30 protein-coding genes, 1 tRNA gene, 1 pseudogene and 1 riboswitch are annotated in these 43534 nt (G+C 44.3%); of the genes and pseudogenes, 28 read left to right on the top strand and 4 right to left on the bottom strand.

Annotated elements, in window-relative coordinates; all coding sequences use genetic code 11:
• Nucleotides 1-65 precede the first annotated feature (65 nt).
• The 3 genes from OCV61_RS14735 to OCV61_RS14725 all read left to right on the top strand — a co-directional run bounded on the left by OCV61_RS14735 (nucleotide 66) and on the right by OCV61_RS14725 (nucleotide 6905).
• The gene (locus OCV61_RS14735; RefSeq protein WP_158422450.1) at nucleotides 66-4145 is read left to right on the top strand and encodes an Ig-like domain-containing protein; all 4080 of its coding nucleotides are present in this window, start codon (nucleotides 66-68) and stop codon (nucleotides 4143-4145) included.
• A gap of 211 nt (nucleotides 4146-4356) precedes the next feature.
• A complete protein-coding gene (locus OCV61_RS14730; RefSeq protein WP_158422449.1) occupies nucleotides 4357-5712 on the top strand; it encodes a sodium-dependent transporter in 1356 nt (451 codons plus the stop codon).
• 32 nt (nucleotides 5713-5744) lie between these two features.
• Complete coding sequence (locus OCV61_RS14725) at nucleotides 5745-6905, top strand: DUF362 domain-containing protein (RefSeq protein ID WP_158422448.1); 1161 nt, start codon at nucleotides 5745-5747, stop codon at nucleotides 6903-6905.
• 193 nt (nucleotides 6906-7098) lie between these two features.
• On the opposite strand, the gene OCV61_RS14720 is transcribed toward OCV61_RS14725, so the two are convergent.
• Nucleotides 7099-7695, bottom strand: a complete 597-nt coding sequence (locus OCV61_RS14720) for a cytidylate kinase-like family protein (protein ID WP_158422446.1) — start codon at nucleotides 7693-7695, stop codon at nucleotides 7099-7101.
• A gap of 339 nt (nucleotides 7696-8034) precedes the next feature.
• Between OCV61_RS14720 and OCV61_RS14715 the strand changes: the two genes are divergently transcribed.
• The 9 genes from OCV61_RS14715 (at nucleotide 8035) to OCV61_RS14675 (ending at nucleotide 18461) form a co-directional block, all read left to right on the top strand.
• Nucleotides 8035-9762 (top strand): alpha-glucosidase, encoded by a 1728-nt coding sequence (locus tag OCV61_RS14715; RefSeq protein WP_158422445.1) that lies wholly within the window; start codon nucleotides 8035-8037, stop codon nucleotides 9760-9762.
• A 20-nt stretch (nucleotides 9763-9782) separates the two neighbouring features.
• Entirely contained in the window at nucleotides 9783-10613 is an 831-nt protein-coding gene (locus OCV61_RS14710; protein WP_158422444.1) for an FAD binding domain-containing protein, read from the top strand.
• Entirely contained in the window at nucleotides 10591-11067 is a 477-nt protein-coding gene (locus OCV61_RS14705; protein WP_158422443.1) for a (2Fe-2S)-binding protein, read from the top strand. Before OCV61_RS14710 ends, OCV61_RS14705 begins: the two co-directional genes overlap by 23 nt.
• Nucleotides 11064-13352, top strand: coding sequence for a xanthine dehydrogenase family protein molybdopterin-binding subunit (locus OCV61_RS14700; protein ID WP_158422442.1), 2289 nt, complete (start codon nucleotides 11064-11066; stop codon nucleotides 13350-13352). The genes OCV61_RS14705 and OCV61_RS14700 overlap by 4 nt, the downstream gene beginning before the upstream one ends.
• A 1-nt stretch (nucleotide 13353) precedes the next feature.
• Nucleotides 13354-14397 (top strand): DUF6077 domain-containing protein, encoded by a 1044-nt coding sequence (locus tag OCV61_RS14695; protein WP_158422441.1) that lies wholly within the window; start codon nucleotides 13354-13356, stop codon nucleotides 14395-14397.
• 10 nt (nucleotides 14398-14407) lie between these two features.
• Nucleotides 14408-15199, top strand: a complete 792-nt coding sequence (locus OCV61_RS14690; protein WP_158422440.1) for a hypothetical protein — start codon at nucleotides 14408-14410, stop codon at nucleotides 15197-15199.
• 61 nt (nucleotides 15200-15260) lie between these two features.
• Nucleotides 15261-15449, top strand: a riboswitch (Lysine riboswitch).
• Between the two features lie 190 nt (nucleotides 15450-15639).
• Nucleotides 15640-17217, top strand: a complete 1578-nt coding sequence (locus OCV61_RS14685) for a Na+/H+ antiporter NhaC family protein (protein ID WP_262583110.1) — start codon at nucleotides 15640-15642, stop codon at nucleotides 17215-17217.
• 194 nt (nucleotides 17218-17411) lie between these two features.
• Nucleotides 17412-17483 (top strand) — tRNA-Arg (locus tag OCV61_RS14680).
• 54 nt (nucleotides 17484-17537) lie between these two features.
• The gene (locus tag OCV61_RS14675) at nucleotides 17538-18461 is read left to right on the top strand and encodes an SH3 domain-containing protein (protein ID WP_244092915.1); all 924 of its coding nucleotides are present in this window, start codon (nucleotides 17538-17540) and stop codon (nucleotides 18459-18461) included.
• 110 nt (nucleotides 18462-18571) lie between these two features.
• Here the strand turns inward: OCV61_RS14675 and OCV61_RS14670 are convergent, their stop codons facing one another.
• Entirely contained in the window at nucleotides 18572-19963 is a 1392-nt protein-coding gene (locus OCV61_RS14670; protein ID WP_158422438.1) for a polysaccharide deacetylase family protein, read from the bottom strand.
• A 164-nt stretch (nucleotides 19964-20127) separates the two neighbouring features.
• Here OCV61_RS14670 and OCV61_RS14665 point away from each other — a divergent pair.
• The 5 genes and pseudogenes from OCV61_RS14665 to OCV61_RS14645 form a co-directional block, all read left to right on the top strand.
• A pseudogene (locus OCV61_RS14665) lies at nucleotides 20128-20835 on the top strand (pseudouridine synthase); the annotation flags it as partial.
• Between the two features lie 88 nt (nucleotides 20836-20923).
• Nucleotides 20924-22888, top strand: coding sequence for an NAD-dependent DNA ligase LigA (gene ligA / locus OCV61_RS14660; RefSeq protein ID WP_158422437.1), 1965 nt, complete (start codon nucleotides 20924-20926; stop codon nucleotides 22886-22888).
• A gap of 91 nt (nucleotides 22889-22979) precedes the next feature.
• Nucleotides 22980-23921: a homoserine O-acetyltransferase MetA gene (gene metA, locus OCV61_RS14655; RefSeq protein ID WP_158422436.1), complete on the top strand. Its 942-nt coding sequence runs from the start codon at nucleotides 22980-22982 to the stop codon at nucleotides 23919-23921.
• A 290-nt stretch (nucleotides 23922-24211) separates the two neighbouring features.
• On the top strand, nucleotides 24212-24796 hold the full coding sequence (locus OCV61_RS14650) for a zinc dependent phospholipase C family protein (protein ID WP_158422435.1): 585 nt from the start codon (nucleotides 24212-24214) through the stop codon (nucleotides 24794-24796).
• A gap of 207 nt (nucleotides 24797-25003) precedes the next feature.
• Nucleotides 25004-27136 carry a C40 family peptidase gene (locus OCV61_RS14645; RefSeq protein WP_158422434.1) on the top strand — a complete coding sequence of 711 codons (2133 nt, stop codon included), beginning with the start codon at nucleotides 25004-25006 and terminating at the stop codon, nucleotides 27134-27136.
• Nucleotides 27137-27229: 93 nt separating this feature from the next.
• On the opposite strand, the gene pduL is transcribed toward OCV61_RS14645, so the two are convergent.
• Nucleotides 27230-27868 (bottom strand): phosphate propanoyltransferase, encoded by a 639-nt coding sequence (gene pduL / locus OCV61_RS14640; RefSeq protein ID WP_158422433.1) that lies wholly within the window; start codon nucleotides 27866-27868, stop codon nucleotides 27230-27232.
• Between the two features lie 96 nt (nucleotides 27869-27964).
• Here pduL and OCV61_RS14635 point away from each other — a divergent pair, with 96 nt between their 5' ends.
• From OCV61_RS14635 to OCV61_RS14605, 7 genes are read left to right on the top strand one after another with little or no spacing between them, the layout of a single operon-like run.
• Nucleotides 27965-28846, top strand: a complete 882-nt coding sequence (locus tag OCV61_RS14635; protein ID WP_158422432.1) for a leucine-rich repeat domain-containing protein — start codon at nucleotides 27965-27967, stop codon at nucleotides 28844-28846.
• A gap of 12 nt (nucleotides 28847-28858) precedes the next feature.
• Nucleotides 28859-30196: a vWA domain-containing protein gene (locus tag OCV61_RS14630; RefSeq protein ID WP_158422431.1), complete on the top strand. Its 1338-nt coding sequence runs from the start codon at nucleotides 28859-28861 to the stop codon at nucleotides 30194-30196.
• Between the two features lie 5 nt (nucleotides 30197-30201).
• Nucleotides 30202-31716 carry an ATP-binding protein gene (locus OCV61_RS14625; RefSeq protein ID WP_158422430.1) on the top strand — a complete coding sequence of 505 codons (1515 nt, stop codon included), beginning with the start codon at nucleotides 30202-30204 and terminating at the stop codon, nucleotides 31714-31716.
• Between the two features lie 54 nt (nucleotides 31717-31770).
• Nucleotides 31771-32991: a transglutaminase domain-containing protein gene (locus OCV61_RS14620; protein WP_158422429.1), complete on the top strand. Its 1221-nt coding sequence runs from the start codon at nucleotides 31771-31773 to the stop codon at nucleotides 32989-32991.
• A gap of 18 nt (nucleotides 32992-33009) precedes the next feature.
• Nucleotides 33010-33921, top strand: coding sequence for a TMEM198/TM7SF3 family protein (locus tag OCV61_RS14615; RefSeq protein WP_262583091.1), 912 nt, complete (start codon nucleotides 33010-33012; stop codon nucleotides 33919-33921).
• A 49-nt stretch (nucleotides 33922-33970) separates the two neighbouring features.
• A complete protein-coding gene (gene ybaK, locus OCV61_RS14610; protein WP_158422427.1) occupies nucleotides 33971-34456 on the top strand; it encodes a Cys-tRNA(Pro) deacylase in 486 nt (161 codons plus the stop codon).
• Between the two features lie 40 nt (nucleotides 34457-34496).
• A complete protein-coding gene (locus OCV61_RS14605) occupies nucleotides 34497-35333 on the top strand; it encodes a hypothetical protein (protein ID WP_158422426.1) in 837 nt (278 codons plus the stop codon).
• A 141-nt stretch (nucleotides 35334-35474) separates the two neighbouring features.
• On the opposite strand, the gene OCV61_RS14600 is transcribed toward OCV61_RS14605, so the two are convergent.
• On the bottom strand, nucleotides 35475-37115 hold the full coding sequence (locus tag OCV61_RS14600) for an ABC-F family ATP-binding cassette domain-containing protein (RefSeq protein WP_158422425.1): 1641 nt from the start codon (nucleotides 37113-37115) through the stop codon (nucleotides 35475-35477).
• A 194-nt stretch (nucleotides 37116-37309) separates the two neighbouring features.
• Between OCV61_RS14600 and OCV61_RS14595 the strand changes: the two genes are divergently transcribed.
• The 4 genes from OCV61_RS14595 (at nucleotide 37310) to nifJ (ending at nucleotide 42826) form a co-directional block, all read left to right on the top strand.
• Nucleotides 37310-37834: a shikimate kinase gene (locus OCV61_RS14595; RefSeq protein WP_158422424.1), complete on the top strand. Its 525-nt coding sequence runs from the start codon at nucleotides 37310-37312 to the stop codon at nucleotides 37832-37834.
• A complete protein-coding gene (locus OCV61_RS14590) occupies nucleotides 37806-38495 on the top strand; it encodes a cytochrome c biogenesis CcdA family protein (RefSeq protein WP_158422423.1) in 690 nt (229 codons plus the stop codon). The genes OCV61_RS14595 and OCV61_RS14590 overlap by 29 nt, the downstream gene beginning before the upstream one ends.
• 175 nt (nucleotides 38496-38670) lie before the next feature.
• Nucleotides 38671-39081: an RrF2 family transcriptional regulator gene (locus OCV61_RS14585; protein ID WP_158422422.1), complete on the top strand. Its 411-nt coding sequence runs from the start codon at nucleotides 38671-38673 to the stop codon at nucleotides 39079-39081.
• A gap of 205 nt (nucleotides 39082-39286) precedes the next feature.
• Nucleotides 39287-42826, top strand: coding sequence for a pyruvate:ferredoxin (flavodoxin) oxidoreductase (nifJ, locus tag OCV61_RS14580; protein WP_158422421.1), 3540 nt, complete (start codon nucleotides 39287-39289; stop codon nucleotides 42824-42826).
• Nucleotides 42827-43534 lie beyond the last annotated feature (708 nt).

The following is a 43534-nucleotide window of genomic DNA, read 5'->3' as shown; positions in this document are numbered from 1 at the left end:
TTTTTTGTGCTTTTTCTAAAAAAAAATTGAAAAAATATAAAAGAAAAACTTCCACTTAAGAAAAAATGGAAGTTTTTCAGTGCCCTTTGAATCCAGGGCTTGCAATGGTAACAGTTACAGCACCGGATGGATCAAGCGTATCCTTTATCGTAAGTGTTTCAGCTGGCAGCTTTGATCAGACAACACTAACACCGGATAATCTGAAACAGATTGTTCTTCAGCTGAATGTTACAGATAAAGAGACAGCAGCTCTTCCGGAGATCAAGTCTGACGGCGGTGTTGTTACATGGAAGGTTCTTGACACAGATATAGCAAGAATCGCAGGCAACAAAGTAGAAGGACTGAAGGCTGGCCATACCGTAGCTGTTGCTACAGCACCGGATGGAAGCAGCGTTGGTGTTTCTGTTAAGGTTCTGGCTGAGCCTGTTGTGACAGTTAAGCTTACTGGGCAGGATGAGATTTCCCTTAAGATGGGTCAGGATGAGACTCATGACCTGACAAAAGAACTGACAGTTGATCTGATTGGAGGTCTTACAACACCAGGCTTGGGCGGCGGCAGTGCTCCGGCTGTTGGTACAAATTCTCTGTTAAGCCAGCTTACATGGACCTGCTCTGATGAGTCTGTTGTAAAGGTATACAGCGGTGTTGCAGTTGCTAAATCTGCAGGTGTGGCAGTTGTAACAGCAACAGCACCGGATGGAAGTATGGCTGTATTTACAATCACTGTAGATGCAGAAGATATCTCCAGCGTGCAGTTGAAGGCAGGCGAGAGCAACATTGTAAATCTGATTCTTGACGGATCTGATGATGAAAGTCATAAGGATCTTGCAAAATTAGTAGTAGATACAGTTATGGGCGCAGATCCTGCAACCTTTAACTGGGTATCTGCAGACAAGACCATTGCTACCGTTTCCCACGGCGTTGTTCGTGCACAGGCAGTGGGCAATACTACTGTAACAGTTACAGCACCGGATGGATCCAAGGTAGTATTTATCGTAGCTGTATCTGCAGGCGGATTCAAACCGGGATATGAAGCAGACTGGGAAGCAACACTTCAGGTTGGCGTTGCTGATAAGATGTCCAAGAAGCTTCCGACTGTTGAAGCAACTGCAGGCAAGGTTACATGGAGTTGTGCAGATGAGTCTATTGCAAAGATCACTGGTGACAGTGTGACAGCAGTAGCACCTGGCATTACCTATGTGATCGCAAAAGCTCCAAATGGTTCAGAGCTTGCATTTAAGGTAACAGTTTATGCATCTCCGGCTATCAGCTTTGATAAAGATTCCGTATCCGTACCTACAGGTGAAGTTGTTCAGGCAAATGTTGCTGTAGATCCGGAAGATGCAGCAGTAGATTATGAAGTAAAACTGGATGGTAATCTGGCAGCAGCAGGCACAGATTATACACTTTCTGTAAATGGTAAGAAGATCAGCTTTGTTCCTCTTGCAGCAGGCAGATTTGTGATCACAGCAACTGCTGAGGTAAACAGTGAGACAGCAACCGCACAGCTGGTTGTGACCGCACAGCAGGAAGTAACAAAAGTTGCATTTACTGAGGACAAGAGAAATCTGTTCGTTGGTGATACAGACGATCTGTTATCCCTGATCCAGTGGAATGACGGTCTGTCAACACCTTATGATACCAGTCTTACCTGGAGCACAGGAAACGCTTCTGTTGCAACAGTAGATGATACAGGTGTTGTTACTGCAACAGGCGTTGGCCGTACTTATGTATATGCAAAGGCAAGCAATGGCCTGCGTGCAAAGATCCTTGTGATCGTAGACGCAAAGGTTGAGGGCGTAACCTTATCTCAGGAGAATTATGAGCTTTGGGTAAATGAGATCGCATTTATCAAGGCTACACCAAATCCTGCCAATGCAAAATATACAAAGGTGGAGTATACATCTGATGATGATACTATCGCTACTGTAAGTACAGACGGCAGAATCGTAGCTAAGAAGGGCGGCACAACCTATATCACAGCTACCATTACCTGGACGGATGCAGATGGCAATAACCAGACCGCATCTGCAAGAGCGAAGGTATTTGTGAAGACACCTGTTAAATCTGTAGAAGTGAGACGGGTAGATACAGATACAAATGATGATATTGTTGCTAAGAAACGTGGCGAGACCATCCAGCTGAAAGCAGTAATCACACCTGCAGAAACTTATGATAAGTCTCTCACATGGAGTTCTGAGAATGAAGCTATTGCAACTGTTGACCAGAATGGTAAGGTTACTACCGTTGGCAAGGGTACCACTTATATTTATGCGAAATGCATGAATGGCACCTATGGCACAGATGGTAATGGCACACCGGCAGTAGGCATGATCAAGATCATTGTAGGTGCTGAGGATGACATCCAGCTGGATATCACACCTACAAGAAGTGAAGTATATCCAGGCGAGAATGTGCAGTACACAACTACACTTACACCGGAAGAAGCATACGCAGGTGAGCTTACCTGGAGCAGTGACAATTCAGATGTTGTGATCGATTCCACAGGCGTTGCCATGGTATCCAAGACAGCAAAAGCCGGTCTTGCAAATATTACAGCAACCATGACATTTGCAGATGGTACTACAGAAAAAGCGAAAGCACTGCTGTACATCAAGACAGATGTTAATTCCCTGAAATTCGAGAAAGATGCAATGACCATCTATCTTGATGAGGATGATTACCTGTCACCGATCTTCAATGACGGTGCTACTACACCATCTGATACAAGCATTACATGGACATCCGATGATTCTTCTATCGTATCTGTTGACAGCTACGGTAAGATCCATGCAAACAAGCTTGGAACTACATGGATTTCTGCATACTCCTACAATAAGCTGAGAGCACAGATGCTTGTAAAGGTTATTGCAGCACCTACCGGCGTTAAGCTTAGTGAGGAAGTGATCTCCGGATTTGCAGGAGAAAAGCATGACATTGGTTACACATTCACTCCGGACTATACAACAGAGACTGGTGTGACATGGTCTACCAATAATGCAGACGTTGCTTACTATGATACCTATACCAACAAGATCGTGATGAAGGGTGCAGGAAGCTGCTGGATCACTATTACAGCAAATGATACTCACCATGGTGTTATCACAGATAAGGTTAAGGTAAATGTAAGACAGAAGGTAACAGGCGTTACCATCTGTGCTAAGAAGCTGACCAAGAAGGTTGGAAACATGTTCAAGATGACGGCTACCGCAATTCCGGCTAACGGAGTTGGAAGTACCATCTTCTGGTCCAGTTCCAGACCTCAGGTTGCTACTGTTGACGAATTTGGTGTTGTTACCTGTCTGAAAGCCGGTACAACCATGATCACAGCTATTACAGCAAACGGACATGTTGCAAAATGCTATCTGCGTGTAAAACCTGGCAAGAAAGTATACACTGTAAAATATGGTGTAACAACTGCAAGCGCCCTGTTTGTAAGAAATTCTGCCAGCCTTCAGGGTATTCAGATCGGACAGCTTGGCAGAGGTACAGCTGTTACTATCGTGGATACTGTAGATGAGTGGTATAAGATCAAGTTTAACGGCGGATATGGATATGTTCGTGCAGCTTATGTAAAAATTACCAGCGGTGCACTGACAAAACGTACAGCTGTGAAGTCTAATGGTCAGATTTCCACTACTACATGGATCTATACAGGCGTTGGTACAGGTGCTAACACAGTTGCTCCTGTAGCTACAAGAGTACTGATCACAGGTGAGACAGGCAATTACTACAGAGTACGTTATGGTACAGGTAGTGTTGGCAGCGGATATGTACTGAAGAGTTGCGTAAGACCGGATGCAGGATTTAAGTATGGTGTTGCAACAAAGACAACATACCTTGGAACCGGCACTGCAACCAAGAAGTTCAGCAGTACACCACAGATAACAGTATACCGTGTTGCCAGAACAACAAAGAGAACCGGCGTTTATGCAGACGCTACAGGCAAGGGCAAGAGGATCGGTGTGATCCAGTGCAAGGCCAAAGTGGTTCTTAACAGTGCGAAGATCAATGGCTATTATCAGGTAGTATTTACAAATGGTGTGACAGGATACGTTCCGGTTAAGGCTCTGAAGCTTCTTGGAGCAGGAATAAAATCCTATGTAAATACCACAAATACTTACACAAAAGCATATCGTAAGTAAGATATGGTATTGCAAGTAAGATATAATCAGATACTTCCATAAAACAGGAAGAGCATCGCCTGCCGGGCGGTGCTTTTTCTGCGTCTTGGACAAATTTTCGCTAAATGAAATGGTGATGCATACAAATTTCCGCTAAATGAAACTATGGTTGCCCTGTTATGACTGGTGTGTTAAAATTGACTGGACATGAACGATAGGAGAAAAAGTTTTTATGAAGCGAGAAAATTTTCAATCACGACTGGGTTTTTTACTTGTAAGTGCAGGATGCGCCATAGGTATTGGTAATGTGTGGCGCTTTCCTTATGTGGCAGGACAGAACGGAGGAGGCATTTTTGTGCTTCTCTACCTGGTTTTCCTGCTGATGATGGGAGTGCCGGTGCTTACCATGGAATTGGCAGTAGGGCGCGCAAGCAGGAAAAGTGCAGTGCTGGCTTATAAGGCACTGGAGAAGCCTGGCAGTAAATGGCATATTCATGGATGGTTCTGTATGATCGGATGCTATGTGCTGATGATGTATTACACAACAGTTTCAGGGTGGATGCTTAGTTATTTCTTCAAATTCGCTACAGGTAAATTTACTTCCGGTATGGATAAAGAAAGTGTGGGAAATGTATTTCAGAGCCTGCTGTCTTCACCAAAAGAGATGGGGCTATGGATGGCAGTGACGGTTGTACTGGGCTTTCTGGTATGCAGCCAGGGATTACAGAAAGGCGTGGAGAAGATCAGTAAATATATGATGTCTGCGCTTCTGCTTCTGATCGTGATCCTGGCAGTGCATTGCATGCTGCTTCCCGGAGCAGGAGAAGGTATTAAATTCTATCTGATACCGGATGCGGCACAGGTTGCTAAGGTTGGTATCTGGAATGTGATCGCGGCAGCTATGAACCAGGCCTTTTTTACCTTAAGCCTTGGCATCGCAGCTATGGAGATTTTTGGAAGCTATATGGACAGGCAGTATACGCTTACCGGAGAAGCTGTTCGGATCGGGGCACTGGATACTTTTGTGGCACTTATGTCCGGACTGATCATTTTTCCGGCTTGTTTTTCTTTCGGCGTACAGCCGGATGCCGGACCATCTCTGATCTTTGTTACTCTTCCCAATATTTTTGTAAATATGGCAGGAGAAAGGATCTGGGGATCTTTATTCTTCCTGTTTATGACATTTGCAAGCTTTTCAACGGTTATGGCGGTTTTTGAGAATCTTATTTCCTTTAGCCTGGATATGTACAAAGTTGACAGAAAGAAAGCCGTACTGATCAATGGAGTGATCGTGCTGATCGCCAGCATTCCCTGTGTATTGGGGTATAATATCTGGAGTGATCTGCATCTGATCGGCGGCAGGGATGTACTGGACAGCGAAGACTTCCTTGTAAGCAATCTGCTTCTCCCCATTGGATCACTGATCTATCTTTTGTTCTGCGTGACCAGATTCGGATGGGGATTTGATAACTATTACAAGGAATGTAATGCAGGAGAGGGGCTGAAGCTTCCCAGGATACTGAAGCCATATCTTCAGTTTGTGCTTCCTGTGCTGATCCTGATCATTATTATTCTTGGGCTGGTATGATACAAAAGCAGAAGATTTCAGGAGGATTGCAGATGAATAAAAATCAGATTTTTATCAGATGCGGTACAGATTATAAAGAAATGACGAAGCTTCTTCTGGAGGACAGTGATCTTGCCGGTCAGATTGGGGACAGGGAGAAACTGATCGGGATCAAGCCTAATCTTGTATCTCCTGTAGAAGCATCCTGGGGTGGTACTACCCATCCGGAGGTAGTTGCCGGAATCATTGAGTATCTTCAGAAATATGATTTTCATAAGATCGTTATGCTGGAAGGCTCATGGGTGGGCGACCGTACACAGGAGGCTTATCAGGTGTGTGGTTTTGAGGCGCTTTCCCAAAAGTATCAGGTTCCTTTCTGGGATATGCAAAAAGACAAGGGCGTTGCTGTAGAGTGTGGCGGTATGACTTTAAATGTGTGTCAGAAGGTACTGGATCTTGATTTCCTGATCAATGTGCCGGTGTTAAAAGGCCATTGCCAGACAAAGATCACCTGTGCCTTGAAAAATATGAAAGGACTGATCCCAAATTCTGAGAAACGCAGATTTCACGCAATGGGTCTGCATGATCCCATTGCCCATTTAAGCCTTGCCATTCATCAGGATTTTATTGTTGTGGATAATATATGTGGGGATCTTGACTTTGAAGATGGAGGACATCCAGTGGTTATGAACCGGGTTCTTGCCGGAAGGGATCCGGTGCTGATAGATGCATATGTGTGCCAGATGCTGCATTATCAGGTTTGGGAGGTGCCTTATGTGGAAATGGCCGGAAAGCTAGGCGTGGGATGCAGTGACATTATAAAGGCAGAGATCCGAATGCTGGATAAGGAAGCAGCTAAGGAAATTCCCAGATCAAGAAAAGTTGTGGAACTGAAAGATGCAGTCGAAGAAGTAGAATCCTGTAGTGCCTGTTATGGATATCTGATCCCTGCCCTTGACAGGCTTAGGGAAGAAGGATTGTTTGACCGACTAAAAACAAAGATCTGTATTGGTCAGGGATACAGGGAAAAGAGTGGAGAACTGGGAATTGGCCACTGTACCAGAGGGTTTACCCACCATTTGGATGGGTGTCCGCCTACAGAAGGGCAGATTTATGAGTTCCTGAAAGAATACATCAGCTGGGAGATGACTCCCACCTCTATAGGTGGTGAGAAACAAGCTGGTATCAGTGGTGGGAGTCAATCCCCCAGCTGATATAGCCTCCGGCAGGATTGCAGAGGTGCGCAGGAGAAGTATGTCATGCAATTGCATGACGCGCACCTCGCAACAAGAATGCAGAGGCATTCTTGAATATGATGGAACACCAGAAATAGAAATAAAGGGGCAGCTGTATATGAAAATGCAGCTGCCCCTGTTCTATGTGCCACTTATGGCTTATGCTGTAAGCTTATCTGTCTGAAAGGCTTTGTTTTACCATGGAGATGATCTGCGGGGTAGTGAAACGGCTGCTGTTGATGCACAGATCGTAATGAAGCAGATCCATCCAATATTCATCTGTAAAGTACTCATAATAAGCCCTGCGATCCTTGTCGATCTTCTTGATCATTTTCCGGGCGCTTTTTTCCTCTCTGCCTGTACGCTCCATTACAGTCTTCAGACGGTCTTCAAAAGGAGCATAGATGAAGAGACTGAGTGCCTTGTCCTTCAGGATATAATTGGCACAGCGGCCAACGATCACGCAGTCTTCTTTATCTGCCAGATTCAGGATGATCTCCTTCTGGGCATCAAAAAGTACATCATTGATAGGAGTGAAATGATATTCTCTGTCGATCTGGATATCGTATTCTACGGAATAGCGCCACTGGCTTGCCTTTTTCTCGTCTGCCTTAGCAAACTCATCGAAAGGAACGCCCTTTTCCCGGCTGGCAATCTCGATCAGTTCCTTATCATAGAATTTTAATCCAAGCGCATCAGCAATTGCCTTGCCGATCACCCGCCCATTGCTGCCAAACATACGATTGATTGTAATGATCTGCTTGCTCATGAATCATTCCTCCTTCCGGAAATTACAGAATATTTTATAGATTTGAAAGTATTATAGCACAATAATTGTGAAAAATCTATAAATAATAATATAATAATTGAAAATATATAGCGATATGACGAAAAAGTCTTGTTAAAACTGACATAGCTAGGAAAAAATCTATTGACGCATTAAGATATTCAGGTTAATATCAGATATGGTAGATAACTGCCCTGCAGACAACTGCTGCAGAGCTGCTAACAGTTACAAATAATAAAGAGGCTGTGGTATGAGCCGGCTGTCAGGAAACAGGCTTATACAACATCCTCTTTTCAGTGTGTTTATAAGGAGGACTTGGTTATGAAGAAACAGTGGTGGCATGATAAAGTAGCGTATCAGATTTATCCCAAAAGCTTTTATGATTCTAACGGAGATGGCATCGGGGATATACCTGGTATCATAGAAAAGCTGGATTATCTCAGGGATCTGGGTGTAGATATTTTATGGCTTTCCCCTATCTATAAATCACCTCTTGCAGACCAGGGATATGATATTTCGGATTATTACAGCATTGATCCAAGATTTGGCACTATGAAAGATATGGAGCATCTGATCCATGAGGCAAAGAAACGCCAGATGTATATTCTGATGGATCTGGTAGTAAACCATTGCTCAGATGAGCATGAGTGGTTCCAGAAGGCGATCCAGGATCCAGATGGAAAATATGGAAATTTCTTTTATATTACTGACAGAAAGGAAGGGGAGAAGCTGCCCTGCAACTGGAGAAGCTATTTCGGAGGCCCGGTGTGGGAGCCTTTGCCAGGTCACCCGGACAAGCAGTATCTTCATGTATTCCATAAGAAACAGCCGGATCTGAACTGGGAGAACCCGGAGGTCAGGGAAGAGGTTTACAAAAATATCCGGTGGTGGATGGAGAAGGGATTGGGCGGTTTCCGTATTGATGCTATTATCAACATTAAGAAAAAGCTTCCATTCCAGGATTATCCCGCTGACCGTGAGGATGGTCTGTCCAATATGGGGAATATGCTGGCAGATGCCCATGGGATCGGTGAATTCTTAGGTGAGATGGCCAAGAAAGCGTTCCGCCCTTATAATGCCTTTACGGTTGGGGAAGTTTTCAATGTAAAGGATGATGAATTGAAGGATTTTATCGGGGATGAGGGATATTTCTCTTCCATGTTTGACTTTAACAGCCATGTTTTCGGGAAAAGTCTTGACGGATGGTATGCTTCCCAAAGATACCTTACACCAGATGAATATAAGCATTGTATTTTTGAAACACAGAAAAAGATCGGCGACATGGGCATGGTGTCCAATATTATTGAGAACCATGATGAGCCAAGAGGAGTATGTTATTATATTCAGCCCCAAGATCGATGCACAGACGCTAAGAAGCTACTGGCAGGCGTTTATTTCATGCTCCGTGGTCTTCCGTTTATTTATCAGGGACAGGAGATTGGCATGGAAAATCTGGATTTCCATACTATTGATGAGATCGATGATATCAGTACCCTGGATGAATATAAGGTTGCCAGGGAGGCAGGACTTAGTGATGAAGAAGCACTTTCGGTTGCCAGTGCATTTTCAAGGGATAATGCACGTACACCGGTACAGTGGGATGATGGTGCAAATGCCGGTTTTACCACAGGAAAGCCATGGCTTAAGGTAAATCCTAATTACAAACAGATCAATGTACAGGCACAGGTAAATGATGAGGATTCAGTGCTTGCCTTTTACAAAAAGCTTACCAGGCTTCGTAAAAGTGAAGAATATAAAGAAACCATTGTTTACAGCCAGCTGATTCCTTATCTGGAAGAAGAAAAGAATCTGATCGCTTATTTCCGAAAAGGAGAGAAAACACTTCTGGTTCTGGCTAACTTTCAGAAGGATCCAAGAAAGGTACAGCTGCCTGCACCTGCAAAAAAAGTGGTGCTGAACAATAAAGAAAGTGTGAATTGGGGATGTCCAAGGGATAACGGTGAGCAGGGGACATTCCGCAAAGATACAAGAGGTATGGAAATTGAATTATCAGGCTTCCAGTATGTGCTCCTGGAGCTTGAAGACTAAGGAAAGGGTATTTTTTTGACATGCTGAAGATTAAAAGCTATGTAAAAGCAGAGAGCCTCCAGCAGGCCTATGAACTGAACCAGAAAAAAACAGCCGTGATCCTGGGAGGAATGGTGTGGCTGAAAATGGGAAACCGCAGAGTGTCCACTGCCATAGATCTTTCAGAACTGGATCTGTGCGGGATACAGGAAGATCCGGAGGAATTCGTGATCGGATGCATGACGCCTCTCCATGATCTGGAGGTGCATCCAGGCCTTCTTCACTATACAGGGGGAGCCATAAAGGAATGTCTTCGTCATATTGTAGGGGTGCAGTTCCGCAACTGTGCTACTGTTGGGGGGAGCATCTGGGGAAGATATGGTTTTTCAGATGTGCTTACCCTGTTCCTGGCTATGGATACCTGGGTGGAATTGTATAAAGGAGGCAGGATTCCCCTTTCGGAATTTGCTTCTATGGAAAAGGACAGAGATATCCTTTTGCGCCTGATCATCAGGAAAAAGAAAACCAAGATCTGTTATCTGAGCCAGCGAAATACAAAGACAGATTTTCCGGTGCTTACCTGCTGCGCCTCCAAGGCAGGGGAGAATGTGCGGACAGTGATCGGGGCAAGGCCTGGAAAGGCAATGGTTCTGCAGGATCCGGAGGGCATTTTAAAGGGACTTTGCGCCATGGATCCGGAGAAAAGAAAGGATGCCATCCACAGCTACAGTGCCTGGACTGCTCAGAATGTGCCTGTTGAAAGTAATATGAGAGGCAGTGAGGAGTACAGAACCCATCTGGTACAGGTACTTACAAGAAGAGCATGGACAGATATAGGAGGAACGGTAAATGAAAATGGATTTTTGGCTTAACAATGTTCACAGGGAAGCTGAAGTGCAGCCGGATACTCTTTTACTGGATCTGCTGCGCCAGATGGGATGTTTTAGTGTAAAACGGGGATGTGAGACAGCAAACTGTGGTCTTTGTACCGTGCTCCTGGAGGGACGTCCGGTACTTTCCTGTTCCATGCTTGCTCTTCGAGTACAGGGGAAAAAGGTTGTTACCCTGGAAGGCATGGAAAAAGAAGCTCAGGAGTTTGGCGCCTTTCTTGCAGGAGAGGGGGCAGAGCAGTGCGGCTTTTGTAATCCAGGGTTTATTATGAATGTTTTTGCAATGTTAAAAGAGCTGCAGGATCCGGATGAAGAACAGATCCGGGAATATTTGGCGGGCAATCTGTGCCGCTGCTCCGGCTTTGTGGGACAGACCAGAAGTATTCTGAAATACCTTAGATATAAACAGGACAGGAAAGGAGAATACAGGGAATGAAATATGTAAATCATCCGGTTTCTAAAAAGGATGCCATGGCCCTTGTGACAGGAAAACCTGTATATACTGATGATCTTGCACCGAAAGACTGTCTTGTGGTAAAGCTTTTAAGAAGTCCCCACCCAAATGCCTGGGTTCGTGAGATCCGTACTGAAGCAGCCAAAAAGGTAGAGGGCATTGTCTGTGTGCTTACATATCAGGATGTGCCGGATCAGCGTTTTACTGTTGCAGGGCAGACCTATCCGGAGTTTAGCCCTTATGACCGCAAGATCCTGGATGTACATTTAAGGTTTGCTGGGGATCCGGTGGCGATTGTAGCCGGAGAAACAGAAGCTGCCGTGGATCAGGCTCTGGCAAAGATCAAGGTAAGCTATCAGGTTGAAAAGGCTGTACTGGACATGCATCAGGCAAAGGATAACCCGGTTCTTGTACATCCGGAAGAGGACTGGGAAGCCAAAGTCCCGGTAGGTGCAGATAATAAAAGGAACCTGGCTGCATCCGGAGATGAGATAAGTGGGGATGTGGATGCTGTTTTTGCCGACTGTGCCTATGTGGTAGATGAGACGTACCATACGAAAGCTAATCAGCAGTGTATGATGGAAACCTTCCGTACCTGTTGCTATATGGATTGCTATGGAAGACTGAATGTATTGACTTCCACACAGATCCCCTTTCATGTACGAAGGATCGTTGGAAGGGCACTGGGGATCCCATCCTCAAAGGTAAGGGTGATCAAGCCAAGGATCGGAGGCGGTTTTGGTGCAAAGCAGACGGCAGTATGCGAAGTATATCCTGCATTGGTCACCTGGATCACAGGACGCCCTTCCAAAATCGTTTATTCCAGATATGAGTCCCTGATTTGTGCCTCTCCCAGACATGAAATGGAGGTACGGGTAAAGGCAGGGGCAGACCAGGAGGGGATTGTAAAGGCACTGGATATAAAGGTGCTTTCCAATACAGGAGCCTACGGGGATCACGGGCCTACGACAGTAGGTTTGACCGGACATAAGGCACTGGCTCTTTATCGTCATCTTCAGGCCTATCATTTTTCTTATGATGTGGTTTATACGAATGTGCAGGCTTCCGGGGCTTACAGAGGCTACGGAGCTACCCAGGGGATTTTTGCAGTAGAATCTGCGATCAATGAATTGGCCCATCAGATGGGGATGGATCCAGTGGTTCTTAGAGAGAAAAATATGCCTGTAGAAGGCGGCCCTTTACATGGCTATGATGGAAACATCCCTACCGCTACCAGCTGTTCCCTTGACAGGTGCCTGAAAAGAGCAAAAGAAATGTTCCACTGGGATGAAAGATATCCCTCCAGGGTAATGCCAAACGGAAAGATCAGAGGAGCAGGTATGGCACTGGCTCTCCAGGGCTCTTCCATTGCATGTGTGGATGTGGGCGGCGCCACTGTAAAGCTGAATGAGGATGGTTCTTATACCTTGTCCCTGGGCTGTGCAGATATGGGTACTGGCTGTGATACCATTTTGTCCCAGATGACAGCTGACTGTATGGATACAGAGCTGGATAATGTGGTAGTTGGAGCAGTAGATACAGACATTTCACCTTATGATTCCGGATCCTACGCATCTGCCACTACCTATGCTACCGGAAATGCAGTGCTTAAAGCCTGCAGTATGCTGCGGGAAAAGATCCAGGCATTTGGCGCTGGAATGTTGGAACTTCCTGTGGAAGATACCACGTTTGATGGTGTTTGTGTAACCGGCCAGGGAAGGCAGGTATCACTTACGGAGATCGCTGTACAGGCCACCTGTGGAAATGTTCAGGAGCTGCAGGCAACTGCCTCATTTTCCTCCATGATCTCCCCGCCGCCTTATATGGCAGGCTTGGCTGAAGTGGAGATAGATCCTGAGACCGGATCAGTGGAAGTGACGGATTATGTGGCTGTGGTAGATTGCGGGACACCGGTAAATCCCAATCTTGCCAGAGTACAGACAGAAGGCGGGATCGTACAGGGAATCGGTATGGCTCTTACAGAGGAGGTACAGTATACGGATACCGGCAGGATCCGGAATAATTCCTTTATGCAGTACAAGATTCCATCCAGAATGGATGTGGGACAGATCCGTGTGGAATTTGAAAGCAGCTATGAACAAAGCGGTCCATTTGGGGCCAAATCCATTGGGGAACTGGTGATCGATACCCCTTGCCCGGCCATTGCAGATGCAGTTTACAATGCAGTGGGAGTCCGGATCCGGGAACTGCCGATAACACCTGAAAAGATTGCAATGGGAATCGCCAAAGGAAGGCAGGAGGTATAAGATGGGTCTTATGATCAAAATGATACTGGCCGCTTTCTGGCTTCTGGTGGTGCCTGCTGCAGCAGGAGCACCGTTTTTTCAGAAAAAAGAGATTTATTCTGTGAGAAACTGTTTTCTCACAGGCTATGCTTTTTTATTTGCAGTTATGGAGGTTCTTACCCTGTTGATGATCTGGCTTGGGCTGCCTCTTCATATCCTGACCGTATGCTATGGAAGCCTGGGGATCATAATGGTATGGTGGGGGATGTGGTGTCTGCTGAAAAAGGATGCAATAGATGCATATATGGGAAGGCTGAAAAAAGGGAAAATCCGTCTTTCTATTCCTATGATCCTGGCATTGGCTTTGATTCTGTTGCAGATGTATGTGGTAGTGCGCTATGCACATATGGATGCAGATGATTCCTTTTATGTGGGAACAGCAGTAACAGATATTCATACGGATACTATTTTTTCTATCAGTCCATATACAGGCTATGCTTATACAAAGATTCCAAGCAGGTACATTTTGTCTCCGTTTCCTGTATTTCTGGCTGTTGTCAGTCAGCTGTGCGGGGAACTCCATCCGGCAATTATGGCCCATACTGTGTTTCCACCGGTCTTTTTGCTGACAGGCTATGCTGTACTTTGGGGCTATGGAAAAAAATGGTTTCAGGATAATGAGAAAAGCAGATGGATCTTTATGCTTCTTTCTGCTGTCGTAATCTGGTTTTCCGGCTATTCTGTATATAGCAGCGGCAATTTCCAGATGGTTCGTATCTGGCAGGGAAAAGCCTTACTTACTGGTGTTTTTCTCCCTTTTCTTTTTTTCTTATGTATGGAATTTTTGGTGGATAAAAAAGGAGAATATCCATGGATCAGTCTGTTTTTAACAGAACTGGCCTGTTGTCTTTTATCTTCTATGGGGATCATACTGGCGCCTGTCCTTACCGGGATCTTTCTTTTGATCAGCCTGTACAAACAGCGGGATCTGAGAAGGCTTTTGTATGGAGTGATCTGCTGCCTTCCACCGGTGGCACTTGGTTGTATTTACTTTTTCATACAGTAGGAGGTGGCTTATGAAAGAAATGATCAAAGGAATTCTGGATACCTGGATTTTATTCTGGGGAAGCGGGTATTATCAGTATCTGATCCTTTTGGCGGTATTGTTGCTTTTGCTTTTTTTCAGAAAAAGAAAAGAGGCAAGACTTCTTATTGCATATTCGGGGATCCTGCTTGTGCTATTTTTCTTTCCCCTGAGTGCGGGAATTATACAGAAATGTATTGGCAGTGATGTATACTGGCGTGTACTTTGGCTTCTTCCTGTTACTGTACTTCTTGCGTATACCGGTACTGCCCTGGCAGAGCAGGCTGGCCTTAAGGCAAGAAAGGGTGGGCATAAGCTGCAGGGGCTTGTGCTGATTCTCTTGATAGGAGTGATTGGCATATCAGGAAAATCTGTATGGAGTGAGGATAATTATGTACAGGTACACAATTACCAGAAGGTTCCAGATGAGGTGACTCAGGTGTGTAATCTGATCAGTGATCAGCAGGAGGAAGAGGAAGAGGTATGCGTGGCAGCAGATGATTACCTGGCTGCTTATATCCGAGTGTACCAGCCTTCTTTTTACATGCCTTACAGCAGAGCAGGAAAAGGTTCCAAGCACTATTCATCCATGCGGCTTTATCAGGAGCTTTCTTCTCCTGATCCTGATCTGAAAAGAGTGGTGAAGGCGGTAAGAAAGCTAGGATGTAATTACCTTGTCTTTGCACTTCCGCCTCAGGAGAAACAGGAATATCTGGAGGGCAAAGGATATCGTCTGATCGGCACTGTGAATCAGTACGGAGTTTTCAAACAAGAGCATCTATAAAAAAAAGGTTGCAATTATTAGGGAAAACTGCTACCATGATTAAAGGAAACTGAATACGGGAAATAATGATAGAGGTGCGGGGTTCATCAGTATTTTTGGCTGCGGATACGAGAAGATATCCAGTCCATGGCAGATTGGCCAAAGAGAAAGGGAAGACCGCCGAAGAGCTTTCTTATGCCATACAGGAAGGTTCTGGGCTGACGCAGAATATGCGGCAGACTGTCACTTGTTGTGGAGCGCTATCAAAGGTGTGGATCCTGTGAAAGAATAAATGCCATGAATGTGTCCCATAGCGGGGAAGTGTTCATGGCTATTTTTGCGTAATTAAAGGCACAAAAGACCATAGCCTGTTAATGATCTGTCAGAATTGCCCGGGTTCAAAATGAGGGAGGAAATCAATAATGAAGCACAATCGTAACAAAGTATCCGTAGTTCTGGCAATGATCACATGGTTTGTGATGGTTTGTCCGGTAACTGTGCTGGCTGCAGAAGAAGCTGCAAAACCGGCTGTATATGCCACATTCTGGTCTCTGATACCTCCAGTTGTGGCAATTGTTCTGGCATTGATCACGAAAGAGGTATACAGCTCTTTGTTCCTTGGGATCCTGGTAGGTGCAATCCTTTATTCAGGAGGTAATTTTGAGGGCACAGTCAATCATATTTTTTCTGAAGGAATGATCAGTGTTCTGTCTTCAAGCAGCAATGTGGGTATTCTGGTATTCCTTGTAATTCTGGGTGCCATGGTATGTTTGATGAACCGGGCAGGAGGTTCTGCGGCTTTCGGACGCTGGGCAGGAAAGCATATCCGTACCAGAGTTGGAGCAGAGCTTGCAACGATTCTTTTAGGTGTACTGATCTTTATTGATGATTATTTTAACTGTCTTACAGTGGGAAGCGTTATGCGTCCCATCACAGATCAGCACAATGTTTCAAGGGCAAAACTGGCATATCTGATCGATGCTACAGCAGCTCCGGTTTGTATCATTGCCCCTATTTCTTCATGGGCAGCAGCTGTTAGTGGGTTTGTCCCGGGAGAAGACGGAATGTCTGTATTTGTACGTGCCATTCCATATAATTATTATGCACTCCTTACTATTGTAATGATGGTATCCATGGTTTTAATGAGAGTAGAATTTGGTGCTATGGGCATTCATGAATCTAATGCATTAAAAGGCGACTTGTTTACTACAGCTGCAAGGCCCTATGCAGGTGCTGAAGAAGATGGAAAGGTGAATCCCCGGGGGAAAGTAATGGATCTTCTGATCCCCATCATTTCCCTTGTAATCTGTTGTGTGATCGGAATGATCTATACCGGCGGCTTTTTTGACGGCACCGATTTTGTAACTGCTTTTTCCCAAAGTGATGCATCTGTGGGACTTGTACTTGGAAGCTTTTTTGGTCTGGTGATCACTGTGCTTTTGTACCTGGTGCGGAAGGTATTATCCTTCAGAGATTGTATGGCATGTATTCCGGATGGCTTTAAATCCATGGTTCCTGCAATCCTGATCCTTACCTTTGCATGGACCTTAAAGAGCATGACAGACAGTCTTGGAGCAGATGAATTCGTAGCTGAAATGGTAAAATCTTCTGCTTCCGGTCTTGTAAACATGCTGCCTGCCATTATTTTCCTGGTTGCCTGCTTCCTGGCTTTTGCAACAGGAACTTCCTGGGGAACCTTTGGCATCCTGATTCCTATTGTTGTACATGTGTTTGAAAACACACCCGGAGATCTGATGATCATTTCTATTTCCGCATGTATGGCCGGAGCTGTATGTGGAGATCATTGTTCGCCTATTTCTGATACCACTATTATGGCATCGGCAGGTGCACAGTGTGACCATGTAAGCCATGTGTCTACACAGCTTCCTTATGCTGTGGTGGCAGCAGTGGTATCCTTTATCACTTATATATTTGCTGGCTTTATCCAGAGCCCGCTATGCCTGGTGATCGGTGTGGTGCTGATGATGGGAGTACTGACAGTGGTGAAAACCCGTTTTTGCGATCTGGAAAAGGAATAATGATTCTATGTAAGGATGCCAGGACTGTACAACCACTTAGGTGGATGCATGGTTTTGGTATCCTGATATCATTGAATTGTCCGCATTAGACATGAATTTTCAACCAAAAGAAAAAACTTTACATCTGATGCAGATTGTGATATACTTTTTTAAAGTTGAAGTAGTGTACTTTGATAATTCAACAGTAAGTTTAAGCACCTGTAGCTCAGTGGATAGAGCAGTGGTTTCCGGTACCATGTGCGGGGGTTCGATTCCCTTCAGGTGTGCTGCCTGGAACGACCCAGCGTTCCGGTGCGTTGTTTTATAAGGAGGACAAGAACTTGGACAATTTTAGAGAATGGTTATCAGATAACCTTCGCTATTTTATGTTAGGCGGAGCGATTTTGTTAATCGTTGGTGCTTTGGCTTTTGGAATCCATGCCTGTGTTAAAGGTAAGAAGGGTACCGATCAGGGGCAGGGAGATCAGCAGACAGCATCGCAGGATAACCAGGGAAATGTTCCTTCTTCTCCGGCAAAAGATGGGGAGACTGACGGGAAGAAAGACGCCAATCCCATGGAAAAAGGCAATGCAGAGATTACTGCATTAATTACGGGCTATTACAAGGCTCTGGGGGACAAAGATATTGCAACGCTTAAAACGTATGTAGACAATCTTGCACCGTCCGATGAATCAAAGATCACTAACGCAAAGGACTATATTGAAGGGTATGAAGTGCGGGATGTTTATGTGAAAAAGGGGCTGAAGGATGACTCATATGTGGTCTATGCAAGTTTTTACTATATTTGCAAGGACATTGATACGAAAGTACCGGCATTGAGTCAGTTTTATGTATATAAGGACAGCGAAGGCCAGTGGAAGATCGATGCATCAGCAGTAGAGGATACAGAGATTTCTGCCTATACTGATGGGCTGGAAGCAGATGAGGATGTAAAGACACTTTACTCTGATATCCGCAAGCAGCTTGAGGATGCGCAGGCAGGTGATCCTGCATTGACAGCTTTTCTGGATGGCCTTGGCCAGGATACCAGTGATTCATCTATTGTATCTGATGGAACTACACTGGTAGTGACAGAAGACTGTAATGTGCGTGCTGCTGCCAGCAGTGATGCAGATATTATTGGTGGTCTTTCTGCTGGTGAGGAAGTTCAGAAGCTTGGTTCTGAAGGAGATTGGATCCAGGTGGAGTATGAAGGTCAGACTGCATATATTTACAGTGGACTTCTGGAAGAAAAAACTGAATAAAGGGTAAAAAAAACAGCTGCAGATCAGATCTGCAGCTGTTTTTTTGAACTAGTACAGTGAGAATTAAGGCCAGTCAATATGGTGGTTACTTAATATTCACTGTACTAGAATTATGTTAGCGAATTGTAAAGCACTCCGCCCTGAAGAGTGATCCCTTTGCTTTCGGCTAATTGATGGACTGTAACCAGTTCATAACCGTCCTGGATCAATCTTGGTATCAGAATCTCTGCTGCATCCACAGAGGAACTGAAAATATCATGCATCAGTACGATAGAGCCATCTGTAATATTATCAAGAACTGCGTTTACCAGACGGTCAACATCTTCTCCTTCATCCCAGTCTTCTGGATCAACGGTCCACAAGATCATAGGAGTTGCAATCACAGAAGTTACTGTATCATTAACATTTCCGTAAGGGGGACGTACAACAGTGGCTCCATGCCCCACCAGATTGTTCAGCAGCTGATCTGTCTGTCCAATCTCATTGGATACTTCTTCAGCAGAAAGAGTAGACAGATCTGTGTGATCATAAGAATGGTTGCCCAGTTCGCATCCCAGGGCTTCCATACGTGTAACATCTTCAGAATAGTAATCTATCATATTTCCAACCAGGAAGAAAGTGGCTTTAGCATTGTTTGCTTCCAGACAGTCCAGAAGCCTGGCGGTATAATCACTGGGACCATCGTCAAAGGTAAGAGCTATCTTTTTGTCAGGAACTGGTGTGGGTGTAGGAACTGGTGTATCCTGAGGAAGTGTCTGTACATCTGTGCTGTTCTGTGCTACAGGTGCAGCTGTATCTGTAGCAGCATCTGGCGTTGAAACCTGGTCGGAGTTTGCACCTGTTGCTGCAGGAGCGGCATCTGAGCTTGCATCTGCTTTCTCAGGATTAGGGTTTATGTAGTAAAGTAAAGGAGACGATTCTGTCTGATCTGAAACAGGAGACGGATTCCCATTCATCACACCATCTGAAGAAAAGTGGCAAAGCTGTCCGTCAACGATCACATCGCCAGTCTGCATCACCCCGTCTCCATTCAGGTAATAGCGATTGCCATTATCATCCAGCCATCCGGTCTGCATTACGCCATTCGAATCGAAATAATACCGTTTGTTATCTGTGTCTGTAAGCCATCCGGTCAGGGCAGCACCATTCACCATAAAGTACCAGTTGCTCCCGCTGGATGTCCACACTCCTGAAGCTGCTTCCGGAGAAACCTGGGATGCGCTGGCATCATCAGCCGGAACTGTAGTTGGTTCAGGAACTGGGGTATCGGTTGGCAGCACTTCCGGGGGCTGTGTGACCTCTGGTGTGTCACCGGAAACCGTATCCTGAGCTGGTGGGGTTATAGTATCTGTATTTTCTGCTACGAACATATCCGGCTGCTTTTTATCATCCATAGATCCAGAGCTTGGAGAGGTACGGGTAAGTAGTATACCACACACCAGACAAAGGATCACAGCAGTTATAAGAAGAGGCCGGTTGGTCCGTTGTTTACGGCCTGACATATGATTCCTCCTTTGTGTCAGTAAATCAATAAAAGATTGGAGAAAAAAATCTCCAATACAAAATAGATTTTACCACACACTTCATTTTCGTGCAATCACAAATAGGAAGATGACCGCGAAGCTTATCATAAAAAGATGATCGTGAAGCATATCACAAATAGGGGATGATCGTGAAGCTTTTTCTTGATATCACAGAAAAAAGACTATATAATATAGCAATGAGCGAAAAAATCAGAATCAATAAATATTTAAGTGAATCCGGTTACTGCTCCCGCAGGGAGGCAGACCGTCTTCTTTCGGCCGGCCGCATTACAGCCGGCGGCCGCACCCTTTGTCCGGGAGATAAGGTTTCTCCTGAGGAAAGGGTTTTTGTAGATGGTAAACCGGTTAAAAAAGAAGAGAAAAAGGTGCTGCTGCTTTTTTACAAGCCCAGAGGAGTGGTGTGCAGTACTAAGAAGCAATATGAAGAGACAACGGTTACGGAATATCTGAAGTATCCGGTTCGCATTTATCCTGTGGGCCGTTTGGATAAGGATTCAGAAGGACTTCTTCTGCTTACCAACCAGGGAAGTCTTGTCAATCACATTATGCGTGCCAGAAATTTTCATGAGAAGGAGTATCTGGTAACTGTGGATCACCCTATAACAGAAGAATTTTTGATGCATATGCGTACAGGAGTTCCGGTTTTGGATACAGTGACCCGGCCATGCCAGGTATTTGCTGCAGGTAAATGCTCGTTTCGGATTATTCTGACACAGGGGCTGAACCGCCAGATCCGCAGGATGTGCGAATATCTGGGATATCAGGTCCGTACCTTAAAAAGGATCAGGATCATGAATCTTACAATTCAGGGTCTTGCACCTGGCAGCTACAGAGAGATCACCAAAGAAGAATATAATAAGCTAACTCTTATGATCCGGGATTCATCTTCCGGAAATAATTCAGATCCAGGAGGAAATCATGGAAGCAGCTTTAAGCAAAATGAAAGAATTAGCCCAGAAACTGAATCAGGCATCCAAGGCTTACTATCAGGAAGACAGGGAGATCATGAGCAATCTGGAGTACGATGCCCTGTACGATCAGCTGGCAGAACTGGAAAAGGAAACAGGCACAGTTCTGGCAGGCAGTCCAACCATTTCCGTAGGATATGAGTCTGTTGATGCACTTCCTAAGGAAACCCATGAAAGGCCAATGCTTTCCCTGGATAAGACCAAGGACCGGGAGGTGCTTCGTGAGTTTATTGGTCCGCGAAAGACCCTGCTTTCCTGGAAACTGGACGGCCTTACCATTGTGCTTACCTATGAAAATGGCCGGCTGTTAAAGGCTGTCACCAGAGGAAATGGTACAGTTGGTGAGGTAATCACCAACAATGCCCGGGTTTTTAAGAATATTCCTTTACAGATTCCGTATCAGGGACGTCTTGTATTGCGAGGAGAAGCTATTATCACTTACTCCGATTTTCAGAGGATCAATGAATCCATAGAGGACGTAGATGCACGTTATAAGAATCCTCGTAATCTTTGCAGCGGTTCCGTGCGCCAGTTGAATAATCAGGTTACAGCCAGCAGGAATGTACGATTTTATGCGTTTTCCCTTGTAAGTGCCCCAGAAGTGGATTTTGACAATTCTCATGAGAATCAGTTTCAGTGGCTAAAGGGGCAGGGCTTTGATGTGGTGGAATATCGGGTGGTAACTGCTTCAACTTTAGATCAGGCGATGGACTATTTTTCTACAGCTATTACAAAGAATGATTTTCCATCCGATGGTCTGGTGGCCTTGTATGACGATATTGCCTATGGGGAGTCACTGGGCAGGACGGCTAAGTTCCCAAGAAATGCTTTTGCATTTAAATGGGCAGATGAGATACGGGAAACTCATCTGCTGAAAATTCAGTGGAGTCCGTCACGTACCGGGCTGATCAATCCGGTGGCTGTTTTTGAACCAGTTGAACTGGAAGGCACTACTGTAAGCCGTGCAAGTGTGCATAACGTCAGTATTGTGAAACAGTTGAAGCTTGGTATTGGAGATACCATCCGTGTTTACAAGGCTAATATGATCATTCCGCAGATTGCAGAGAATCTTACCTGCAGTGATAATCTTGTGATCCCGGATACTTGTCCTGCTTGTGGCGGGGAAGCGCATGTCTGCAAAGAAAATGATGTAGAAGCGCTGTACTGTATGAACCCTGACTGTGCAGCCAAGAAGATCCGAGGTTTTACACTATTTGCCAGCAGAGATGCTATGAATATTGACGGGCTTTCCCAGTCAACCTTGGAAAAGTTTATTGCCATGGGTTTTATTCATGAATTTGCGGATATTTTCCAGCTGGACAGACACAAAGATGCGATTATCGAGATGGAAGGCTTTGGCGAAAAGTCCTATGAAAATCTGATCTTAAGCCTGGATAAGGCCAGAAATACCACTCTTTCCAGGGTGATATACAGTCTGGGGATCCCTGGCATCGGACTTGCTAATGCCAAAGTGATCTGCCGTCACTTTAAAGATGACCTTTCTTCTGTTCGTCAGGCATCCATGGAGGAGATCAGCGCTATTGATGGCATTGGTCCTGTATTAGCAGGGAATATTTATTCTTATTTTCATGATAAAGAGAACAACCAGAAGCTGGACCGGCTGATGGGGGTTCTTATACTCCATGCGGAAGCGGCTTCCCAGACACAGATTTTTGTAGGAGTGACTTTTGTGATCACTGGTTCTGTGACCCATTTTGCTAACCGTAACGAGATGAAAGCATTGATAGAGTCTCTTGGCGGCAAAGTCACAGGCTCTGTTACAGGAAAAACCACGTATTTGATCAATAATGATACAATGTCAAATTCCTCTAAAAATAAAAAGGCCAAGGAGCTTGGGATTCCAATCATTTCTGAGGAAGAATTTCTGAAGCTGGTCCATCCGGAAGAGGCATGATCATTCATCTCAGTCGAGAAGACTCCCACCTCTTTCAGGTGGTGAGTAACTGCTCGACTTGAAATATTATTAACAACAAGGAGGGACATAAATGCCAATTAAAATACAAAGCGATCTGCCGGTAAAGGAGATTCTTGAAAAAGAAAACATATTTGTAATGGATGAGAACAGGGCACTGCATCAGGATATCCGTCCAGTTCAGATCCTGATCCTGAATTTGATGCCATTAAAAGAAGAAACGGAGCTTCAGCTGCTCCGCTCTTTATCCAACACGCCCATTCAGGTCGATGTTACATTTATGACTGTAGAAAGCCATGATTCTAAAAATACATCTAAAAGCCATCTGAACAAATTTTATCAGACTTTTCCTGAACTGGAAGATCAGAAATATGACGGGATGATCATTACAGGTGCCCCTGTAGAACAGATGGAATTTGAAGAGGTGGATTATTGGAGCGAACTTGTAAAGATCATGGATTGGACCAAGACCCATGTAACATCTACCTTATATTTGTGCTGGGCCGCACAGGCAGGCCTTTACCATCATTATGGCCTAAAGAAAAGAATGCTTCCCAAGAAAATGTTTGGCCTTTTCTGGCATAAGGTGCTTAACCGTAAGATTCCTCTTGTACGTGGATTTGACGATGTATTTCTTGCCCCTCATTCCAGACATACGGAGGTTCCCATTGAAGATATCCATGCATGTAAGGAACTTACTGTGCTTGCAGAGTCTGAGGAAGCAGGTTTATTCCTGGCCATGGCAGATGGCGGACGTAAGATCTTTATCATGGGCCATCCGGAATATGACCGTGTTACATTGGATGGGGAATATAAGCGTGACATTAACAAGGGTCTTCCTATTGATATTCCCAGGAACTACTATCAGGACAATGATCCTGAAAACAGGCCTCTTCTTTTGTGGCGGGCTCACGCCAATAACCTGTACACAAACTGGCTGAATTATTACGTATACCAGATGACCCCGTATGACCTTTACGGAACCCCTGATTTTTCAAGTATTTCCAGGGATTGAGAGGGTGTGGCAAAAGATAAAATACTTGTGCATTTTGAACGGAAGCATAAGCTTTTTTTGACAAAATATTATGTAAAGTTTATTGGAAGTTTATTTGAAGTTTTTCTGCATATCTGTTATAGTATGATGTATAGGCCGCTAACCTAAGATAGTATCAGAATACGTAACTGTTCAGCGTGTATACAGTTATGAGCCAAAATACAATACAGATAAGAAAGCATTACAATGTTTTCGCCATATATGCCGTGTAACCATTACAAAGGCCAGCGGCAGGAAAGCAGAGGGATCTATTGCGTAAGAAATCGCATATTTTACTTGCCAGATATCTGGCAGATCAGCTGACTGTAGATGAAAGCCTGCAGTCTCACAGAAAGGCATTTTGTCTGGGGAGTATCCTTCCGGATATACGCCCATCTTTTGTTGTGAAGAAGCATGAGTATTTCAGTACCTTTGGAGAGATTCAGGAAAAGATGCTTCAGCTGGTGGAGCATGGTCCCCTGGAAGGGAAGGAACGTGTCTACTGGAGGAATTTTGGGGAAGTGCTGCATTATGTGGCAGACTATTTTACATTTCCTCACAACAGGACGTATACTGGAAGCCTGTATGAGCACAGCCAGTATGAAAAGATCCTGAAGCAAAGACTGAAGATCTGCATTAAAAGTGGTGCTGCCGGAGCCTATGTTTTCAGGGATGTCTATTTTAAAAACCTGGAAGAGCTTACAGAATTCATACAGGTAAGCCACACCAGTTATCTTCGTAAAAAGAGAAATATCACAGAGGATATCCAGTATATCTTGATGGTCTGCTATCAGGTGATCCAGGGAATTGTACAGTTATGTACCAGAAGACAGGAGAATATGGCTGCGTTTGCATAAAAGGTCTGCGTTCCTTAACATAATGTGAAGAGAAAGTGAAAATTGGATAAAATGGGAATGGATATTTTCTTGAAGGTTGATTTGAAAAAAAGATTATGATACAATAGACAAAGTTAATATTTAAGCGAACCGTTTTATCACGTATCAGACCTTTATATAGGGGAGTAAAGGGATGTTCATGGCAAGGAAGGGAGCATCTTGAAAAATATGAAGAATAAATATCTGACAAAATGTTTATGCATGACGATTATTTCAGCAATGGTACTGTCCGGACCAGCTGCAGTTTTTGCAGCCAGTGATGGCGGAGCATTTGAGTCAGGAGAACAGATTGATGATAGTTATGGGGAAGTTGTGCCTACTGCGGTACCGGAGCCAACTCAGGCGCCAACAGTAGAGCCTACCCAGGCGCCGACAGAGCCGACGCAGGCTCCAGTAGAGCCAACACAGGCTCCAGTAGAGCCAACTCAGGCACCGGCAGAGCCAACTCAGGCGCCGAAGCCAACTCACAGTCCTACAGCTACGCCTACCCAGACACCGTCTTCTCCATCGGCCACGCCGACTCAGGCACCGGAGGCTACACCTACACCGGGAACTACAGATACACCGGAGATTACATCAACACCGGTTCCATCGGAAGCACCAGTTTCAGAGGCAGTGAGGGATATTATTGACAGGATTGATGCCCTGTCTCTTCTTGAGGATATTACACTGGATCAGAAGGATGAGATTCATAAGATCCGTAAGGCATATGATGCACTTTCAGACAGCGAAAAGTCTCTTGTATCCAATTATCAGCTTTTCCTTAATATGGAGAAAAAGCTGAAGAAGCTGGAAGATACAAAGGAAAAAGAAGAAAAAGAAAAAAAAGAGGCAGAGGCAATCGAGGGAGATCCACTATATTATACAGATATGGTTTCTAATCTCCATGCAGGCAAGGATTTTTACCTGAACAGTCTGCAGGACAATTATCAGCTTAGCTTTTCAGATGATTTTGCTTCTGTGATGGATGAGATCGAGAAAGAATACAAGGCAAAGAACAAGCTTGCCGATGTTTCAGATACTACAGGTGGAGTGACTTCCTCAGCAGATACTTTGCTGGTAAGGAACTGGCAGGATATTCTGGCAGTGTACATATATGAGCAGAGTCAGCAGGGAGTAACTTCTTATATACTTGATGGATCGTGCAAGGCAGCCCTGGCAGATATCTTTGCAAGAATGAATCCTGTGATCCGGGATTCCAGTGATATTACCAAGGTTTCCTATGGTAATTACCATATCAACCACTATATTAAAGAAAATAAGATTCCCAAAGATCAGCGAGCAGTGCTGAAAAAGTATACAGAGACAGACTGCAGCCTTTTGTGTGCAGTAGTTACTGCTGCAAAAGGATTTGTAAGAGAGAGCGTTGGCGATAGTGTATCTGAAGAGAGAGTAAATGTGATCACTTCTGCCTATTCCCTGATCGGTAAAGTTGGTTATTTCTGGGGTGGTAAGTCTTTAGTGCTTGGAGAGGATCCAAGCTGGGGTACTGTTGAGACTGTTACTGCAGAGGGCAGCAAAAGTACCGGTACCAGGCGTGCATATGGCCTTGACTGTAGTGGTTTTGTTACCTGGGCAGTAGTGAATGGCTATCAGAACCAGGCTATGGAAGCAAGTGTAGGAAATGGCACTTCTGATCAGTGGGGAAAGGCCAATGTAGTCAGTGAAGCAGATGCACAGCCAGGCGATCTGGTATTCCAGAAGGGACCAGAGGCAGGTGCGAATAATCATGTTGGTATTCTTTGCGGCAAGACAGAAGCAGGCGACTGGATCGCTGTTCACTGCTCTGCCAGCCAGAATGGTGTTACTGTAGGGGAAGCATACAGTGCCAGTTTCCGGTATATCCGTCAGCCGTCTTTCTATCCTACTATCCAGCAGGCAGCTCAGATGGCAGCACAGGGTGCACAGAATAGCAATACTCAGTATTTTGTTACAGATGTTAAAGTAACGAATACGCTTCAGGATATTATAAAGGCAAGCCAGAATGTATATGATCCTGCCAATCAGCCATTTACAGCAGAAGGTAATGCACAGGTAGTAGTCAGTGATGTAACTGTAAATAATGCACTTTCAGATCTTCTTCAGTCCCAGACAGTTCTGGAGGAGACAGAAGCAGGCGGACAAAGTGTATTTGATGTAATTGCTGAGCATTATCCTCCGGAAGAGGAGGCGGCAGCAGGGCCTTCCGGTGATCAGGAACAGGCAGAGGAAGCAGGTATACCTGCATTTGTCAGTGAGGTGTATGTAGATAATTCTTTGGAAAATGTGTTGGATACAGGAACTTCTACTGAGACCAAATAAGAACAGGGCAGCGTCCATATGAACGCTGCCCTGATATATTATATCGAATCTCAGATGATTTCCTAACTGACGTAGCCTTCTGTAGAAATGCGGCTATCGATTGATCCCGGACAGAACATCTTCAATCCATTTATCTGTATTGTAGTTACGGTCAAAGAACCGGACGATTACACCGTAAGGGTCCTTATCACTGGAAAAGGCATTTGCTTCATCTGTATCAACATGCATGGCCAGACGGTAATCCCAGCTTACACGTACAACCACATCCGCATAGATCAGTGCCCTTCCGTAGCTTTTAGTAAGCACGAATACTTCATCATTATCCTGGACTTTCAGTGCTACTGCGTTTGCAGGGGTCATATGGATGTGACGTTTGGCAACGATCACACCGGAGGGGATGGTGATCTGCCCACAGGGACCTGATAATGTACAGCCAGGAGTATCTGTTGTATCTCCAGACTGTCTGATCTCTCCGGGAATACCAATTTTCCGTGTATCTGTAAGAGAAAGCTCTACCTGGGTTTCTGATCGGAATGGCCCAAGGACAGCCATGCTTTCAAAAGAGCCTTTTGGACCGGTAACGGTCACTCGTTCCTGGCACAGGTATTGTCCAGGCTGGCTGAGACTTTTTATATTATGAAGCTGGGCATCATTTCCAAAAAGTTGATGGAAATCCCTTTCGGATAGATGGATGTGCCGGGCTGAGGTCTCAATAGGGATTTTGATACTCATTTGATATACCTCCAATGAACATTTGTGTTTGCTTTTCAGTTTAAGCCCGATCAGGGAAAAAGGCAACCTTTTTTCTCTGTGGAAAGGAATCATACAATGGAAGAAAACAGTAGTTTTGAATATGAAAAAAAGAATGGATATGTGGTGATTACAGCACTGAAGGGAGATCCATCCGTAGTGGAGATTCCAGGTATGCTGGATGGATTGCCTGTAACAGAATTAAAAGAATACTTGCTTTCAGGAAAAAGTCTGGAGACTTTGTACCTTCCGGATACTGTAAAAAAGATTGGAAGATATGGATTTTATAACTGCAGAAGCCTGCATACCATGTGGTTTGGAAGCCGCTTTACGGATATAGGAAGCGGTGCTTTTACAGGGTGTCACAATATTCGAAAGCTGTATGTGCATATGGAGGGCCAAGACTCCGGCATTAAGGAGATACTTTCGGAGATTGGAGAGGAACTGGAAGTGGTTTTATCTGGCAGTGTGGAAGCTGTTCTCTGGTTTCCTGAATATTACGAAGAAGGAGTTGAGAATACACCTGCCAGGATCCTTATGACGCAGATCCATGGAAGCGGGTTGTATTATCGTAATTGTTTTGCAGGGAAGCGGTTTAATTATCAAGAGTATGATAAGCGTTTTGAAATGGCCTGTGCCCAGGAAAATGAGAAATTTCTGCTGGAATTGGCTTTTGGAAGGCTGAAATCGCCCTGGGAACTGGGGCAAAATGCAAGAGAACAGTATGAGCTATATATTCAGTCACATTATGAGCAGCTGGCTGGGCTGCTGATTTGCGGGCAGAGGCAGGAAGAGTTGGCTTTTCTTATGGAAACGTATCCTTTGGACAGATCAGAAAAGGCTGTATATGATCACATTCTGGGAATGGCTGGCAAGACTGGAGATGAAGGTACAGTCAGTATGCTGATGGAATATGGAAGGATACACTTTCCGGCAGGAAGACCTTCCTTTATGCTTTAGGAGGACCGGCAAATGATCAACGCTGTTCATGATACACAGGAGAGGGCACTTCGTGCCCAACAGATCTGTGAAGATATTTTGAAAAATACCAGAAACCAGCTGTATCTGAATATGCGGTTTCTGGATAATGCACTGGCACAGTTGTATCCGGCAGGGGATATGGAGATGTCACCAGCCGGATCTGACGGAGATCTTTTTTATTATCAGCCAGAGAAACTGATGGCAATGTTTAAAAAAAGCAGGGAACAGGTGAACCGCCTATATCTTCATACTCTGTTTCATTGTATTTTCTGCCACATTTATCCAGATAACAAAGTAGATCAGGAATATTGGAATCTGGCCTGTGATGTAGTAGTGGAAGAAATTATAGATGGTTTGTATGTGAAATGTGTGCACAGGCCGGTAACAATGGTGCGCCGCCAGGCAGAAGCCCTTCTTCTGGAGGAAGGAAAGGTGATGACAGCCCAGAAAGTGTATCGCAGGCTGTGCAGTCTTCATCTTGCAAAGGCCAAAATAGAAGAGCTGAAAAGGGAATTTACTCTGGATGACCACAGGAAATGGTACGATTCAGGCAAGAATAAAAGCCAGTCCCAGATTCAGAAGAAAAAATGGGAAGATCTGCGTAATAAGATGCAGACAGAAATGGAGACTTTTTCAAAAGAAGCCTCAAAAGGCAGCAAAAGTCTTATGGATCAGCTGAATGTTGAGAACAGACAAAAATATGATTACCGGGAATTTCTGCGGAAATTTGCTGTTTTGAAAGAAGAAATGAAGGTAGATATGGACACCTTTGACTATATCTTTTATAATTACGGGATGAACCTGTATGGGAATATGCCGCTTATCGAGCCCTTGGAAACAAAAGAAGAACAGAAGGTAGAAGATTTCGTGATCGTGATCGATACCTCCATGTCCTGCCAGGGAGATCTGGTGAAGAGATTTCTTGAGGAAACATACAGTGTTTTAAGTGAAACAGAAAGCTTTTTCAGGCGTATTCATGTACATATGATCCAGTGCGATGACCGGATCCAGTCAGATACTGTGATCACAGATGGACAGAAGCTGAAAGATTATATGGATCATTTTACAGTAAAAGGACAGGGAGGTACAGACTTCCGTCCGCCTTTTGCTTATGTGGAAAAGCTTCAAAAAGAAAAGAAATTTACCAGGCTGCGGGGGCTGATCTATTTTACTGACGGATATGGTATTTTTCCGGGGAAGATGCCACCCTATGAAACAGCCTTTGTGTTTATGAAAGATGATTATCAGGATGTGGACGTTCCACCATGGGCCATAAAGCTGATCCTTGACCCTGAGGATCTGGAGCAGTCCCAGGGGAAAAGGAGATAGAAGCAATGAATATTAAACGTGCAAAGGAAGAAATCAAAAATACCATTCAGGCATATCTTCTGAAAGACGAATATGGTGAATACGAAATACCGGTAAATGCACAAAGACCTGTATTTCTTATTGGTGCACCGGGCATCGGTAAAACCCAGATCATGGAACAGATCGCAAGGGAATGCAAGGTTGGACTGGTGTCTTATACTATTACCCACCATACAAGGCAAAGTGCCATTGGACTTCCCTTCATATCCCAGAAGGAATTTGACGGGCAGAAAAAAGCAGTAACAGAATATACCATGAGTGAGATTGTGGCCGCTGTTTACGAAAAGATCCAGGAAACAGGCGTCAGGGAAGGGATTCTTTTTATAGATGAGATCAACTGTGTATCAGAAACTTTGGCGCCGGCAATGCTTCAGTTCCTTCAGTGCAAAACCTTTGGAAGCCATCAGATCCCCAAAGGATGGCTGATCGTTGCAGCTGGTAATCCTCCGGAATATAATAAGTCTGTTAGGGAATTTGATGTGGTTACTATGGACAGGGTGAAGAAAATCCTGGTGGAGCCTGATCTGGAGGCATGGAAGGAATATGCATATCAGGCCGGTGTGCATGGGGCTGTGCTTTCTTATCTGAATATGCACCCTGAGAATTTTTATTCCATGGAAAGCACAGTAGATGGCAGAGTATTTGCCACTCCAAGAGGATGGGAAGATCTGTCAAGAATGCTTCAGGTATATGAAAGGCTGGACAAATCCTTTGACAGGGAAGTGGTGATTCAGTATATCCAGCATCCAAGAATCGCCAGGGATTTTGCAAATTATCTGGAACTGTATTATAAATATCGGACAGATTACCAGATCGACCGGGTACTGGACGGACAGATTGATGATATTCTTGTTAAGAAAGCTGCACACGCTTCCTTTGATGAAAGATTAAGTGTGACAGGACTTCTGCTTTCAAAGTTAAACCTGGCCTTTGATGAAACTGTGGAGCAGGAAAAAGGTCTGGAAATTTTATTTGAATTATTAAAAGGTGCAAAAAGTGCACTTACAGGTCCTTCGGCAGATCAGCCGATGATCTATCTGGAGGATATGGGAAAAAGCTTTGAAATGGATTATGCCATGAAGAAAAAGGCTGGCTTTTTCACCAGGGAAGAGGATTACCGTTATCGAAAAGCAGGGGAAACCCTTGAAAAGTGGTTAGGACTTATAAGGTCAGAAGACAATGGAGATGGAGTACAGGTTTTTGAAAGGCTGAAAGCTTTATTCCAGGAAAAGCAGGATGAGTATCATAATTCTTTTGAACAGACATCTTTAAAGCTGGAACATGCATTTGATTTTATGGAAGCTGTTTTTCCAGGAGGCCAGGAGCTGGTGGTCTTTATTTCCGAATTGAACAGAAGCGAGAATGGAGTTCACTTTCTGGGAGAGTATTCCTGTGAGCGCTATTTCAGATACAATAAAGAACTGCTTTTCAGGGAAAATACAAACGACATCCTCCATCGGATCCAGGAACTGGGTGAATAAGAGTTTTTTTAGTGAGTTGAAAATAATCTGGAAAAACAAACAGAAAGGTGCTGCATGAAGAAAAAGAAAAGAAAGCGAAAATTTCTTAAAACTTTTCTGATCCTTCTGTTTCTGGTACTTCTGGTGTTGTCTGCTGTGAAAAAGATGAGGCAGACAGAAAAAATCCAGGATCTGCTGCAGGGTCTTCTTGGTATGGAGCCACAGGAGGTGCAGCAGCTGCGGAAACAGGAGATTTCCGGGGGAGAGCCTGGAAAGGTTGAATACTATTTTTCTCTGCTTGATGAAGAGGAGCAGCGGGCCTACAGGCAGATGGAAGCCGGCATAAAGAAAAAAGAAAAAGAGTTTTATCTTACGATTGGTGACAATGAATCGGTAGACAGGGTTTATCATGCTGTTTTAAAAGATCATCCGGAGTTTTTCTGGATGCATAACAGGAACCAGGTGATAAAAACTACTTATGGAGAAGGGGATTATTGTATGTTTTCCCCCAGCTACAGCTATACAGAGACTGAAACCCAACAGATCCTTCAGGCAATGAGTCAGGCCTGTCAGCAATTGGACGCATTGATCCCACAGGGGGCAGATGATTATGTTAAGGCACAGATGGCCTATACGTATCTGATCGATACTGCCAGTTACCAGGAATCTGAGGATGATCAGAGTATTGCCGGAGTTTTCTGGAAAAAGCAGGCAGTATGTGCAGGATATGCAGGAGCGGCCCAGTATCTTCTGGATCATCTGGGTGTTTACTGTATTTATGTGGATGGTGATACAAAGAACAGTGATCAGGGACATGCCTGGAATATTATCAAGCTGGAGGGAGAGTATTATTATCTGGATGCCACCAATGGTGATCAGCCGGAATTTCTGGAAGGGGATGCTGTGCAGCTGGCAGAGCATAAGACCACGATCTATGATTATCTTTGTCCTTTTCCGGATGAATATGAACAGACCTACACACCATCGGCAGAATTTAAGGTGCCTGCCTGCACGGCTACTGCCAAGAACTTTTATGTGCTGAATCAGGGATGTTTTGACAGCTATGACTGGCAAAGTGTTTATGATTATTGTAAAATGAGACTTGACAATGGTGCTGCCGTTGTTCGGTTCAAATTCAGTACGCAGAAAGGATATGAGCAGGCATATCAGGATTTGATCGCTAATAAGAAAATACAGCAGATTGCTTTATATTATATATACTTACAGGGAGTGGAACAGGTTGAGTACCATTATGGGGTACTTGAAAATATGAAGACCATGTATTTCATGTTCTGAAAGTGGGAGGAAATGATTATGAATGTGGAGATTCTTAATAAGCTGGGGGAAATGATGGATAATATCCTGGGGATTCAAGTGCTATCTGGGATCATGATCATCGTATTTGGGATCGTATTTGTTTTCGGGCTGACTAACTGTATCCTTGGATACAGGCTGCTGCGATTCTGGATGATGATCTTTGGCTTCTGTATCGGGGCAGGAATCGGCTTTTTCCTGGTGTATCGTATAGATACTGAGGAAAAGGCATATTATATGGGGGCTATGCTTGGGATCGGTGTTGTGATGGCAGTTCTGGCTTTTATGATTTACCGGGCAGGTATTTTTATTTTGGGCGCAGGACTTGGCCTGTTTTTAAGTATTTATCTGATCCATCCCACCAGTTCTTTTTCCTTTTTTCTTTGTATTCTGATCGGAGTTGGGATTGGTGTGCTGGCTCTGCGTTATGACAGGGAAGTGATCATTGTGGGAACCAGCTTTCTTGGAGGCGTAACTGCAGGCTTGTCTCTTGCAAAGCTTCTGGCTATGGACCAGATTCCCTACGGAATCCTTTTTGGTGCTGCATTTGCTATTCTTGGAATGCTGATCCAGTTTGCTATTAATAAGCCAAGGGCAGCGAAGGCAACAAGAAGAGAGGAACAGCCGGATCGCAGATCATCTGAGGAGAGAACCAAAAAGAAAGAAGCTTTGGAGGATGAGGCGGGTCAGGAAGATCTTGAAGAAAAAATTCTGGAAGAAGAGCTGCTGGATGAGGATGATTTTGAGGATTATTTTACTGGAAAGCTGGATCTGGCCAAGGATGAAAGAGTTTCGGGATCTAAAAAGACGGACGGGGCAAAAGCACAGGACATCCACAGCCAGATGTGGGAACAGAAGAAACAGCAGAGTCAGAGAAGAACCAGAAAAAGGAAAATAGATATTACGGATTAATATAAATCAGGTATTATAATATAAATGCATCTTTAGGAGGACGACAGAAATGGCAAAAGAAACCAAAACAAATGCCATGCGGATGCTGGAGAGACAGAAGGTACCTTATCAGGCATTTACTTATGAATGCGATGATTTTATTGATGGTATCCATTGTGCAGATATGATCCAGGCACCTCATGAGCAGTCATTTAAAACACTGGTAATGGAAGGCAAGAGCGGTGGGTATTATGTATTTGTGGTTCCTATCGAAGCAGAAGTGGATCGTAAGTCTGCAGCCAGGGCAGTTGGCGAGAAGGCAGTGGATATGATCCATGTGAAGGATATCACAAAGATCACCGGCTATGTAAGAGGTGGATGCAGTCCTATCGGGATGAAGAAGCCATATCCGGTGGTATTTGATCAGTCTGCCGGTGAGTTTCAGGAGATATATATTAGTGGCGGCAGGATCGGTCTTACACTGAAAGCACCTTTGGAGGGACTTCTGAAAGTTACAGGAGGCAAGCTTGCTCCTATTACCATGCAAGGAGAATGAAAATCAAAACAGGCCTGTAAAAGGCAGCTAAGGAGGCAAAATGAGAGAGAAGAAAGTTTTTAAATGGTTTGCGGCAGCGCTGATAGCAGCAGCTGCGATCATCACAGCAACAGTACCTGCATCAGCAGCCACAAGAAGAAGAGCTACTCTTACCATATCTGCAGGACAGACCTATCATGTGCTGAACAAAAGCATTGGCACCAACAAGATCACAGCCTATACGGTTTATGTGACTCCGGCCAATACAAGGACCAGATACGATGCAGTGATCGCATCTTACCCAAGAGGCAAGAGCAGTCAGCCTACCGAGTATATGGTGCGCAGCACGAATAAGGGCGTTTATGTGAACAATGCAGCAGGTACATTTATCAAACAAAGTGCAGGCAGCAATTCAGGAATGCTTTCCTGTATCCGTGTTAATCGGGGAAGTGTGACGATCCGTGTGGATTATACCACGCAGTCAGGCAAGGCGGGGATTTCTTTTGTGAAACAGAGAGCATCCCACCGTCCGATGAAACTTGTGAAGGCAGCTAAGGGTAGAAGTGTGAACTTCACGATGACTGGCAGTAACCTTACAGGTGCTCCTGTGATTATGTCTGCAAAGAGAGGCACAGTTGCAAGACGTACTCTTGGAAGCAACAATTCCTTTGAGCAGTACACTTTTGAGAATAGTGCAGTGGCTTACCGTGTATACTATAAGGGCAAACTGATGAGTTCTTACAGCCGGAACAAGGCATACACCAATACTTATTCCAGTCTTCGCTATCTGCTGATGAATGCACCGAAGCGTACAACCAACTGGATCCAGAGTGTGAATACAGCAATTACTTTCTTCTATCCATCTGATTATGTTGGAATGAAGGTTCAGGTAAGATAAGAAGTGGTATATTAGGATTTTGAAGATCCTGTCTGTATTATCATATGCTACATTATAAAAGAGGAAGCTGCAGATGCAGTTTCCTCTTTTGTGATTTCAAGATTGGTTTTGGTATTTCAGCTGTTAGTACAGCAGGGCAGATCAGTTGTCAGATGCGTCCGCTTCATTCACAGTAAATACTTGGCGCTTTTTAGCCATTTCATCACTTGCCAGATATTCATCATAGGTAGTAATCTTGTCGATCAATGTACCGTTTGGAAGGATCTCCATGATACGGTTGGCTGTAGTTTCTACGAACTGATGATCATGAGAAGTGAAAAGGATCACACCTGGGAATTTGATCAGTCCGTTATTCAGTGCAGTAATGGACTCCATATCCAGATGGTTGGTAGGCTCATCCAGAAGCAGGATATTGGCACCGGAGATCATCATTTTGGAAAGAAGGCAGCGAACCTTCTCACCACCAGAAAGAACACGGACACGTTTTACACCATCTTCTCCAGGGAAAAGCATACGTCCAAGGAAGCCTCGTACATAGGTAGCGTCCTTGATCTCAGAATACTGGGTCAGCCAGTCCGTGATGGTCAGATCATTATCAAACTCCTGGGTATTATCCTTAGGGAAGTATGCCTGGGAGGTGGTAATGCCCCATTTATAATTACCGGAATCAGGCTCCATCTCTCCGGTAAGGATCTTGAAGAATGTGGTGATAGCAAGCTCATTGGCACCTACAAAAGCCACTTTGTCATTGCGCCCAAGTGTAAAGGAGATGTTGTCAAGGATCTTTACACCGTCAATGGTCTTGGAAAGATTTTCTACCATTAGTACCTCATTACCGATCTCACGATTTGGACGGAAGTCAATATATGGATACTTACGGCTGGAAGGACGCATATCATCCAGCTGGATTTTTTCAAGAGCACGTTTTCTGGAAGTAGCCTGTTTGGATTTGGAAGCATTAGCGCTGAAACGGGAAATAAATTCCTGCAGCTCTTTGATCTTTTCTTCTTTTTTCTTGTTTGCTTCTTTCATCTGCTTGATCAGCAGCTGGCTGGACTCAAACCAGAAATCATAGTTACCTGCATAAAGCTGGATTTTGCCATAATCAATGTCAGCAGTCTGGGTACATACCTTATTTAAGAAATAACGGTCATGGGATACCACGATTACTGTATTATCAAAATTGATCAGGAATTCTTCCAGCCACTCAATAGCAGGAAGATCCAGGTGGTTGGTAGGCTCGTCAAGAAGCAGGATATCCGGATTACCAAACAATGCCTGGGCAAGAAGAACTTTCACCTTCAGGCTTCCGTTCAGATCAGCCATCTGTGAATAATGGTACTCTGTATCTACACCAAGCCCGTTCAGCAGAGTAGCTGCCTCAGATTCTGCTTCCCAGCCATTCATTTCTGCAAATTCACCTTCCAGTTCGCTGGCACGGATACCATCCTCATCTGTAAAGTCTTCCTTTGCATAAATGGCTTCTTTTTCTTTCATGATCTGATAAAGACGGGCGTTTCCCATGATTACAGTATCCAGTACAGGATAGGCATCATATTTGAAATGATCCTGCTGCAGGAAGGAAAGCCTCTGACCAGGTGTGATCACCACATCTCCTTTGGTGGGCTCCAGTTGTCCTGAAAGGATTTTAAGGAATGTGGATTTTCCTGCACCATTGGCACCAATCAGACCGTAACAGTTGCCTTCTGTGAATTTGATGTTTACATCTTCAAAAAGCGCTTTTTTTCCAACACGCAGTGTGATGTTATTTGCTGAAATCATATTTACCTCCGAATATAGTCGATTTGCTCACTGTTCTCTAGTATAGCCGATTTCCTTCCTATCGTAAACTGTGAATTTTGTAAGAATTATTTTGGTTTTTCTATGCATTTCTTTACAAAAAAATAAACCACTGCTATAATGTGTGAAAGCCTGACCTGGAAAACAGGGTAATTTACGAACGGAGTTGATAAAAAATGAAAACAGGACAGCTATATCTCACCGGGTTTATGGGGACTGGTAAAAGCACAGTGGCCAGATGCCTTTGCAGGTATTATAATATGAAGCAAATTGAGATGGATCGCCAGATCGAAGTGGAAGAAGGAATGAAGATATCCCAGATTTTTAAAGAGAAAGGGGAAGCATATTTCCGCAAAAAAGAAACGGAATTTCTTGAGAAGATCCAGGATCAGGAAAATGTGGTGGTTTCCTGTGGAGGAGGAACAGTAATGCAGTCTCGAAATGTAGAGATCATGAAGAAAAATGGGAAAATATTTCTTCTTACGGCTCAGCCGGAAACCATTTTAAGACGTGTGAAAAATAATCACGACCGCCCTCTTCTGGAAGGGAAAAAGTCCGTAGAGGCAATTAAAGAACTGATGGAAGCACGCCGCCCCAAATATGAGTCTGCTGCAGATTATCAGATAGCAACCGATGGAAAAAGTGACAGACAGATATGTGAGGAGATTATAAATGAATGGAATATTGGAAACCATAACTAATTGTATGGCTGCAAGCTTCTGGGCTGCACCGCTTCTTGCCCTTGTGGCCGGGATCATTACATCCTTTACCCCCTGCTCCCTGGCAACTGTGCCTATGCTGCTTACCTGTGTAGGTGCTTCCAAGGCAAGCCCCGGGAAGGCATTTCGGCTTTCTCTTGCTATGGCTGCAGGTATGGCAGTTACTTTTGGCGTATTTGGTTCTGTAGCCTCTGCAATCGGACATCATATGCATGAGGCAGGACACTGGTGGGCAGTGCTTATGGGAATTTTGATGGTTCTTATGGCACTTCAGGTATTTGGCGTGGTGAATGTGATCCCTCATATCCATTTTGATGAACATACCATGAAGAGAGGATATGCAGGAGCATTTCTCACAGGCGCTCTTGGAGGTTTGTTTGCTTCCCATTGTGCGATCCCGGTTATGGTGGCGCTTCTTGCACTTGTTGCGCGGCTTGGGAAAAGCACTGGCTGGGGGATTCTTCTTATGGTTTTATATGCACTTGGGCACAGCATTTTGCTCATCGCAGCAGGTACCAGTTACAGTTATGTAGAGAAGATGATGGAAAATCCAAAGTATGATACATGGAGTAAAAGAATCAGATATGTGTTGGGAACGGTCATATTATTTGTTGGTTTTGTGTTAATTTTCGGAGAAAAATAAAAAACCTTATAACTTTCATGAAAAAAATGACGTTTTTTTCAAAAAGCGCCAAATATATTTAGATATGTTGTTGAATTTTTCCTTTAAAGTTGTTATACTCGATTTGTCAGGGAGGAAAAGACAACTAAGGATCAACAACTAGAATGCAAATGCTAAAGAGAGAGGTTATAAAGGTATGTTTATTACGAGAGAGTGTGACTATGCAGTAAGAGTCCTTCGGGCGCTTGCAGGAGAAACACGTTTAAGTGTGAATGAGATTTGTGACAGGGAAGCTATTACAGCTCCTTTTGCCTATAAAATTCTCAAAAAACTCCAGAAAGCCGGAATCGTAAAAGGTTTCAGAGGCGTCCATGGCGGTTATACTTTGAATAAAGATTTAGGTTCTCTGACTTTGTTTGAGGTATACTATGCGATTGATCCGGACATGTATATTATCGAATGCCTTAATCCGAAAAATGAATGTGTCCGTAATGGCCAGGACGGAAGTGTATGTTATATGCACAAAGAACTGGCAGAGATCCAGGATGAGCTGTGGCGTCTGCTGAAAAGAAAGCCCCTTGACCAGGTTCTGGGACTGACAGATTAAAACATGAATAAGAAACACCGGTATGCGGTCAGCCCCCGTTCACCGGTGCTTTTTTTCTTTCTTTTGTATCTTATAATATACAAAAAAAACAGAAACTAAAATAGAAATATGAGAAATTGTATGCTATAATAGTAAATGGAATTTTAGGCATTTAGATGTCTAGAAATAATATTTTTATAAATCTTTAAGGAGGAAAGATAAAACTATGGCAAGAAAGATGAAAACCATGGATGGAAACCATGCAGCTGCTCATGCTTCATATGCATTTTCAGATGTAGCTGCTATCTATCCTATCACTCCTTCATCTGTTATGGCTGAAGCCACTGATGAGTGGGCAACCCAGGGTAGAAAAAACATCTTCGGACAGGAAGTACAGGTAACTGAGATGCAGTCTGAGGCTGGTGCAGCAGGTGCTGTACACGGATCTCTGGCAGCAGGTGCCCTGACAACTACTTATACAGCTTCACAGGGTCTGTTGCTGATGATCCCTAACCTTTATAAAATCGCTGGTGAGCAGCTCCCGGGTGTATTCAATGTATCTGCCCGTGCACTTGCTTCTCACGCACTTTCTATTTTCGGAGATCATTCCGACGTTATGGCCTGTCGTCAGACTGGTTGTGCAATGCTTTGCGAGTCTTCCGTACAGGAAGTTATGGACCTGACTCCTGTTGCACATCTTGCTGCAATCAAAGGCAAAGTTCCGTTTATCAACTTCTTTGATGGATTCCGTACTTCTCATGAGATCCAGAAGATCGAGACATGGGATTATGAAGACCTGAAGGATATGGCTGATATGGATGCTATCCAGGCATTCCGTGATCATGCTCTTAACCCGAACCATCCATGCCAGAGAGGTTCTGCTCAGAACCCGGATATCTTCTTCCAGGCAAGAGAGGCATGTAACCCATATTATGATGCACTTCCTGCAGTTGTTCAGGAGTACATGGACAAGGTTAATGCTAAGATCGGTACAGATTACAAGCTTTTCAACTACTATGGAGCAGCTGATGCTGACCATGTGATCGTTGCTATGGGATCTGTAAATGATACAATCGAAGAGACTATCGATTACTTAACAGCAGCCGGCAGAAAAGTTGGTGTGATCAAAGTTCGTCTGTACAGACCATTTAGCGCACAGGCACTGGTTGATGCTATTCCTGAGACCGTTAAACAGATCACAGTTCTTGACAGAACAAAAGAGCCAGGCGCACTTGGCGAGCCACTGTACCTGGATGTTGTAGCTGCTCTTAAAGACAGCAAATTTGCAGGCGTTAAGATCTTCTCCGGACGTTATGGTCTTGGTTCTAAAGATACAACACCGGCTCAGATCGTTGCTGTTTATGACAATACAGAAAAAGAGAAATTCACAATCGGTATCGTAGATGATGTGACACATCTTTCCCTTGAGACAGGTGCTCCTCTTGTTACTACACCAGAAGGAACAACTAACTGTAAGTTCTGGGGACTTGGTGCTGACGGTACTGTAGGTGCTAACAAGAACTCCATTAAGATCATTGGTGACAACACAGACATGTATGCTCAGGCATATTTTGACTATGACTCCAAGAAATCTGGTGGTGTTACCATGTCTCACCTGCGTTTTGGTAAGAAACCGATCAAATCCACTTACCTGATCCACAAAGCAGACTTTGTAGCATGCCACAATCCTTCCTATGTTAATAAATATAACATGGTTCAGGAGCTGGTTGACGGAGGTACATTCCTTCTTAACTGTGCATGGGATATGGAAGGACTTGAGAAACATCTTCCAGGACAGGTGAAAGCATTTATCGCTAACCACAATATCAAATTCTACACCATCGATGGTGTGAAGATCGGTATTGAGACTGGCATGGGACCAACACGTATCAACACAATCCTTCAGTCTGCATTCTTCAAACTGACAGGTATCATTCCTGAGGATCAGGCAATCGATCTTATGAAAGCTGCTGCAAAGGCAACTTACGGACGTAAGGGTGATGATGTTGTTCAGAAGAACTGGGCAGCTATCGATGCTGGTGCAAAACAGGTTGTTGAGATCAAGGTTCCGGATAGCTGGAAAGATGCAGCAGATGAAGGCCTGCATATGACTCATGCTTCCGAAGGACGTCAGGAAGTTGTTGATTTCGTTAATAACATCCAGGCTAAAGTAAATGCACAGGAAGGTAATACACTGCCTGTATCTGCATTCAAAGATTATGTTGACGGTACTACACCATCCGGTGCTGCTGCATACGAGAAACGTGGTATCGCTGTAAATATTCCTGTATGGAATCCAGAGAACTGTATTCAGTGTAACAGATGTGCATATGTTTGCCCGCACGCTGTTATCCGTCCGGTAGCTCTTACAGAGGAAGAAGCTGCAAATGCTCCTGAGGGAATCAAAACATTACCTATGACAGGTATGAAAGAGTACAAGTTCACCATGACTGTTTCCGCACTTGACTGTACAGGATGTGGTTCCTGTGCAAACGTATGCCCTGGCAAGAAAGGTGCAAAAGCCCTTGCTATGGAGAATCTGGAAGCAAACATGGGAGAGCAGAAATACTTTGATTATGGAGTAACTCTTCCGGTTAAAGAAGATGTTATTGCGAAATTCAAAGAGACAACTGTTAAGGGAAGCCAGTTCAAACAGCCTCTGCTTGAGTTCTCAGGCGCTTGTGCTGGATGTGGTGAGACACCTTACGCTAAATTGATCACTCAGCTGTTTGGTGACAGAATGTACATTGCAAATGCTACAGGATGCTCCTCTATCTGGGGTAACTCTTCACCATCTACACCATATACTGTAAATGCCAAAGGACAGGGTCCTGCATGGGGCAACTCACTGTTCGAGGATAACGCAGAGTTCGGTTATGGTATGCTTCTTGCTCAGAAAGCTATCCGTGATGGCCTGAAAGCAAAAGTAGAAGATGTTGTAGCTAATGGCGACAACGCAGACGTTAAAGCTGCTGGCCAGGAATGGCTGGATACATTTGCATGTGGTGCTACTAACGGTGCAGCTACTGAGAAACTTGTAGCAGCTCTGGAAGCATGCGGATGTGACAAAGCGAAAGACATCCTTACCCAGAAAGATTTCCTGTCTAAGAAATCCCAGTGGATCTTTGGTGGTGACGGATGGGCTTACGATATCGGATTTGGTGGTGTAGACCATGTACTTGCAAGCGGCCGTGACATCAATGTTATGGTATTCGATACAGAGGTTTACTCCAATACAGGCGGACAGTCTTCCAAGTCTACACCTACTGGTGCTATCGCTCAGTTCGCTGCAGGCGGTAAAGAGACAAAGAAGAAAGATATGGCTTCTATCGCAATGAGCTATGGTTATGTATATGTTGCTCAGATTTCCATGGGCGCTGACTTCAACCAGGCAATCAAAGCAATCGCTGAGGCTGAGGCTTATCCGGGACCGTCTCTGATCATTGCATACGCTCCATGTATCAACCATGGTATCAAGAAGGGTATGGCAAAGGCTCAGACAGAGGAAGAGCTGGCTGTTAAGTGCGGATACTGGCATAACTTCCGCTTCAATCCGGCTGCAGAAGGCAACAAGTTCAGCCTTGATTCCAAAGCACCGGATATGACAGATTATCAGGGATTCCTGAATGGAGAGGTTCGTTACAACTCCTTACAGCGTCAGAATCCTGAGAAAGCTGCCAGACTGTTTGCTAAGAACCAGTCTGAAGCAGCAGCTAGATATGAGTATCTGCAGAAGCTGATCACTCTGTACGGAACAGAGGAATAAGATCCTCGGGTGGCAATACCCCGCAGTACAGATGAAGAGGAATGAAATCCTTGGGCGGCAGTAGCCGCAATATAAATAAATAGTATAAACATAAGGTTAGGTGCTTTTACTGCGCCACTCCAATATATGTTTATCGTGTCGTAGCATAAAGTGGACCTGCGGCACTGCCTGATGAAGGTGGTGCTGTGGGTCTTTCTTGTTTTTGTGGATACAGTAAAATAATCATGGCAAATTTAAATATATTATTTGTTTTGGGTGCATTATGCAGAAAAAATATGTTTATATATCAGGGCTTCGTTTTCGGATTTCTCCCGGGCATTTATTATCTCTGTTATTTGCCAAACTCGCACTTACAGTGCTCAAACACGGCAAATAACAGAGAAATTAGCCCAGTCGAAATCTGCGAAAGCCTTGCATGATATATAACCAAGATTTTTTCTGTAATGCAACCAACAATACGATATAATTAATTTGTCAATGCTTATTTTGCAGTATCTTTTTGTGTTTTTTGCGTGAATAGCGAGGTAGAAAAGAAGGAGGAATACAGGCAGGCGTCAGAATATGCAAAAGATTTAACATAATATATAGCAAGAATTCTCCTTCCTCTACAGGTGGAAGATGAATTGCATAAAAGCAAAAAGAACACTTGTTCTTCGATGCGAACCATGGTATAATAGAATCAGTCGATAAAATAAATATTCGAAAAAA

This window comes from Blautia ammoniilytica (assembly GCF_025566965.1).
In the GTDB taxonomy this organism is placed as follows: Bacteria; Bacillota; Clostridia; order Lachnospirales; family Lachnospiraceae; genus Blautia_A; species Blautia_A ammoniilytica.
The sequence above is the reverse complement of the archived record's forward strand: the minus strand, read 5'-3'. Positions and strand labels throughout refer to the sequence as shown.

Coding starts and splice junctions, on each gene's coding strand:
- OCV61_RS14735 (WP_158422450.1), top strand. CDS start 66: ATGGAAGTTTTTCAGTGCCCTTTGAATCCAGGGCTTGCAATGGTAACA.
- OCV61_RS14730 (WP_158422449.1), top strand. CDS start 4,357: ATGAAGCGAGAAAATTTTCAATCACGACTGGGTTTTTTACTTGTAAGT.
- OCV61_RS14725 (WP_158422448.1), top strand. CDS start 5,745: ATGAATAAAAATCAGATTTTTATCAGATGCGGTACAGATTATAAAGAA.
- OCV61_RS14720 (WP_158422446.1), bottom strand. CDS start 7,695: ATGAGCAAGCAGATCATTACAATCAATCGTATGTTTGGCAGCAATGGG.
- OCV61_RS14715 (WP_158422445.1), top strand. CDS start 8,035: ATGAAGAAACAGTGGTGGCATGATAAAGTAGCGTATCAGATTTATCCC.
- OCV61_RS14710 (WP_158422444.1), top strand. CDS start 9,783: ATGCTGAAGATTAAAAGCTATGTAAAAGCAGAGAGCCTCCAGCAGGCC.
- OCV61_RS14705 (WP_158422443.1), top strand. CDS start 10,591: ATGAAAATGGATTTTTGGCTTAACAATGTTCACAGGGAAGCTGAAGTG.
- OCV61_RS14700 (WP_158422442.1), top strand. CDS start 11,064: ATGAAATATGTAAATCATCCGGTTTCTAAAAAGGATGCCATGGCCCTT.
- OCV61_RS14695 (WP_158422441.1), top strand. CDS start 13,354: ATGGGTCTTATGATCAAAATGATACTGGCCGCTTTCTGGCTTCTGGTG.
- OCV61_RS14690 (WP_158422440.1), top strand. CDS start 14,408: ATGAAAGAAATGATCAAAGGAATTCTGGATACCTGGATTTTATTCTGG.
- OCV61_RS14685 (WP_262583110.1), top strand. CDS start 15,640: ATGATCACATGGTTTGTGATGGTTTGTCCGGTAACTGTGCTGGCTGCA.
- OCV61_RS14670 (WP_158422438.1), bottom strand. CDS start 19,963: ATGTCAGGCCGTAAACAACGGACCAACCGGCCTCTTCTTATAACTGCT.
- ligA (WP_158422437.1), top strand. CDS start 20,924: ATGGAAGCAGCTTTAAGCAAAATGAAAGAATTAGCCCAGAAACTGAAT.
- metA (WP_158422436.1), top strand. CDS start 22,980: ATGCCAATTAAAATACAAAGCGATCTGCCGGTAAAGGAGATTCTTGAA.
- OCV61_RS14645 (WP_158422434.1), top strand. CDS start 25,004: ATGAAGAATAAATATCTGACAAAATGTTTATGCATGACGATTATTTCA.
- pduL (WP_158422433.1), bottom strand. CDS start 27,868: ATGAGTATCAAAATCCCTATTGAGACCTCAGCCCGGCACATCCATCTA.
- OCV61_RS14635 (WP_158422432.1), top strand. CDS start 27,965: ATGGAAGAAAACAGTAGTTTTGAATATGAAAAAAAGAATGGATATGTG.
- OCV61_RS14630 (WP_158422431.1), top strand. CDS start 28,859: ATGATCAACGCTGTTCATGATACACAGGAGAGGGCACTTCGTGCCCAA.
- OCV61_RS14625 (WP_158422430.1), top strand. CDS start 30,202: ATGAATATTAAACGTGCAAAGGAAGAAATCAAAAATACCATTCAGGCA.
- OCV61_RS14620 (WP_158422429.1), top strand. CDS start 31,771: ATGAAGAAAAAGAAAAGAAAGCGAAAATTTCTTAAAACTTTTCTGATC.
- OCV61_RS14615 (WP_262583091.1), top strand. CDS start 33,010: ATGAATGTGGAGATTCTTAATAAGCTGGGGGAAATGATGGATAATATC.
- ybaK (WP_158422427.1), top strand. CDS start 33,971: ATGGCAAAAGAAACCAAAACAAATGCCATGCGGATGCTGGAGAGACAG.
- OCV61_RS14605 (WP_158422426.1), top strand. CDS start 34,497: ATGAGAGAGAAGAAAGTTTTTAAATGGTTTGCGGCAGCGCTGATAGCA.
- OCV61_RS14600 (WP_158422425.1), bottom strand. CDS start 37,115: ATGATTTCAGCAAATAACATCACACTGCGTGTTGGAAAAAAAGCGCTT.
- OCV61_RS14595 (WP_158422424.1), top strand. CDS start 37,310: ATGAAAACAGGACAGCTATATCTCACCGGGTTTATGGGGACTGGTAAA.
- OCV61_RS14590 (WP_158422423.1), top strand. CDS start 37,806: ATGAATGGAATATTGGAAACCATAACTAATTGTATGGCTGCAAGCTTC.
- OCV61_RS14585 (WP_158422422.1), top strand. CDS start 38,671: ATGTTTATTACGAGAGAGTGTGACTATGCAGTAAGAGTCCTTCGGGCG.
- nifJ (WP_158422421.1), top strand. CDS start 39,287: ATGGCAAGAAAGATGAAAACCATGGATGGAAACCATGCAGCTGCTCAT.